Annotated in this window: 45 protein-coding genes (1 of these 45 running past the window's edge); 30 read left to right on the top strand and 15 right to left on the bottom strand. The window is 63.4% G+C overall.

Annotated elements, in window-relative coordinates; translation table 11 throughout:
* The 12 genes from DIC66_RS16475 to DIC66_RS16420 form a co-directional block, all read left to right on the top strand.
* Positions 1-346, top strand: partial view of a PEP-CTERM sorting domain-containing protein gene (locus DIC66_RS16475; protein ID WP_199534776.1) — the end only. The gene continues 434 nt to the left of window position 1, outside the view; 346 of the gene's 780 nt are visible here — the last part of the coding sequence; its start codon lies off the left edge, out of view; it ends in the stop codon at positions 344-346.
* Positions 347-431: 85 nt separating this feature from the next.
* Positions 432-1,874 carry a substrate-binding domain-containing protein gene (locus DIC66_RS16470; protein ID WP_117179185.1) on the top strand — a complete coding sequence of 481 codons (1,443 nt, stop codon included), beginning with the start codon at positions 432-434 and terminating at the stop codon, positions 1,872-1,874.
* Positions 1,875-2,041: 167 nt separating this feature from the next.
* Positions 2,042-3,577, top strand: a complete 1,536-nt coding sequence (locus DIC66_RS16465) for a ShlB/FhaC/HecB family hemolysin secretion/activation protein (protein WP_117179184.1) — start codon at positions 2,042-2,044, stop codon at positions 3,575-3,577.
* Between the two features lie 41 nt (positions 3,578-3,618).
* Positions 3,619-13,923, top strand: coding sequence for a filamentous haemagglutinin family protein (locus DIC66_RS16460; RefSeq protein ID WP_117179183.1), 10,305 nt, complete (start codon positions 3,619-3,621; stop codon positions 13,921-13,923).
* A gap of 101 nt (positions 13,924-14,024) precedes the next feature.
* Positions 14,025-15,746, top strand: a complete 1,722-nt coding sequence (locus tag DIC66_RS16455) for a DUF2341 domain-containing protein (RefSeq protein ID WP_117179181.1) — start codon at positions 14,025-14,027, stop codon at positions 15,744-15,746.
* Between the two features lie 2 nt (positions 15,747-15,748).
* On the top strand, positions 15,749-16,159 hold the full coding sequence (locus DIC66_RS16450; protein ID WP_117179179.1) for an ExbD/TolR family protein: 411 nt from the start codon (positions 15,749-15,751) through the stop codon (positions 16,157-16,159).
* 2 nt (positions 16,160-16,161) lie between these two features.
* Entirely contained in the window at positions 16,162-16,845 is a 684-nt protein-coding gene (locus tag DIC66_RS16445) for a hypothetical protein (RefSeq protein ID WP_199534775.1), read from the top strand.
* Between the two features lie 21 nt (positions 16,846-16,866).
* Positions 16,867-18,441: a putative porin gene (locus DIC66_RS16440; RefSeq protein WP_117179177.1), complete on the top strand. Its 1,575-nt coding sequence runs from the start codon at positions 16,867-16,869 to the stop codon at positions 18,439-18,441.
* Positions 18,428-19,297, top strand: coding sequence for an ankyrin repeat domain-containing protein (locus DIC66_RS16435; protein WP_158558924.1), 870 nt, complete (start codon positions 18,428-18,430; stop codon positions 19,295-19,297). The genes DIC66_RS16440 and DIC66_RS16435 overlap by 14 nt, the downstream gene beginning before the upstream one ends.
* Entirely contained in the window at positions 19,297-19,935 is a 639-nt protein-coding gene (locus tag DIC66_RS16430; protein ID WP_117179173.1) for a hypothetical protein, read from the top strand. The genes DIC66_RS16435 and DIC66_RS16430 overlap by 1 nt, the downstream gene beginning before the upstream one ends.
* A 22-nt stretch (positions 19,936-19,957) precedes the next feature.
* Complete coding sequence (locus DIC66_RS16425) at positions 19,958-20,689, top strand: DsbC family protein (protein ID WP_117179171.1); 732 nt, start codon at positions 19,958-19,960, stop codon at positions 20,687-20,689.
* 22 nt (positions 20,690-20,711) lie between these two features.
* Positions 20,712-21,209 carry an arsenate-mycothiol transferase ArsC gene (locus tag DIC66_RS16420; RefSeq protein ID WP_117179170.1) on the top strand — a complete coding sequence of 166 codons (498 nt, stop codon included), beginning with the start codon at positions 20,712-20,714 and terminating at the stop codon, positions 21,207-21,209.
* A gap of 8 nt (positions 21,210-21,217) precedes the next feature.
* On the opposite strand, the gene DIC66_RS16415 is transcribed toward DIC66_RS16420, so the two are convergent.
* Positions 21,218-21,427 carry a hypothetical protein gene (locus DIC66_RS16415; RefSeq protein ID WP_117179168.1) on the bottom strand — a complete coding sequence of 70 codons (210 nt, stop codon included), beginning with the start codon at positions 21,425-21,427 and terminating at the stop codon, positions 21,218-21,220.
* A gap of 171 nt (positions 21,428-21,598) precedes the next feature.
* Between DIC66_RS16415 and DIC66_RS16410 the strand changes: the two genes are divergently transcribed.
* Complete coding sequence (locus tag DIC66_RS16410) at positions 21,599-22,258, top strand: phosphatase PAP2 family protein (protein ID WP_117179166.1); 660 nt, start codon at positions 21,599-21,601, stop codon at positions 22,256-22,258.
* Between the two features lie 74 nt (positions 22,259-22,332).
* On the opposite strand, the gene DIC66_RS16405 is transcribed toward DIC66_RS16410, so the two are convergent.
* Together DIC66_RS16405 and DIC66_RS16400 are read right to left on the bottom strand one after the other, a co-directional pair.
* Complete coding sequence (locus DIC66_RS16405) at positions 22,333-22,689, bottom strand: histone protein (protein WP_117179164.1); 357 nt, start codon at positions 22,687-22,689, stop codon at positions 22,333-22,335.
* A 161-nt stretch (positions 22,690-22,850) separates the two neighbouring features.
* Complete coding sequence (locus DIC66_RS16400; protein ID WP_233505966.1) at positions 22,851-23,828, bottom strand: LysR family transcriptional regulator; 978 nt, start codon at positions 23,826-23,828, stop codon at positions 22,851-22,853.
* A gap of 189 nt (positions 23,829-24,017) precedes the next feature.
* Here DIC66_RS16400 and DIC66_RS16395 point away from each other — a divergent pair, with 189 nt between their 5' ends.
* The 9 genes from DIC66_RS16395 to DIC66_RS23775 all read left to right on the top strand — a co-directional run bounded on the left by DIC66_RS16395 (position 24,018) and on the right by DIC66_RS23775 (position 34,664).
* The gene (locus DIC66_RS16395; protein ID WP_117179249.1) at positions 24,018-26,126 is read left to right on the top strand and encodes a bifunctional rhamnulose-1-phosphate aldolase/short-chain dehydrogenase; all 2,109 of its coding nucleotides are present in this window, start codon (positions 24,018-24,020) and stop codon (positions 26,124-26,126) included.
* Between the two features lie 40 nt (positions 26,127-26,166).
* Positions 26,167-27,456 (top strand): L-rhamnose catabolism isomerase, encoded by a 1,290-nt coding sequence (rhaI, locus tag DIC66_RS16390; RefSeq protein ID WP_117179162.1) that lies wholly within the window; start codon positions 26,167-26,169, stop codon positions 27,454-27,456.
* A 132-nt stretch (positions 27,457-27,588) separates the two neighbouring features.
* Complete coding sequence (rhaS, locus tag DIC66_RS16385) at positions 27,589-28,581, top strand: rhamnose ABC transporter substrate-binding protein (protein ID WP_117179160.1); 993 nt, start codon at positions 27,589-27,591, stop codon at positions 28,579-28,581.
* 83 nt (positions 28,582-28,664) lie between these two features.
* Positions 28,665-30,194 carry a sugar ABC transporter ATP-binding protein gene (locus DIC66_RS16380; RefSeq protein WP_117179158.1) on the top strand — a complete coding sequence of 510 codons (1,530 nt, stop codon included), beginning with the start codon at positions 28,665-28,667 and terminating at the stop codon, positions 30,192-30,194.
* Positions 30,191-31,186, top strand: a complete 996-nt coding sequence (locus tag DIC66_RS16375; RefSeq protein WP_117179156.1) for an ABC transporter permease — start codon at positions 30,191-30,193, stop codon at positions 31,184-31,186. The genes DIC66_RS16380 and DIC66_RS16375 overlap by 4 nt, the downstream gene beginning before the upstream one ends.
* On the top strand, positions 31,183-32,145 hold the full coding sequence (locus DIC66_RS16370) for an ABC transporter permease (protein WP_117179154.1): 963 nt from the start codon (positions 31,183-31,185) through the stop codon (positions 32,143-32,145). Before DIC66_RS16375 ends, DIC66_RS16370 begins: the two co-directional genes overlap by 4 nt.
* Positions 32,142-32,474, top strand: coding sequence for an L-rhamnose mutarotase (locus DIC66_RS16365; RefSeq protein WP_117179152.1), 333 nt, complete (start codon positions 32,142-32,144; stop codon positions 32,472-32,474). Before DIC66_RS16370 ends, DIC66_RS16365 begins: the two co-directional genes overlap by 4 nt.
* Positions 32,475-32,477: 3 nt before the next feature.
* Positions 32,478-33,980 (top strand): FGGY-family carbohydrate kinase, encoded by a 1,503-nt coding sequence (locus DIC66_RS16360; protein WP_117179150.1) that lies wholly within the window; start codon positions 32,478-32,480, stop codon positions 33,978-33,980.
* Between the two features lie 366 nt (positions 33,981-34,346).
* A complete protein-coding gene (locus DIC66_RS23775) occupies positions 34,347-34,664 on the top strand; it encodes a transposase (RefSeq protein WP_117179148.1) in 318 nt (105 codons plus the stop codon).
* Between the two features lie 127 nt (positions 34,665-34,791).
* On the opposite strand, the gene ddpX is transcribed toward DIC66_RS23775, so the two are convergent.
* The 8 genes from ddpX to DIC66_RS16315 form a co-directional block, all read right to left on the bottom strand.
* Complete coding sequence (gene ddpX, locus DIC66_RS16350; RefSeq protein ID WP_117179146.1) at positions 34,792-35,358, bottom strand: D-alanyl-D-alanine dipeptidase; 567 nt, start codon at positions 35,356-35,358, stop codon at positions 34,792-34,794.
* A 27-nt stretch (positions 35,359-35,385) separates the two neighbouring features.
* Positions 35,386-36,666, bottom strand: coding sequence for a D-amino acid dehydrogenase (locus DIC66_RS16345; RefSeq protein ID WP_117179248.1), 1,281 nt, complete (start codon positions 36,664-36,666; stop codon positions 35,386-35,388).
* Between the two features lie 27 nt (positions 36,667-36,693).
* Entirely contained in the window at positions 36,694-37,653 is a 960-nt protein-coding gene (locus DIC66_RS16340) for an oligopeptide/dipeptide ABC transporter ATP-binding protein (RefSeq protein WP_117179144.1), read from the bottom strand.
* Positions 37,650-38,675 (bottom strand): ABC transporter ATP-binding protein, encoded by a 1,026-nt coding sequence (locus tag DIC66_RS16335; RefSeq protein WP_117179142.1) that lies wholly within the window; start codon positions 38,673-38,675, stop codon positions 37,650-37,652. The genes DIC66_RS16340 and DIC66_RS16335 overlap by 4 nt, the downstream gene beginning before the upstream one ends.
* A 1-nt stretch (position 38,676) precedes the next feature.
* Positions 38,677-39,567 (bottom strand): D,D-dipeptide ABC transporter permease, encoded by an 891-nt coding sequence (ddpC, locus tag DIC66_RS16330; RefSeq protein WP_117179140.1) that lies wholly within the window; start codon positions 39,565-39,567, stop codon positions 38,677-38,679.
* A 1-nt stretch (position 39,568) separates the two neighbouring features.
* Positions 39,569-40,585 carry an ABC transporter permease gene (locus DIC66_RS16325; RefSeq protein ID WP_117179138.1) on the bottom strand — a complete coding sequence of 339 codons (1,017 nt, stop codon included), beginning with the start codon at positions 40,583-40,585 and terminating at the stop codon, positions 39,569-39,571.
* A gap of 93 nt (positions 40,586-40,678) precedes the next feature.
* On the bottom strand, positions 40,679-42,217 hold the full coding sequence (locus DIC66_RS16320; protein ID WP_233505965.1) for an ABC transporter substrate-binding protein: 1,539 nt from the start codon (positions 42,215-42,217) through the stop codon (positions 40,679-40,681).
* A gap of 194 nt (positions 42,218-42,411) precedes the next feature.
* Positions 42,412-43,266, bottom strand: a complete 855-nt coding sequence (locus DIC66_RS16315) for a MurR/RpiR family transcriptional regulator (RefSeq protein WP_117179134.1) — start codon at positions 43,264-43,266, stop codon at positions 42,412-42,414.
* 225 nt (positions 43,267-43,491) lie between these two features.
* Here DIC66_RS16315 and DIC66_RS16310 point away from each other — a divergent pair, with 225 nt between their 5' ends.
* Both DIC66_RS16310 and DIC66_RS16305 read left to right on the top strand, forming a co-directional pair.
* On the top strand, positions 43,492-44,340 hold the full coding sequence (locus DIC66_RS16310) for a D-hexose-6-phosphate mutarotase (RefSeq protein WP_158558923.1): 849 nt from the start codon (positions 43,492-43,494) through the stop codon (positions 44,338-44,340).
* A 243-nt stretch (positions 44,341-44,583) separates the two neighbouring features.
* A complete protein-coding gene (locus DIC66_RS16305) occupies positions 44,584-44,856 on the top strand; it encodes a DUF3297 family protein (RefSeq protein ID WP_117179130.1) in 273 nt (90 codons plus the stop codon).
* Between the two features lie 24 nt (positions 44,857-44,880).
* On the opposite strand, the gene DIC66_RS16300 is transcribed toward DIC66_RS16305, so the two are convergent.
* Entirely contained in the window at positions 44,881-46,587 is a 1,707-nt protein-coding gene (locus DIC66_RS16300; RefSeq protein ID WP_117179128.1) for an ABC1 kinase family protein, read from the bottom strand.
* 194 nt (positions 46,588-46,781) lie between these two features.
* On the opposite strand from DIC66_RS16300, the gene DIC66_RS16295 reads away from it, so the two are divergent.
* Positions 46,782-47,822, top strand: coding sequence for a transporter (locus DIC66_RS16295; protein WP_117179126.1), 1,041 nt, complete (start codon positions 46,782-46,784; stop codon positions 47,820-47,822).
* A 5-nt stretch (positions 47,823-47,827) separates the two neighbouring features.
* Positions 47,828-49,033, top strand: a complete 1,206-nt coding sequence (gene lplT / locus DIC66_RS16290) for a lysophospholipid transporter LplT (RefSeq protein ID WP_117179124.1) — start codon at positions 47,828-47,830, stop codon at positions 49,031-49,033.
* On the opposite strand, the gene DIC66_RS16285 is transcribed toward lplT, so the two are convergent.
* A complete protein-coding gene (locus DIC66_RS16285; protein WP_117179122.1) occupies positions 49,017-50,807 on the bottom strand; it encodes an EAL domain-containing protein in 1,791 nt (596 codons plus the stop codon). The two genes, lplT and DIC66_RS16285, sit on opposite strands and share 17 nt — an antisense overlap.
* 138 nt (positions 50,808-50,945) lie before the next feature.
* Here DIC66_RS16285 and DIC66_RS16280 point away from each other — a divergent pair, with 138 nt between their 5' ends.
* Positions 50,946-52,238, top strand: a complete 1,293-nt coding sequence (locus DIC66_RS16280) for a glycosyltransferase family 4 protein (RefSeq protein WP_233505964.1) — start codon at positions 50,946-50,948, stop codon at positions 52,236-52,238.
* Here the strand turns inward: DIC66_RS16280 and asd are convergent.
* Entirely contained in the window at positions 52,182-53,063 is an 882-nt protein-coding gene (asd, locus tag DIC66_RS16275; RefSeq protein ID WP_117179120.1) for an archaetidylserine decarboxylase, read from the bottom strand. The genes DIC66_RS16280 and asd overlap by 57 nt on opposite strands.
* Positions 53,064-53,107: 44 nt before the next feature.
* Here asd and DIC66_RS16270 point away from each other — a divergent pair, with 44 nt between their 5' ends.
* Positions 53,108-54,775: an aminotransferase class III-fold pyridoxal phosphate-dependent enzyme gene (locus DIC66_RS16270; protein WP_117179118.1), complete on the top strand. Its 1,668-nt coding sequence runs from the start codon at positions 53,108-53,110 to the stop codon at positions 54,773-54,775.
* A 103-nt stretch (positions 54,776-54,878) separates the two neighbouring features.
* On the opposite strand, the gene DIC66_RS16265 is transcribed toward DIC66_RS16270, so the two are convergent.
* Positions 54,879-55,490, bottom strand: a complete 612-nt coding sequence (locus DIC66_RS16265; protein WP_117179117.1) for a hypothetical protein — start codon at positions 55,488-55,490, stop codon at positions 54,879-54,881.
* 584 nt (positions 55,491-56,074) lie between these two features.
* On the opposite strand from DIC66_RS16265, the gene DIC66_RS16260 reads away from it, so the two are divergent.
* Positions 56,075-56,563 (top strand): hypothetical protein, encoded by a 489-nt coding sequence (locus DIC66_RS16260; RefSeq protein WP_117179116.1) that lies wholly within the window; start codon positions 56,075-56,077, stop codon positions 56,561-56,563.
* 71 nt (positions 56,564-56,634) lie between these two features.
* Positions 56,635-57,186: a hypothetical protein gene (locus tag DIC66_RS16255; protein WP_147321336.1), complete on the top strand. Its 552-nt coding sequence runs from the start codon at positions 56,635-56,637 to the stop codon at positions 57,184-57,186.
* Positions 57,187-57,671 lie beyond the last annotated feature (485 nt).

Genomic DNA, 57,671 nt, shown 5'->3' with positions numbered 1-57,671 from the left:
ATCCGTCGTTTCTTCCACCAGCGCTGCTTACATTGGCAACTCTTCTCTGTCCTATACCGCATTGGCCGGCTATGGTTACAACTTCAACAGCAATGGTTCGCTGGCCAACAGCGATTACGCCACCGGCATGAACGTCATCAGCGTCAACGCCGTCAACGCAACCACCACCAAGTCGATCTACGCACAGGTTGGTACACCGGTTGCTGCCCACGCCTGGATGGCTGGCAACACCTTCACTATCGGCGCCGTGGCCGCTGTGCCAGAAGCCGACTCGCTGGCCATGCTGCTGGCTGGTATGGGCCTGGTGGGCTCCATCGCTCGCCGCCGCAACCGCAAGACTGCTTAACTAGTTAGTACATCCCTGCGGCAGCAATGCTTGCGGGGATGCCTGTCTGCCTTCCTGCTCCATCACTTCACTTTTGAGATTACCCATGAAATTCAACAAAATCGCTCTCGCTGCCTGCCTGGCTGCCACCGGCCTGTCGGCCAATGCTGCCATGACTCCCGCTGCAGCCGCTCTGGTTTCCCAAGCCACGGCTTCGGGCCAGATCGTGTTCATCTCCGGCGCTTCCGCTGTGCAGAAGGGCTTCCAGCAACTGGTCTCCAACATGGTGACCAATGACGTCTACTTCAACAACGACGGCGTCACCAACATCAACGGTTCCGGCTATGTGGCCGTGGCCGGTAACCTGAGTGCTGCCACCGGCACTTGGGCAGCTGGCTCCGCCGTGATCGTGATCTACCGCAACAGCGGTGGTTCGGTGTACGGTGTGAACCCCGTGGCCCGCAACCAGGCTATCCAGTCCCTGCTGGTTGACAGCACCTGCGGTAGCGTCGGTTCCGGCACCGCCGCTGCGCCCTACAAGTGCACCAGCTCGGCCGCCACCACCCGCGTGCCCGATGCCGGTATGTCCGACGTGGCCCCCGTGTTCTTCACCAACCCCGTGAACACCGAAGGCGAAGTGGCTGACACCGCTCTGACCGCTGCCGAGCGCGCCCTGCTGACTGCCAAGCCCATGTATGCCCAGGCCTTTGGTATTCCTGTCACCAAGAACGTGGAATCCACCGCCACACTGAACCGTGCCACCGTGGCTGCCATCATGTCCGGCCAGATTGCCGACTGGGCCAGCGTGGCTGGCACCACCACCGGTGGTGACATCGTGATCTGCCGCCGCACCCCTGGCTCCGGCTCGCAAGCGGTGATGAACCTGTGGGCTGGCAACTACCCATGCAATGACTCCGCACAGCAGTTCCCCCTGAACCGCGATGACTCCGGCGCATGGAACCCCACTACGCGTACCTTCACCGCCGCCAATGGCGCCGGTGCAACCATCGTGATCGAGAACGACTCGTCGGGTGCTGTTCGCAGCTGCCTGGACAAGGCTGTGACTGGCGGTACCTATGTCGCCAAAGACCGTAGCGGCGCCAACGTGACCGTGGACTTCGGTGCTGGCGGCTACAAGGCCATCGGCGTTCTGTCCCTGGACAGCCTGGGATCTTCCCTGACCACCGGCAACTGGCAATTCCGTTCGCTCAATGGCGCTGGACAGATCACCGGTGATGGCCTGTCCACCACCGTGGGCCCTGTGACTACCGGCTCCGGCACCTTCCCCACTGTTGCAGCACTGAACACCGGTGACTGGGACATGCAAGGCTGGACCAGCTTCAACATCCCCACACGCACCACCGGCGCCAAACTGGCCTTTGTGAACTCGTTCCTGGCTGCTGCCCAGAACCCCACCACTCTGGCTGCTGTCAAGGAAACCAAGTGGACTGCCTCCGCCATTCCTGATGGCAACAACGCTGGCACCCAGACCCTGAACGTGTCTTACGTTGGTGGCAACCAGTGCGCTCCCCTGAACCGCAACTACTAAGCAGTTGAGGTTCTAGCCCCCGGCCCAGCCAGGCGGGGGACGTGATAAGTCAAGGCGATACGCGGGCAACTGCGTATCGCCATTTGTTGTTTGATCCGGGTGTTTTGGTTTTGGGGATAGATGTGATTCGATTGACTAACTGCGTACGCGCGCTTGCCCTTTGCCTGATGGCCCTGGCACAGCCTGCTGCCCACGCACAAGACGCAGCCCGCTTCGATGTATTTGAATACAGGGTGGAGGGTGTGACCCTGCTGCCCGTGGCCGCCGTGGAGCGTGCCGTCTACCCGTTTCTGGGTGAACAAAAAACACTGGCCGATGTGGAAGGTGCCCGCACGGCATTGGAGAAGATGTACCACGATGCCGGTTACCTCACCGTGGTGGTGAGCATCCCGCAGCAAAAGGTGCAGAACGCCGAAGTGGCGCTGGCTGTCACCGAAGCGCCCGTGGGCCGCTTGCGTGTGGTGGAGTCGCAGTATTTCAGCCTGGGTGAGATCCGGGCCCGCGTGCCGGAACTGGCCGAAGGCAATGTGCCGCAGTTTGATGAGATGCAAGACCAGTTGGCCACCCTCAACCGTGGCAGCGACCGCCGTGTGACGCCCGTGTTGCGCCCCGGCAAGGAAGCCGGCACCGTGGAAGTGGACCTGAAGGTGCAAGACCAGTTGCCCCTGCATGGCAGCGTGGAGCTCAATGACCGCCACAGCGAAGGCACCACGCCGACGCATGCCTCGGCCTCCATCCATTGGGACAACCTGTGGGATGCACAGCACAGCCTGGGCCTGACGCTGCAGGGCGTGCCCGAGCAGCCCAGCGAGAGCCGCGTGCTCTCCGTCAACTACAACTGGCCGCAGCGCAACGGCAACATGCTGGCGCTGTATGCCGTGCATTCGGCCTCGGACGTGGCCATCTCCGAGGGCATCAACACCCTGGGCGCGGGGGATATTTATGGATTGCGCTACATCGCCAATCTGCCGGGCAGCAGCAGCCTGTTCCATAGCGCCACCTTTGGCGTGGACTACAAAGACTTCAACCAGACCGTGGCCCAGCTGGGCAGCGGCAGCTTCAACACGCCCATCACCTACATGCCTTTGTATGCGGGCTGGGATGGCAGCTTCAGCGGCAAAGACCGCGAAAGCCGCCTGGGTGTGAGCTTCAATTTCCACGTGATGGGACTGGCGGGCACCGAGCAGCAGTTTGCCGACAAGCGCTTCAAGGGCCGGCCCAACTATTCGTATCTGAAGGGCAGCTTCTCGCACAAGGAAATGTGGCAAGAGGGCTGGTCTGCCCAGGTACGCGGCAACTGGCAGTTTGCCGGCCAGGCCCTGGTGTCGAATGAGCAGTTTTCCATTGGGGGTGTAGACACGGTGCGTGGCTACTATGACTCGGCCGCCTCGGGCGAAACCGGCATGGCGCTCTCACTGGAAGCCAGCAGCCCCAATCTGCTGCGCGGCCCCGCTGCCAGCGACGCGCCCACCTATGTGAATGACGTGCGGCTGCTGGCCTTTGTGGACCAGGGCTCTGTGACCGTGGTGGACCCGCTGTTTGCCACCTCCCGTTATGACTTGACCAGCTACGGCCTGGGCCTGCGCGCCAGTGGCGCACGGGGCCTGAGCATCACGCTCGACTGGGCCATTGCCCAAAGCCAGATCGGCAAGACCCAGCAGGGCGACAGCCGCCTGCATTTCAGACTCGCCCAAGAGTGGTGATCGCTTAGCCCGTACTACCCGTACCCACCAGGACACCCGACATGAACCGCAATTGTTACCAGCTCGTTTTCAACGCCACCCTTGGCATGGTGGTGCCGCAGGCCGAGACCGCACGCCGCCGCAGCAAGTCCCCTGGCAGCGTCACGCTGGCTGGTGTGGCACTGGCCAGCGCCGTGCTGGCCGCACCCGCCTTTGCGGTGTTGCCGGTGGCCGGGCCGGGTGGCACGGCGCCTGCGTTTGTAACCAGCGGCAGTGCCAGCTACCAGACCGCTGGCAATGTGGGAACCATCAGCCAGGTGGGCAACAAGTCGATATTGAACTGGCAGAGCTTCAATGTGGGCGCGGGCAACACCGTCAAGTTCCAGCAGGTGGATTCGCTGGCCACCAAGAACCTGGTGCAGGGTGCCAGCTTTACTTCGCTCAACCGCATCTGGGATGCCAACCCCAGCGTGATCTCGGGCGCCATCACCCAGGGCGCGGGCCAGCAGGCCAACATCATCCTGGTGAACAACAACGGGATTGCCTTCATGAACGGCGCGCAGGTGAACCTCAACAGCTTCACCGCCACCAGCCTGAACATGGCCGACAAATACGTCACCAGCGGTTTGCTGGGTGACAACCTGAGCCCGCAGTTTGAAGGCAGCACCGGCTTCATCAAGGTGATGGAGGGTGCACAGATTACCGCAGGCAGCCAGGGCCGCGTGATGCTGCTCGCGCCCACCGTGGTCAACCGCGGCAGCGTCACCGCCCCCGATGGCCAGGTGATTCTGGCCGCCGGCACCAAGGCCTATCTGCGCGTGGCCGACAACGCCGACCTGAACCTGCGCGGCCTGTTGATCGAGGTGGACAGCCCCACCAACGTGGGTGCGGCCAATACCGGCGTCACCAGCGATGTGGCCAACGCTGCCGAAGACCGGCTGGGCCATGTGACCAACAGCGGCACCCTGTCCACACCGCGCGGCAACATCACCATGGTGGGCTATGCGGTCAACCAGAACGGCATTGCGAAGGCTACTACCTCGGTGGTGTCGAATGGCTCTATCTATCTCATGGCCAAGGACACCATGACCACGGTGGGTACCACCGCGGACTCCAGTCGCGCCGGGCAGGTTGTCCTGGGTGCAGGCAGCGTCACTTCGGTGCTGCCGGATGTGGCAGATGCCACCACCGCCGTAGACAACATCGAAAAAGGTGGCACCGGCCTGGATCAGCAGTCTGAAATTCGCGTGCTGGGCAATCGCATCTACATGGCCGGTGGCGCCAGCGTGGTGGCCCCATCGGGCAAGGTGGATTTTCTGGCGCTGGATGACCCCTCCAAGCTGACCGCAGCCGGAACCACCTTTGTCCTGCCTTCCAGTACCGCGCGTCTGGATATTGCGGCTGGCGCCGTGATTGACGTGGCGGGCCTGTCTGACGTGGCGGTGTCGGTGGCACGCAATACCGTGGAAGTGCAGTTGCGCGGCGACGAGCTGAAGGATTCACCGATCAACCAGGTCGGCGCATTGCGCGGACAGACGGTCTACGTGGACATCGCACAGGCGCTGGCCAATGCCGCAGCAGGGCAGCAAACCTTGATTGCGGCCGACAGCTTGCAGGCCTATGCCGCAAAGACCAACAGAACCGTGGCAGAGCGTTCCACCCAGGGCGGCAAGGTGAAATTCCAATCGGAGGGTGAGGCGATTCTGGAAAACGGATCTGTCGTCAACCTGTCCGGGGGCAGCCTGGCCTACCAGGGTGCCGTGGTGCAGCGCAGTCTGGTGGGCTCCAACGGCAAGTTCGTGGATGTGACCAACGCGCTGGCGACCACCCGCTATGACAGCCTTCCGACCAGGCTGGTGGTGAACTATGGCCGCTGGAACCACCAGGACACTTTTAGCTCCGGGCCCACCAGCCGCTATGTGAACGGCTATGCCGAAGGCAATAGCGCCGGAACCCTGTCCCTGGTCTCCCTGGGCGCGGCCTATCTGCAATCGGATGTGATTGGCAACACAACGGTAGGCGCCAACCAGCGCGCCAGCGGACAGGCTCCCAAGGGCGCCACGCTGACCGTGGGCAGCGCAAGCAATGCCAGCGTCGCCGACTACAAGATCAACCAGCAAGTGCTTATCAAGGAAGGCAGCAGCAGCCTGCCTGCCGGCTTTGCCATGGATGCTGCGCTGACCAACGCACAGCGGCAGACGCTGGAACTCAACAGCAGCCTGCTGGGCACCAACCGGATTGCAAATCTTGAGGTGTTCACCAACAGCAGCCTGGTGAGCAGCGCAGCGCTGAGCGCGCCCGCCTTGGGTGAAATCTCGCTGGTGGCCAATGCACTGACCGTGCAAAAAGACCTGTCCACTGCGGGCGGCAGCATCACCCTGTCGGCACGCAACACCACGTCTAATCCGCTGAACGATCCTGTATTGCGCATTGCTGACCATGTGGCGCTGAAGGTGGGCGGAACCTGGGTGAATGACAAGCTCTCTGGCGCGGGTTCTGCTGCGCTGCCGGTGCTGAATGCGGGCACGGTCAGCCTCAGTGCAGCGGCCAATGCCGATGCGGGCACCGGCCTGTTCGATTCGCGCGGAACGCTGGACATCGGCCAGGGTGTGTCTATTGATGCCAGTGCCGGTGCCTACATGGCGGGCACTGGAAAGATCAGCAATGGCAAGGCAGGAGAAGTTTCGCTTGCTGCGTATACGGTCACCGGCCTGCCCGCGACCATGCAAGCCTATGGCGCCACACAGGGCGGCAAATTGTCGCTGTCTTCCAACGCGGTTCAGATCGGAGGCACGGCAGGCAATGGCGTGTTGGCCTTGGATGCGGACATCCTCACACGCGGTGGCTTTGGCGAGTACGCCATCACGGGCCTGACCACACTGGATGTGGCCGAAAACACCGCGGTACTGGCCCGGCAAACCAACCGTCAATTGAACACTGCAGCCGCCATGGCCACCCGGCCCAGCGGCACGGCCCTGGCCGATGTCAGCCAGCTGCTGGTGCGGGACGATGCGGTGCGCAAGGCGGTTACCGTCTCGCTGACCGCACGCCAGGCCAATGCCGGTGAAGGCGTGTTGACGGTGGGGCGCGGTGCCACGCTGGCCACCGATGTGGGCGGCAAGCTGACCTTGAGCGCACGCAACACGCTGGACGTGGAAGGCAGCCTGGTGGCGCGGGGCGGAAACATCAGCTTGCAGCTGGACAGCAGCACCGGCTACGGCCGTGTGGCTTCCGACGCCAACGCGTTGTGGCTGGGAAGCGGCGCGGTGCTGGATGCCAGTGGCGTGGCCGTGACCTCCGTGGATTCCAAGGGCCTGACGCAGGGCAAGGTGCTGGCGGGCGGCTCCGTAACCCTGAATGCCAGAACCGGCTATGTGGCGGCCCAGGAAGGCAGCCGCATATCCGTGGCCGGTGTGGCTCCGGTGCGCCTGGATGTGGAAAACGAGAGTGGCGGCATAGGCCGCGTGGTGGGCAGCGATGCCGGCAGCGTGCAGGTATCGGCAGAAGAGGGCATGGTGCTGGCCTCGACCTTGCAGGCACAGGGCGGCAGCGCCAGCAACCGCAATGGCAATCTGGGCATCAGCCTGTCCGCCAATGCACGCCTGTCCACGCAGGGTGCCGGCTTTGATACACAGGCGCGCGAACTGCACCTGGCCAATACGGTGGCAGCCCAGGTGGGTGCTGCTTCGGCCACCCAGGCCAACCCACTGTTTGCAGATGCGCAGGTGACGCGTGCACGCATTGGCGTGGACAAGATCGCGGCAGGCGGCTTTGACACGGTGGCCATCAGCAGCCGCGACGGCATCGTGCTGGAGGGCAACCTGAACTTCGGCGGTGGCACTGCACTGCCCATGCGCGAGCTCAAACTGGATGCGGCGCGCATAGAGACCAACGGCGGCAATGCAACGCTGGCGGCCGACGCCGTACGCCTTGGCAACTACGACACCGCCAACCGGGTCGGCACCGCGGGTAGCACCCAGAACACCGGTACCCTGACAGCCCGCGCACGCATGCTGGAGCTGGCAGGCAATCTGCGCCTGCAAGGTATGGCCTCCACGACCGTGGCTGGCTCCGAGTTGGTGCAACTCAGCGGTATCACCCGCGACAAGCTTGACGGCGCCGGTGTCAGCACAGCCACCTACGAGAACTCTGCCCACCTCACCACCACGGGCAACCTGACGCTGCAGGCCGGCGTGGTCACACCCAGCAGCTATGGCGATGTCACGCTGCAGGCGGCCGGCAAGACCATACGCTTTGAGGCCCTCGGTGCAGCACCCACGCAGCCCCTGTCGGCTTTGGGCAGTTTGAAGGTGCAAGCCCAGGCCATCGAGCAGGCCGGACGCATCTGGGCCCCCCTGGGGCAGATTGCGCTGAACGCTACCAACCAGGTCACATTGTCTGCGGGAAGCGTGACCTCGGTCGCGGCCGATGCGGGCTCGGTACTGCCATTGGGGCAGATCCAGAATGGTCTGAACTGGGTCGTGAACGTGGACCCCAGTCAGGTGCCCAAGGGCCAGTTGAACCTGGCCACGCTGCCCCAAAAATCCGTGAGCATGAGCGGTGCCAGCGTGGACATGCAGACCGGCTCCACAGTCAACGTGGCTGGTGGTGGCAACCTGCAGGCCTATGAATTCACAGTCGGCCCGGGCGGCTCGCGCGACATTCTGGCCGATGCCAACGTCTATGCCGTGGTGCCCAGCTTCAAGGGCGGCTTCGCGCCCACCGACCCGCAGGAGTCCTTCAATCTGCGTGCCGGTACGTCCATCTATTTGAGTGGCATGCCGGGCCTGGCCGCTGGTACCTACACCCTGCTGCCTGCACATTACGCGCTGCTGCCAGGCGCTTTTGCGGTGCGCCTGGACACGGCCTCCAGCATCCTGCCCGGGCAGGAATACACGCGCCAGGACGGCGTGCGCATTGCCAGCGGCTACCTGACCGATTCGCGCAGCGGCGCGCCGCGTGATGCCAGCTGGAAGGGGTTTGAGGTGCTGACGGGCGCGCAAATCCACGCCCGCTCGGAACTGACGGTGAGCTCCGCCTCGGACTTCTTTGCCGGCAGCAACAGCCGCCCCATGGATGCGGGCCAACTGGTCATCGCCACCACCGGAACCGGCGCCTCCAGCCTGCAATTGAATGGCAGCTTTGTCACCGCCGCAGCCAGCGGCGGGCGTGGTGCGGCAGTGGACATCAGTGCCGACCGGCTGGCTATCGTGAGCGGCGCCACCACCGGCATAGACCCGACAGCGACCGTGCTGCAGGTCGACACCTTGAACGCCATGGGCGCCAGCAGCCTGCTGCTGGGCGGTACCCGCACGGTCGTGGGCGACACCATCACACTGCAGGTGGGTGCCAGCAACACCACCCTGGCCAACGGCGCAGGAAACGCCCTGCAGGCACCCGAGGTGATCCTGGCGGCCACCGACACAGTCACCCTGAAATCCGGCAGCAAGATCGTGGCCGAGGGTGCAGGCACCGATGGCGGCACGCTCACCACCGACGGCATGGGCGCCCTGGTGCGCGTGGCCTCCAGCGCCACCACGTTTGTGCGCACCGGCAACCCCGGCACCACCCAGGGCACGCTCACCAGCGAAGTGGTGGGCGGCATTGGCAGCACGCTGCAGGCCACCAAGGCCGTCACGCTGGATGCCACCCGGGAAAACGGCTTCAAGGGCAGCACCAGCTTTCGCAAAGCCGGTCAGGCCGTGGCGGGCTACCTGGCGGTGGGCGCCTCCAAGGTCAACTTTGGCAACGCCAACGGTGCCAGCGGCGTGACCTATTCGCAGGACGATCTGGACGCACTCAACAGCCTGGCCAGCATGGCCTTTACCAGCTACTCCACCTTTGACCTCTATGGCGATGTGAAGGTGGGCGGAACGAATCAAGCCAATCGCCCCACGCTGGCCAGCATCACGCTGCAGGGCGCGGGCCTGGTGGGCCGCGGTGCGGGCAGCAACACGGCGTCCATCAACGCCAAGTCGGTGCTGCTCTCCAACCCGGGCGAGCTGGCGTTCTCCAATGGCGGCTCAGCCGGCAGTGGCCAGTTGGCCATCGTGAGCGACACCCTGACCCTGGGTGCGGGCAGCAAGACGCTGGACGGCTTCAGTTCAGTTGCCATCTCCAGCGACCAGGTGCTGGGCCAAGGCACCGGCAGCCTGAATGCCTCGGTGCCGGTCAGCATCAACACCGCGCGCCTGAGTGGCGCCTCGGGCTCTGACCAGACCTTGGCGCTGAGCGGGGGTGGCATCACCCTGAATGCGCTGACACCCACCACCGCGCTGGCGGCCGCGACCGGGCTGGGTGCACGGTGGACCCTCAACGCTGACAGCGTAGCCCTCAACACGGCGGTGGACTTGCAGGGCGGCCAATTGACAGCGCTGGCCCGAAGCGGCGATGTGAGCGTGGGTGCCAACGGGCGCGTGGACGTCTCGGGGCGCAGCGTTGCATTTTTTGACCAGCAGCGCGCCGCCCCGGCGGGCAGAGTGGCACTCACCAGCACCAGCGGCAATGTGCTGATGGCTGCGGGTGGCCTGATCGATGTGTCTGCTGCTGCAGGCGGCGATGCCGGTACCCTGCAACTGTCGGCCGTTGCTGGCACGGTGCAAGTGGCAACAGGCAACCTCTTGGGCAGCAACGCTGCCGATGCGGCCGGTGTGCGCGGCGAAGGCGCCCGCGTGCAGGCCGATGTGGGCAGCCTGGCCAGTTTTTCGGACTTCAACAGCGCACTGGGCGCAGGCTATGCGGGCCAGCGCCAACTGCGCGTGCGCAGCGGCGATGTCACTGTGGCCGCTAGCGATGTGGTGCGGGCCAAGTCCGTGGATATTTCAGCTGACACGGGCAAGATGAATGTCGCTGGCACTGTTGATGCGTCCGCAGCGGAGCAGGGCAGCATGGCGCTGTATGCCGGGTCGGACTTGACGCTGGCGTCTACCGCCAACCTGGTCGCTACCTCCAGCAAGGTGGGCAAGGCTGGTGGAACGATTGCCCTGGGATCGACCAGCGGCGTGCTGAGCACGGCTGCAGGCAGCCGCATGGACGTCAGCGCGGGCAGCGGTGGCGTGGGCGGGCGGGTGAACCTGCGCGCGGCCCGCACCGGTGCCGGTGCAGGCACTGGTGTGAATGTGTCGGCGCTCAGTGGCAGCATTGCCGGAGCCAGTTCGGTGGTGGTGGAAGCCGTCAAGACTTACAGCGGCATCGATACCCTGCTGGCCACGGGTGGCGCATCGGGCAGCACGCTGGACCTTGACAGCATCAAGGCCGACAACGACAGCTTTGGTGCCAACACCGCAGCCATCACAGCAGCTCTGGGCAAAACGGCAGACAGCAGCTTCCACGTGCGCGCCGGAGTGGAAGTGCAGTCTGGCGGTGATCTGGTTCTGGGGGACGGCACTGCAGCAAACGACTGGAACCTGTTGGGCCTGCGCACCAATGGCGTGGAGCCCGGAACCCTGACGCTGCGCGCGGCAGGCAATCTCCTGATCAACAGCAACCTGTCGGATGGCTTCAGTGCTGCCACCCGCAATGGCCTGGACGGCAAGCCTGCCCTGGTGGCTACAGGTGACGCGTGGTCCTACCGCCTGGTGGCCGGCGCCGACAATGCTTCCGCCAATACCCTGCGCACCCGCACCAATGCGGCTGGCAGCGTAACGCTGGCCAATGACACGCAGATTCGCAGCGGCACGGGCAGCATTGCCATGGCTGCCGCCAGGGACATTGTCCTGTCCAACAGTGGCTCGGTGGTATACACCGCCGGCAAGACGGACAGTGTGGCCGCACCCGTAACGCCCCTGTTTGCGACCTCTACCTACGCGGGCGGAGACGTCAGCCTGAACGCCGGGCGGGATGTCCGCATGGCAGCACCTACGCAGCTTTACTCCGAGTGGCTGTTCCGCCAGGGCCGCCTGGCCACCAATGGACTCAGCTATGCAACCCAGCCTGCATGGTGGGTGCGCTTTGATCTGTTCAAGCAAGGCGTGGCCACTCTGGGCGGCGGCAATGTGTCGGTGGCCGCCGGAAGGGATTTGTTGAACGTCTCCGCCAGCGCCGCAAGCCAGGGCCACCTGAGCACCACCAACCCCGGCACCGCAGCCATGGTGAAGACCGGTGGCGGCAACGTGCAACTGCAAGCCGAGCGGAACGTGATGGGTGGGCAGTTTTACGCAGACAACGGCGCGATGCGGGTCACGGCGGGCGGCAAGGTGGGTGGCGCAGTCGACGCTGCGGGCCTGGAAGCCGCTCCTTTTGTGTACCCGGTGATTGCGCTGGGGGATGCCACAGCGCGCATTGAGGCGCAGGGTGATGTCAACATTCTGGCCATCTTCAACCCCACGCTGCTGCCGCAATCCACCGCGGGCAGCGTAGGCAGCACGGTAGCCAATGTGGTGGGTAACGCGGCCGCAAAGACACTGCGGCGCAGCGTGTTCTCAACCTACGGTGAGAACACCGCAGTGGCGCTTGGCAGCGTGGCTGGCGATGTCATCCTGCACGACACGATTCAGGGTGGTGTAGCCGCCAATATGAAAGACGCTTACGGACAGTTGCGTACGGGTGAAAACAGCCAGGGCATTTTCGACAGCCTGCTCAACTACCTGCCGCCCAGCCTGGAAATGGCAGCCCTGCAGGGCGATGTGAAGTTGCACACAAACCCGCTGGGTGGAACCTACACCCTGGCGCCCTCTGCCAGCGGTCAATTGGACCTGCTGGCCCATGGCAATGTGCAGCTCAAAACCTCCTTGGTGATGAGCGACCGAGATCCGAATACGCTGGCCAACCTGCTACGCCCGGCGAACACTGCCACGGCAATGGACGAAACAAGTTCACTGAACACCAGTCTCTTGCATGCAGGAACGCCGGTGCATGCCAATGACACACAGGCCGCACACCTTTATGCCGTGACGGGCGATGTATCGGGTGTGTCCGAGGTCACAGAAAAAACTACTGATGCCTCGATGACGGATCTGGTTACCGCCAAGGCCCTGCAGGTGCGCGCCGGGCGTGATGTGTTGGACTTCAACGCCAATATCCAGAATGCCAACGCCAGCAGCGTGAGCTATGTGCAAGCCGGTCGTGACATTGTCTACGGCGCGGGCGCCGACCGCACCGAGAGCGACGGCATCAAGATCTCCGGCGCCGGGCGCCTGGAAGTGACCGCCGGACGCAACCTGGACCTGGGCACCTCCAGCGGTATCCGCAGCCGCGGCAATCTGGAAAACGCCAACCTGGGAAGCCAGGGCGCTGACATCCAGATCGCCGCCGGTGTGGGTGCGCAGGGCATTGACTACAGCGGCACCGTCACGCGCCTGCTGGCCAAGTTGCAGTCCGGCAGCGTGGACGATGCCACCTTGTGGCAGGCCCGCTGGCTGGTGGGTGACAGCAGCCTGAATGCGGCGCAGTCGTCCACCGCCGTGGCGGCAATCGCCGCCTTGCCCACCGAGGTACAGCGCCTGCAAGTGCGTGACATGGTCTACACCGCGCTGCGCACCACGGGCCGCGACTACAACAGCAGCGCCAGCGGCTTTGGTGGTGACTACGCGCGCGGCTATGCAGCACTCGACCTGGTGTTCCCCGGCATTGCCACCAAGGCGGCAGACGACAGCTTTGCCAACTACCAGGGCAATGTGAACCTGTTTGCCAGCCGCATCAAATCGGAGAGCGGCGGCAACATCGAATTCATGGTGCCGGGCGGCGATGTGTTGGTGGGTCTGGCCAACACGCCCGCCGTGCTGGTGGGTGGACGTTTGACCAACGGCACCAAGGCGCCCTTGAATGACGTGCTGGGCATCGTCGTCGCCAGTGCCGGCGACATCAAGGGCTTTGCGCGCAATGACATTGTGGTCAACCAGTCGCGCATCTTGACGGTGGGCGGTGGCGACGTGTTGCTGTGGTCCAGCGAAGGCGGCATTGATGCAGGCAAGGGCAAGAAGACCGCCAGCGCCGTGCCGCCACCAGTCATCAAGATTGATGCCCAGGGTAACGTGACGCAGGTGCTGCAGGGTGCAGCTACGGGCAGCGGTATCGGAGCCCTGTCGGTGGCCGGTGTCACCGCCGGTGACGTGGACCTGATCGCGCCCAAGGGCACGGTCAACGCCGGGGACGCGGGTATCCGTGCGGGCAACCTGAACGTGGCAGCCCTGGACTTCAAGGGTGCGGACAACGTGGCAGTCAGCGGCAAGTCGGTGGGTACGCCGGTGGCCGATACCAGCGCGGTAACAGCAGCTGCATCGGGTGCCAGTTCCATGGGGGATGACGCCAGCAAGAATATTGCCGCGGCCAGCCAGAACGCATCGGATGCAGCACGTGCCGCGCAGGCCTTGGCCACAGCTCTGAAGCCCACCATCGTGCGCGTGGACGTGCTGGGCTTTGGTGAATAAAGCCCCCACGCCGCCCATGTCATATGCGTTACACACGTGATTTATAAACTCGCCGCACAGGGCGAACCACGTTCTTTTATATATATTTATTTTTATCTTCCATGAAACGCCTCCTAGCCATCGCCGCCCTGTTTTTGCTCATGCCGCTGTCGGCCCACGCTTGGTGGGACACCGACTGGACCGGAAGAAAAAAAATCACCCTCGACACCAAGGCCGCAGGCATCACCACCGACGCCGCACAAGTGCCTTTGCTGGTGCGCCTGTCCAGTGCCAACTTTGATTTCCTGGCCAGCAAGGAAGACGGCAGTGACCTGCGCTTCATGGCCGAGGACGACAAGACGGCCTTGCCCTTCCAGATCGAGCGCTTTGACAACGTCAACAACCTGGCCTTCGTCTGGGTGCAGGTGCCCAAGCTGCAGGCCGGCAACACCACGCAACACATCTGGATGTACTACGGCAACACCAAGGCATCCGCGGCTGCGGCTGCAGCGGTGTTTGATGCGCAGCAGTTCGCGGTCTACCACCTCAATGAAACCCAGGGCCTGCCGCAGGATGCCAGCGGCAAAGCCATGCACGCCAGCACGTCCAGCGCCACGGCCGTGCCCAGCGGCCTGATTGCAGGCTCTGCGCGCCTGAATGGTGACGGCGGTGTGGTGCTGAACAACGCAGCCCTGCAACAGGCCAAGGAAATTACCGTGTCGGCGTGGATCAACGCTGAGCGCGGTGAAGGCGAAGTGTTCTCCTTTGGTGGCCTGAGCCTGTCGCTGGCGGATGCCGTTCCGGTTCTGAAAATGGGCGGCACCACCTACAAGGCCGCCGAAGCGCTGACACTCAATGTGTGGCACCACGTGGCCGTGACCGGTGGCGCGCAGGCGGTACTCTACGTGGACGGCAAAGCGGTGGCCAATGCCGCCGGTCTGCTGGTGGCTGGCAACACGCTGCGCGTGGGTGCGGGCCTGGTGGGCAAGATCGATGAAGTGCAGGTGTCCGGCATGGCGCGCAGTGAGGCCTGGCTGGCCGCGCAGGTGCAGTCGCAAGCCGAAGCCGGCATGCTGGTATCCCAGGGCGAAGAGCAGACCACCGACACCAGCGAAGGCCCCAACTACTTCAAGGCCACACTGCAAAACCTGACCGTGGACGGCTGGGTGGTGGTGGGCATTTGTGTGGTGATGTTCATTGTGGCGATCTACGTCATGGGCAAGAAGCTCCTGCTGCTCAACAGCATGGAGCGTACCAACCGCACCTTCACCGAAGAGTTCGGCAAGGTCACCCGTGGCCTGCTGGAAATGGGCCAGGATGCCAAAGCCCACGCCGGTGCGCTCGATGGCCTGACCACGCACAAGGCGGATTTTTCTTCTTCGTCGCTGCACCGCATTTACGCCGTGGGCGTGGCCGAGCTGAAGTCGCGCTTTCCCAAGGAGGCTGATGGCCACCACGCCTTCCCGGTGATTTCCAACCAGGCCATCAACGCCGTGCGCGCCTCACTGGACGCGCAGCTCACCCGTGAGCGCCATGGCCTGGACAAGGGCATGGTCTTGCTGACCATCGCCATCTCGGGCGGCCCCTTCCTGGGCCTCTTGGGCACGGTGGTGGGTGTGATGATTACCTTCGCCGCCATTGCTGCTGCGGGTGATGTGAACGTGAATGCGATTGCCCCCGGTATTGCGGCAGCGCTGGTGGCTACCGTGGCCGGTCTGGGTGTGGCGATTCCGGCGCTGTTTGGCTACAACTATCTGCAGACCCGCATCAAGGGCGTGGGCGCCGACATGAATGTGTTCGTCGATGAATTTGTCACCAAGATGGCAGAAAACTACGGCGGCTAAGCATGTCAAAAGCTCAAGAAGACGGCGCGGTCTATGACGACATCAACATCACGCCGATGCTGGATCTGTCGTATGTGCTGCTGGTTATTTTTATTCTGATGACCACGGCCTCGGTGCAGGGCATCAAGGTCAATCTGCCCAAGGCCAGCAACACGCCCAGCCTGGCCAAACCGGCCACCAAGGCCATCACCATCACGCAGGATGGCAGCCTGTACCTGGACGCCTACCCCATGGCCACGATTGCCGATCTGGAGCAGCGCCTGGTGGCCCTCAAAACAGCCACGCCGGAGTTTCCGGTGGTGCTCAAGGGTGACTCGGCCGTGCAGTACGCCAAGGTGATGGAGGTGCTCGATCTGCTGGGCCGACTGGACCTGAACCAGGTCGGCCTGGTGACGCAAAAGCTGGTCAAGTAAGCATGCAATCCGGGCAGGTAAGTACGGAAGACCGCAGCATCTGGCAACGCTACCGCTGGGTGTTCATCGGGTTGGGTGCGCTGGCGCTGGTGGGGCTGTGTGTGGCGTGGCTGCTCAAGCTGATGGCCACGGGGGAAGAGCCGCGCAAGAAAAAGGTGATTCAGGAAATCGCCCTGATGAAGCCGCCACCACCGCCCCCGCCACCCAAGACGCCGCCGCCTCCGCCCAAGGAACAGGTCCAGGAAAAGATGGACATCCCCAAGCAGGATGCGCCGACCAAATCCGAGGCGCCTCCACCCGGGCCCGACCTGGCCGTGGATGCGGCCGGCACGGGCGCCGGTGACGGCTTTGGCCTGGTGGGCAAAAAGGGTGGTGCCGATTTGATAGCCGGCGGCGGCAGCGGCACGGGCAACAAGTTTGCCTGGTACGGCGCGCTGGTAAAGGACCGCATACAGGACGCGATTGCGCGCGACAAAAAGCTGCGCGAGGCCGGTGAGTTCTCGCGCAATGTGAATGTCTGGATATCTGGGGGCGGCCAGATCACCCGTGTGGAGATGGTGGGTGCTGGCGACAAGCCCGAACTCGACGAAACCATCAAGGCCGTCATGAAGGCCATGTCAGCCTTGCGCGAAGGCGCACCGGGTGACATGCCACAACCCGTTCGCCTGCGCATAGCGTCGCGATGAATTTTGAAAGTAAGAATTGCCATGTCGTACAAGAACCTGAAGAGAAATGCGTCGGCCGCGGCCTGCGCCGTGTTGCTGCTGGCCACCCTGGGCCCCGCCCACGCCGATGAAGCCCAAAGCCTGGAGGCCCTGCGCCAGACCACCCTGGGCCTGATCCAGGCGCTGGTGCAGCAGGGCTTCCTGACCCAGGAGAAGGCCGACCAGCTGGTGCGCCAGGCGCAGCAGAAGGGCAACACGCCCTTGGCGGCAGTGCCTGAGAAGGCCGACAAGAAGGAAGTGGCACCCATCCGCGTGCCCTATGTGCCCGAGTTCCTGAAGAAGCAGATCACCGACCAGGTGCGCGAGGAAGTGATCGCCCAGGCCAAGGCCGAGCGCTGGGCCGATGCCAATGCCATCCCCGAGTGGGTGGACCGCGTGAAGGTGGAGGGCGATATGCGCGTGGGCCTGCAGACCGAAGGCTACAGCAGCCAAAACGCCGCCTCGGCCGCTTACCTGGCCGCCAATGGCCAAGCCATCAATGAGATGAGCGACGACCGCACCCGCCTGCGCATGCGCGCTCGCTTGGGCGTGAATGCCAAGGTGACGCAGGACCTGTCCACCTCGCTGCGCCTGACCACCGGCTCTGCCGCCGACCCGCTATCCACCAGCCAGACGCTGGGTGCTTCAGGCACCAAGACCAGCTTTGCGCTGGACCGCGCCTTCATGCGCTACCACGATGACGAGGCGCTGCCCTGGCTGACCGCCACCGCAGGCCGCATGGCCAACCCCTGGTTTGGTACCGACCTGGTCTGGAACGACAACCTGACGCTGGACGGCGTGCAGGCGCAGTTTGACCCGGCCGCCAAGAGCGACGCGGTGTGGCGCCCCTTTGCCGGCACCGGCCTGTTTGCCTTGCAGGACATCGAGACCTCGGTTTCCAACAAGGGCAAGTCCAAGTGGATGGTGGGAGTGCAGGGCGGTGTGGAATGGGTGCCCGACACCAACAAGCGCGCCAAGATTGGCCTGGGCTATTACGACTACCAAAACGTGAGCGGTGTGCGCAACAGCTTTGGCACCACCACCACCAACAGCACCGCACCGGGCTTCCGCCAAAAGGGCAACACGCTGTTTGACATTGCCAATGATGGCGGTGCCACCTCGCTGTACGCATTGGCCAATGACTACCAGATCCTCAACCTGACGGCCATGCTGGACCTGAACCTGTACGACCCCGTGCATGTGATCTCCACGCTCGACTATGTGGAGAACATTGGTTTTAGCCAAAGCAAGACGCTGGACCGCACCGGCATCAACGTGGCACGCCAGACCACGGGCTACATGGCCCGTGTGGCTGTGGGTATGCCCAGCATGCTGCTGCGTGGCGACTGGCAAGCCAGCGTGGCCTACCGCTACCTGGAAGCGGACGCGGTGCTGGATTCCATGACCGACTCGGACTTCCATCTGGGTGGCACCAACAACCGTGGCTATGTGCTGGGCCTGCAATACGGGCTGGGCCGCAACAACTGGGTGAGCGCACGCTGGCTCTCCAGCAATGAAGTGTCGGGCCCGCCCCTGACCGTCAATGCCCTGCAGGTCTATTTCAATGCCAAGTTCTAAGCAGCCCAGCCACGCGCGCTCCCTGCTGTCCTCGTTGGGGCTGGGGCTGTGCGCGTTTGTGCAGCTCTCGGGCTGCGCCCTGCCGCCCGAGCAACTGGCCTATCGCCAGCGCCTGGAAGCCGGAGTGCAGACCCCGCAAGACACGGTGCGTTTTCGCACCACGCGCGAAGAACAACAGCGGCTGGTAGCCAGTGCGCCGGAGTGGCCGCAGGCCAGCAACCCACGGGCAGGAGCCGAGTTGATGAAAGCTGCCAGCGCAGGTGACCTGGGCGCCACCAAGGCCGCCCTGCTGGCCGGCGCACGCGTGAACGCCAGCAACGAATGGGGCAGCACGCCGGTGCTGCTGGCCGCCCAACAGGGGCAGGTGGATGTGGTGCGCACGCTGTTGCGCGCCGGTGCCGCCCCCGATGGACGCGGCGGCCCCATGACGCCCCTGGCCGCAGCCGCGTTGGGAGGACACGCCGAGGTGATCAAGCTGCTGCTGGCCAGTGGTGCCCAGCCCGACACCAGCACCGAGACCGGCGAGCCCGCACTCATGCTGGCCGTGCGCATGAACCGCTTGTCCGCCGCGGCAGCCCTGCTGGAGGCCGGTGCCAGCCTGAAGGTGCACAACCGCCAGGGCGATGGCCTGGTCATGGTGGCCATTACCGAAGATTTCCCGGAAATGTTGGCCCTGCTTTTGAAGCATGGCGCCAGCCCCAACACCCCTGACCGCGATGGCCTCACGCCCCTGTATTGGGCCGAGTACCTCAAGCGCGATGGCATGGTGCCCACGCTGCTGGCAGCCGGTGCCAGCCCGCATGTCAAGAAGATTGCATTGCCCACCAGCGGCAGCTATGTGTTTGGAGAGTTTTGATGAAGTACCCCTTACTGGCCCTGGTGTTGCTGGCCTGCTGTGCAGCCGGTGTGGCGCACGCTGAAGACAAGCCCGGTGCCCGCGAGCGCGAGGCCTTGCGTCGCACCCAGGCGCAGTTGCAAACCGTGCAGCAGGCCCAGACAGCCCTGCAGGACAAGCTGCGTGTGACCGACGAAGAGAAGGCGGCGCTGGAGCAGCGCATCAAGGGTGTGCAGTCGCGTGCGGCGGCCGATGGCCAGAAGAACAAGCAGCTGCAGACGGCCCTGGATGCCGCACAACTTGACAACACCACCGTGCAGGCCGCCAAAGCCGACCTGGAGCAGCGCCTGAAGGCGTCGCAAGAGCGCGTGGCCGTACTCGAAAAAGAACTGGCCCAGACCGGCGCGCAGCTCAAGACCTCCGAGGGCGCCCTGGTCAGCCGCAACCGCCAGGTCAACGCCTGCGAGAAGCGCAATACCGAGCTCTATGGCCTGGGCCGCAAGCTGGTGGCGCAGTGCCAGGACACCGCCCGCGTGGATGCGGCCCAGCTGCTGCCGCAATTCACGGGTGCCAAGCGCGTGGCCTTTGAAACCCTGATGGAAGACTACCGCGACAAGCTCGACACTGAGCGCCTGCTGCCCACCGACCTGGCACAGTAAGCCTTACCGAAAGCCCGCTGCCATGAAGAACACCTGCTCCACCCTGCGCCGCTTGGGCCTGGGGATTTTGCTGGCCGGCGTGAGCCTGGGCCTGTGCGCGCAAGAAGCCGCCATCCGCAAGAACCTGGCCAAGCGCCTGCCCGAGTTCAAAACCATTGACGAGGTGGTGAAGCTGCCCATGCCCGGCCTGTACGAGGTGCGCGCCAACGGCACCGAGATCTATTACACCGACGCCCGGGGCGACTACATCCTCAAGGGCAGCCTGCTCAACACCCGCACCCTGCAGGACATGACCAAGGAGAAGATGGACAAGGTCATCGCCGTCAAGTTCGAAGACCTGCCAAAGCGGGATGCCTTCACCATCGTGCGGGGCAATGGCCAGCGCAAGATCGCCGTGTTTGAAGATCCCAACTGCGGCTTCTGCAAGCGCTTCGAGAAAGACTTCGAGAACGTGGACAACGTTACGGTGCATGTGTACCTGTACCCCATCTTGGGGCCGGACTCGGTGGAGAAGTCCAAGAAAATCTGGTGCGCCAAAGACAAGGCACAAGCCTGGAAGGACTGGATCCTGAACCAGGTTCCCTTGACCGGCGGCATCATGCCCTGCGACACCACCGCACTGGACCGCAACCTGGAGTTCGGCCATCGTTACCGCATCGAAGGCACCCCCACCCTGTTCCTGTCCGATGGCCGCCGGGTGCCGGGTGCGGTGGATGCCAAGCAGGTAGAGAAGCTGCTGTCCGAAGTGCACTGAGCCGCAAGCTTAAGATAGGCCCATGCACCGGTCGCTTACCAACGTACTTTTTGTCTCCGAAACCAATGCCTGCCGCAGCCTTCTGGCTGAAGCCTGCCTGAGAAACATTGGCAAAAACCGCTTCAAGGTTTTTTCTTGCGGCGTGCCGGGGAAGGTGGCTGAAGCGCCCAGCAGCTGGACCCTGCTGGCCCTGCAAACCACGGGCATACCTTCCAAGGATTTGCGTTGCAAGCCCTGGACCGAGTTCACCCGCAATGGTGCGCCGCGTATGGACTTTGTGATTTCTCTGGATGCCAGCACCGCCGGGGACCACCCCATGTGGCCGGGCCAGCCAGAGACTGCCCTGTGGGACTACCCTGCGCTGGTGCAGAAAAAAGGCAAGGGGGCCGAGCTGGGTCTGGCTACGGTGCAGACCCTGGTGTCATTGCGCAGGCGCCTGGAACTGCTGGTCAGCCTGCATTCCAAAGGCCATACCCGCTCGGAACTGCGCCACGACCTGCGTGACCTGAGTTACGTGTAAGCGCAAACTCAGACGTGCGCGTCTGACTGTTTGCTGCGGGCCATCGGGCCTTGCTTGTGGAATCTTCTCTCGGCGTTATTGATCCTGGGCCCGGCCGGGACAGCCGCCCGGCGCTTGGGGATAGCCTCCCGCACGCTTTGCACCAGGGGATCGCTTTCTCCATAGCGGCTTGCCAGATCACTGGCAAGCGCTTCTAGCCGGTCTGTTTTGCGGGTCATGGTTCCTGCTCCTGATTCATTTCTGAACTGCCATTGTGGGACAGTTGGGCCGTTTCAGGCTGACGCAAAACAAACAACGCGGCAAATGTATGACACAGAGTGCGAAAGGGTTGGTGCCGCAATAGGCACACACAAAAACCGCCAGCAGGGTGGCCCCGTAAAATCAAAACCATGAACTTTCTGGACGCCTTGCACACCCTGCCGTATTGGCAACTTCTGACCCGCCTGGGCGAAGCCGAAATCCTGCTGCCAGTGGCCGTGCTGACCGCCATCGCGCTGTTCTTCCAGCAAGGCAAACGCCGCCTGGCTGTGGTCTGGATGGGGCTGATTGCCATGGCCATTCTGGTCACTGCGGCCAGCAAGATTGCCTTCATTGGCTGGGGGCTGGGCTTTGCGTCCATCAACTTCACCGGCGTGTCCGGTCACGCCATGTTTGCAGCTTCCATCTATCCCATGCTGATGGTGACCTTTCTGGCGGGGGACACACGCGCTGGGCTGCGACGGGCCCTGTTGCTGGGTTGTGCGCTGGCCTTGCTGGTGGGTGTGAGCCGCATTGCGGTGGGCGCGCATTCCTGGTCGGAAGTGGTGGCGGGCTTGCTGGTGGGGGCTGCAGTCACGGCAGCGGTGCTGGCCGTATCGCGTGCGGGCAGTCTGCGCATGCCGGTATTTGTGCCGCTGGCACTGCTGGCCTGGATGTCCATCACGCCAGCCCAAATGCAGGCCTCGCAATCCCATTCCCTGGTAACCCGCGTCGCTTTGAATCTGTCGGGTCACGTGGTGCCCTATACGCGCAATGACTTGTTGCGCAGTGCGCGGCAACAGGTGTCTTGAATTCGGATCTGGATCTTCAGCGTTGCACTGAGACCGTACCGTCAGACCGCAGGCGCGGTCTGACGGACTAACGCTTACTTGGCCTTGGCAGCCTTCTTGGCCACAGCCTTCACAGCCTTGGCGGGAGCAGCAGGAGCGGCAGCGGGAGCGGCCTTCAGTGCGGTGCGCTGGTCTTTCAGTGCTGCGATTTCAGCGCTGAGCTTGGCCTTGCGTTCGTTCAGCTTGGCCAGGTTGCCATTGATCTTGGCGATGGCCTTGGCAGCCTTCGACACAACGGGAGCCTTCTTGGCCACGGGCTTTGCAGCTGGCTTGGCAGCAGCTTTCACTGCGGGCTTGGCGGCGGGCTTTGCCACCACTTTGACGGCCTTCGCAGGAGCCGCTTTGACGGCCTTGGTTGCAGCCTTGGGAGCGGATTTTTTTGCAGTTGCCATGATGTTGATTTCCTTTTGGTTTATTCGGCGGTGTCGAAAATAAAACGCAGATACTGAGCCGTGTCATACGCGCGTCACGGGCGATTATCGTGTAAACGTGCGCTATCCCCTACCAAACGCGATGCAGGCGTGCAGCGCAGTGTCTGTTTCCTGCAATGCGGCTACATGCGGCAACGTGCAAAACGTGCGCCGTGGGCCAGCACAAAGTCCTTGAAAGCACCGTTCACACCGGCCAACAAAGAGTCGCGCCGGTGCAGAAAACACCAGTCCAGCATCTTGGGCATATCGTCCAGATGCAGCACCGCAAGCCGCCCGGCCTCCAACTCAATCTGGAAGGTGTGCGCCGACAAAAAGCTGATGCCCATGCCCGCCATCACCGCCTGCTTGATGGTCTCGTTGCCCGAGAGTTCCATCGACACTTTCACCTGCAGCGCCTGCGCCTGCACCAGGTGTTCAAAAAACTGGCGCGTGGCGGACTTGGGTTCGCGAAAGATAAAGGGCTCGTCCTTGAGCGCATCCCAGTAGATGCGGCGCTTCTTCGCCAAAGGGTGGTCGGCCGCAGCCACGATGCAATGCGGATGCTGCGCAAAGGTTTCGGCCTCCACATCGGCCTCAGACGGCGGGTAGCCGGCAATGGCCACATCAAGCTGGTGCTCCTGCAGCATGGACAAAATGGCATCGCGCCGGTCCACCGTGAGCTTGAACTTCAGGCCCGGCCACTCCTTGGCAAAAGCCATCAGCAGCTTGGGTGCAAAGTAATGCGCCGTGGGCACCACGCCCAGATGCAGGAGGCCGCCCTTGCTGCCCTCGGTCATGTGGAAGGCGGCCACCGCTTCCTCGGCGATCTGCACCTGGTTGAGGATGCGCCGCGCGTGGCGCAGCATCTCTTCACCGGCCTGGCTGAGCGTGATCTTCTTGCCCTGCTTGACCAGCAGCTGCAGGCCCAGGTCGGCCTCCATCTGCTGCAACTGCATGGACACGGCCGGTTGTGTGACGCTCATCTGCTCGGCGCCGCGCGAGTAGCTCAGGTGGCTGGCCACGGCCTCGAACAGGCGCAGCTGGCGCAGGGTCAGATTCTTCAGGCGGGAAATCCCTGAGTTTGTTGCGCTGCCAGAAGGCTTGCCTGGTTTGGCTTTCATTGGTGTTTTCCCGCGGTGGTAGACCCTGTGTGCGTGCCTGGGAGTACAGGCCGTACGGCGCTTGCCTGTGGCGCGCCGCTCTGGCTGGCAATGTATCAGCATTGCTTATCGGTTTCATAAAAATATATGCGTGGCGCCTGTGGCGTGGGCTGTCTACAGTCCACCCCAATCTTCAGCACTACCGACACCATGACATCCACCCACGCACCCGCACCCTTTCCCACCTGGAACCAGAGCCACGCCGCCACGCTGGATGCGTCTGGCTTGCTGCTGTACCGCTCCAACCTGCTGGGCTCGGACCTGCGCATCACCAACTACGGCGGCGGCAATACCTCGGCCAAGATCGTGCAACAAGACCCGCTGACCGGCCAGGATGTGACCGTCTTGTGGGTCAAGGGCTCGGGCGGCGATGTGGGCTCCATGAAGCTCGACGGCTTTTCCACGCTCTACCTGGACAAGCTGCAGGCCCTGCAAGGCATTTACCGCGGCCCGGAGCATGAAGACGAAATGGTGGCCTACCTGCCGCATTGCACCTTCAACCTCAACCCGCGCGCCGCCAGCATCGACACGCCCCTGCACGCCTACCTGCCCTTTGCGCATGTGGACCATATGCACCCGGACTCGGTGATTGCGATTGCGGCCATGGCCAATAGCGAAGCACTGACGAAGAAAATATTTGAAGGCACGGTGGGCTGGCTGCCCTGGCGCAAGCCCGGCTTTGAGCTCGGCCTGATGCTGCAACGCTACCAGGCAGAGCACCCGCAGCAGCGTGGTCTGGTGCTGGCCGGTCACGGCCTGTTCACCTGGGGGGCGGACGCCAAGTCCTGCTACGAGAACACCGTGGGCGTGATCGAGCATGCGCAGAACTGGCTGGCCAAAGAGAGTGCGGCCAAGGGTGCGGCCAGCTTTGGCGGCGTGGCCCGCGCCGCGCTACCGGTGGCCGAGCAGGATGCCACGCTGGCCAAGCTGTTGCCCGTGCTGCGCGGTCTTGCCAGCAAGACCGGCCACAAGCTCCTGCATGTGGACCGCCAGGCCACGGTGATGGAATTTGTGAACAGCCGGGACCTGGCACCCCTGGCCGCCCTGGGCACCTCCTGCCCCGACCATTTCCTGCGCACCAAGATCTGCCCCATGCTGGTGGAAGAGGCGGTGTATGCCCTGGAAGGCAAAGCCCTGGCGGAAGCCTTGGAAAGCAAATTGGTGGCCTACCGCGCCGGTTACGCCGCCTACTACGAACGCTGCAAGCGCGCCAACAGCCCCGCCATCCGCGATGCCAACCCGGTCATCATCCTGCTGCCCGGCATCGGCATGGTGTCCATTGCCAAGGACAAGGCCACGGCCCGCATTGCGGGTGAGTTCTATGTGAACGCCATCAACGTGATGCGCGACGCCAACGCGGTGGACACCTATGTGGGCCTGCCCGAGCAGGAGGCCTTTGACATCGAATACTGGCTGCTTGAAGAAGCCAAGCTGCAGCGCATGCCTAAAGCCAAACCCCTGGTGGGCAAGGTGTCGGTGGTCACCGGTGGTGCCGGTGGCATTGGCCGCGCGATTGTGGAGCGCCAGCTGCAGGAAGGTGCCTGCACCGTGCTGCTGGACATTGATGCCGCAGCCTTGGACACCACCGTGGCCGAGCTGTCCAAAAAGTACGGTAAAGACGTGGTGCGCGGCGTGGTCTGCGATGTCACCAGCGAAGCGTCCGTCATGGCGGCGTATGCCCAAGCCACCATCGAATTTGGCGGTGTGGACATTCTGGTGTCCAACGCCGGTATTGCCTCGGCCGCGCCGATTGAAGACACCACGCTGGCCCTGTGGAACCGCAACCAGAGCATTCTGGCCACCGGCTACTTCCTGGTGGGCCGCGAAGCCTTCCGCCTGATGAAGGCGCAAGGGCAGGGCGGCTCCATGGTCTTCATTGCCAGCAAGAACGGCATGGTCGCCAGCAACCAGGCCGTGGCCTACTGCGCGGCCAAGGCGGCCGAGATCCAGCTCTCGCGCAGCTTTGCACTCGAAGGCGCACCGCTGGGCATCCGCTGCAATGTGGTCAACCCCGATGCGGTGATACGCGGCAGCAAAATCTGGACCGGCACCTGGAGCCAGGAGCGGGCTGCGGCCAACAAGGTGGACGAGCAGGACCTGGAAGCCTTTTACCGTGACCGCTCCATGCTCAAGCGCAGCGTGTTCCCCGAAGACATTGCCGAAGCCACGTATTTCTTCTGTGCCGAACACCTGAGCGCCAAGAGCACGGGCAACATCCTCAATGTGGATGCGGGTAACCTCGCCGCCTTCACGCGCTAAGCAGTACAAGAACACAAGAACACAGGAACACAAGACCACCATGGCACCTATTTCCAAAGACCAGATCCTGGCCCACAACGCCACACTGCAACGCCACGCCGATACCGACTACGAATACCTGGGCGAGCAACTGGCCCGCCGCAACATCGATATCGACACCATCAAAACGCAAGTGGCATCCTTCGGCGTGGCCATCCCCAGCTGGGGCGTGGGCACAGGCGGCACCCGTTTCGCCCGTTTTCCGGGCATGGGCGAGCCGCGCCACGTGTTCGACAAGCTGCAGGACTGCGGCGTGATCCAGCAACTGGCCCGCGCCACACCCACCGTGTCCCTGCACATCCCCTGGGACAAGTGCTCGGACTGGAGCGAGCTGCGCCAGACGGCCGCCAGCTACGGCCTGGGCTTTGATGCCATGAACTCCAACACCTTTTCCGACCAGAAGGACCAGTCGCACAGCTACAAGTTTGGCAGCCTCACGCACGCCGACGCTGCTACGCGCGCCCAGGCCGTGGCCCACAACATCGAGTGCATCGAGATTGGCCAGAAGCTGGGCAGCAAGGCGCTCACCGTGTGGGTGGGTGACGGCAGCAACTTCCCCGGCCAGCAGCACTTCCGCCGCGCCTTTGACCGCTACCTGGAGAGCACGCGCCAGATCTACGCCGCGCTGCCGGGTGACTGGCGCATGTTCCTGGAACACAAAATCTGCGAGCCGGCGTTTTACAGCACCGTGATCCAGGACTGGGGCAGCAGCTTCATGGCAGCCAGTGCTTTGGGCACCAAGGCCCAGTGCCTGGTGGACCTGGGCCACCACGCGCCCAACGTCAACATCGAGATGATCGTGGCGCGCCTGATTGCCGCGGGCAAGCTCGCGGGCTTCCACTTCAACGACAGCAAGTACGGCGATGACGATCTGGATGCAGGCAGTGTGGCCCCCTACCGCCTGTTCCTGGTGTTCAACGAACTGGTGTCGGCCGCGCATGAAGGCGTCACCGGGTTCGACCCGGCCTACATGCTGGACCAGAGCCACAACGTCACCGACCCGATCGAGAGCCTGATGAGTAGCGCCGCCCAAGTGCAGCAAAGCTATGCCCAGGCCCTGATCGTGGACCGCGCCGAGCTCGATGCCGCGCAAACCGCCAACGACGCCCTCATGGCCAGCCGTGCCTTGAAGCGCGGCTTTGAGACCAACGTCACCCCCATCCTGCAGCGTGTGCGCGCAGAAGCCGGTGGTGCCATAGACCCGATTGGCGCCTACCGCGCCAGCGGCTACCGCCAGCAAGTTGCCAAGGACCGCCCGGCGGTGGTAGGCGGCAGCGGCGGCATTGTGTAAGGGCGCTTGCGTGAGCAGGTGTTCCACCCCCATCGAGTCCCATGCTGCTGTGGTGTTCACAGCGGCAGGCATCGAGACCGGCCCGACATTTTTGTGGGCCATTTTTGCAGTAACAACATCCAGGAGACACGTATGAAAAAGCAATTGAAGACCCTGTTGGCCGTCGCACTCAGCGCCGCGCTGGTCAGCCCCGTATTGGCCGCCGACAAGATCGCGCTGGTCGTCAAGAGCCTGGGCAACGGCTTCTTTGACGCCGCCAACCAGGGCGCACAGGAAGCCGCCAAGGAACTCAAAAACGTCGAGGTGATCTACACCGGCCCGGCCAAGGCCACGGCCGAAGGCCAGATCGAGATCGTCAATTCGCTGATCGCGCAAAAGGTCTCTGCCATCGTCATCTCCGCCAACGACCCCGACGCCCTGGCACCCAGCCTCAAGCGCGCCATGGAACGCGGCATCAAGGTCATCTCGTTTGACTCGGGCGTGCGCAAAGACGGCCGCATGATGCAGCTCAATGCCTCCAGCAATGCGCTGATCGGCGAGAAGCTGGTCACCATGACCCAGGACGCCATTGGCAACACCGGCGAAGTCGCCATCCTCTCCGCCACCGCGCAGGCCACCAATCAGAACATCTGGATCGAGGAAGCCAAGAAGGTCCTGGCCCAGCCTGCCTACAAGGGCCTCAAATTGGTCAGCGTGGTGTATGGTGATGACCAGACCGACAAGAGCTACCGCGAAGCCCAGGGCCTGTTCAAGAGCTACCCCAACCTGAAGGCCATCATCGCCCCCACCACCGTGGGTGTGGCCGCTGCCGCCAAGGCCGTCCAAGACGAGAAAATGGTCGGCAAGATTTATGTCACCGGTCTGGGCCTGCCCTCCGAGATGGCTGGCCACGTGAAGAGCGGCGCCGTGAAGTCGTTTGCCATTTGGAACCCGATTGACTTTGGTTACGCTGCCGTCATGGCCGCCAGCCAGTTTGTCTCCGGCAAGGTCACGGGCAAGCCCGGTGAGGTGGTGTCCCTGGGCCGTGTGGGCTCGGTAACACTGGATGCCAACAGCGAAGCCCCCATGGCCAAGCCCTTCACCTATGACGCCTCCAACGTCGAGAAGTTCGCCAAGTTCTTCTGAATCGGCTGAATGGTTGGTTAAATGGATGGGCAACCCTGCCTGGGTGGGGTTGCCCTTTTTATTGCAAAACTGGAATTCGCTACATGTCTGAAGTGTTGCTAAGCCTCTGCGGCGTGCACAAAAGCTATGGTGCCACCCGCGCCCTGCGCGGGGTGGACCTGGAACTGCGCGCCGGTGAAGTGCTGGCCCTGGTGGGTGAGAACGGCGCGGGCAAGTCAACCCTGGTCAAGATGCTGACCGGCGTGGTGCCCATGGACGAGGGCGCCATCCAGCTCAAGGGCCAGCCCCAGCGCTTCACCAACGCGCAGGACTCGCAGGCCGCCGGCATTCTGGCCGTGCACCAGGAAACGGTGATGTTCGAAGAACTCAGCGTGGCCGAAAATATTTTTGTGGGCCGCCACCTGATGCGCGGCCCCTTTGTGCACTGGGCCGCCATGAACGCCCAGGCCCAGACCGTGCTCGACGACATCGGTGCGCGCTTCACCGCCACCACCCTGGTCAAAGACCTGAGCCTGGCCGAGCGCCATCTGGTGGAGATAGCCCGGGCGCTTTCGCAAAAGGCACTGGTGGTTATTCTGGATGAGCCCACCGCAGCACTCTCGCAGGCCGAGATCCGCGACTTCTATGGCATCGTGCGCAAGCTGCGCGACCAGGGCGTGGGCGTGATCTTTATCACCCACAAGTTCGACGAAATTTTTGCTGTGGCCGATCGCTACCTGGTGCTGCGCGATGGCGCGGCCGTGGGCACGGGCGCGATTGCCGATGCCACGGAACAGGAGCTGGTGCGGCTGATGGCCGGGCGCGAGATCGACCAGATCTATCCGCACATCCACGCCACCCCCGGCGACGAGGTGCTGACGGTGAAGAACCTGTCGCACCCCACTGAATTCCAAGGCCTGCATTTCAGCCTGCGCCGTGGCGAGATCCTGGGCTTTTACGGCCTGGTGGGCTCCGGACGCAGCGAGGCCATGCTGGCCATCATGGGCCTGAACCCACAAGCCTCGGGCGACTTCACCGTGCTGGGCCAGAAGCTCGACGCCAAGCGGCCCGGCGACGCCATTGCCGCAGGCATTGCCTATGTGCCGGAAGAGCGCCAGCGCCAGGGCGGCATTCTGAGTTTTTCGGTGCAGGACAACATCAGCCTGGCGGGCTTGTCGCGGTTTGCCACCGGGCCGTGGCTCTCAGCCATCAAAGAGTCGGCCCTGTGCCAGCGCATGACCGAGCGCCTGCACATCAAGACCGCATCACCCCACACCTTGTTGTCGGGCCTGTCGGGCGGCAACCAGCAGAAGGTGGTGATCGCCAAGTGGCTGGGGCTGGACCCCAAAATCGTGATTCTGGACGAGCCCACCAAGGGCATTGACGTGGGCGCCAAGCAGGCCGTCTACCAACTGATTGCCGAGATGGTGAAGGAAGGGTTGGCCGTGATCCTGGTGTCTTCTGAGTTGCCCGAGGTCACGCACCTGGCACACCGCGTCATCGTCATGCGCCGCGGCTTGCAGGTGGCGGAATTTGCCGGTGAAGCCATTCAGGCCGAGGCGATTGTGGCCGCGGCCTCCGGGCTGGATGGCTCCAGCGAACACGCGCTGGCCGCAATGGGAGCCCACGCATGAACACGCTCAAGAAAAACGCAAGGACCGTGCGACGTGAGTGGCTGCTGCTGCTCATCATCGTGGTCATTGCCCTGGCCGTGGGCGCCCGCGCGCCGGTGTTCCTGACCTGGCGCAACGGCCTGGACATTGCCAACGACTCGGCCATCCTGGCCATCCTGGTGATGGGCCAGATGCTGGTGCTGCTGACCCGCGGCATTGACCTCTCGGCGGCCTCCAACCTGGCGCTCACCGGCATGGCCTGTGCGCTGGTGGGCAAGGCTTTTCCCGGGGTAGATATCGTGGTGCTGATTGCGTTGGCACTGGCTATCGGGGCGCTCTTGGGCAGCATCAACGGCTGGCTGATCACCGGCTTCAACCTGCCGCCGATTGTGGTGACCCTGGGCACGCTCTCGGCCTACCGCGGCGCCATCTTTGTGGCCAGCAAGGGTGCCTGGATTTCGGACCAGGATATTCACGTGGCCATCAAGGGCCTTCCGCGCGAAGTCTGGCTGGGCTTGCCCGCGCTGGTGTGGTTTGCCCTGGTGGTGCTGGCGCTCAGCGCCGTGTTCCTGAACCTGCGCTGCGCCGGGCGCGAGATCTACGCGCTGGGCGGCAACCCGCATGCGGCCACCTATGTGGGCATCAATGTGCCGGCACGTTTGCGTCTGGTCTACACGCTCTCGGGTGCGTTGGCAGGGCTGGCCGGTCTTCTGTGGGTGGGGCGCTATTCCATCGCCTACACCGAGCTCGCTGCGGGCTATGAGCTCACCGTGGTGGCTGCCTGCGTGATTGGTGGCGTGAGCATTGGCGGCGGTGTGGGCAGCGTGCTGGGTGCGGCACTGGGCGTGCTGTTCATTGGCGTGGTCAATGGGGCCCTGCCGGTGATACAGGTCTCGCCCTTCTGGCAGCAAGCCATCTCGGGCGCGGTGATTCTGATCTCGGTGGCGGTCAATGCGCGCTCGCAGCGGCGTGCGGGCCGCCAGATTCTGGAACGTCAGGGAGCAGCGGCATGAAGGCCTGGAACACTTGGGAACGCGTGCTGCTGGCACTGCTGGTGGTGTTGCTGGTGGTGTTTGGCATCAGCCAGCCCGGCTTCATGAGCGCGGACACGCTGGCCGACAGCACCTTCAACTTCAGCGAGAAGGGCATCCTGGCGCTGGCCATGGCCCTGCTGATTGTCTGCGGTGAAATCGACCTGTCGATTGCCGCCATCCTGGCCCTGTGCTCGCTGGCCATGGGCTACGCCATGCGCGCTGGTGCCGGGCCTGTGGGCATAGGCGCTGCTGCAGTGCTCACCGGTTGCGTGGCCGGGGCCGTCAACGGCGTCCTGGTCACACGCTACAAGTTGCCCTCGATTGTGGTGACCATCGGCACGCTCTCGCTCTACCGGGGCCTGGCCCTGGTGGCGCTGGGGGACCAGAGCATCTCGGGCTACCCGGAGGTGTTTTCCACCCTGGGCAATGCGTATATCGGCGAGGTGATCGGTGTGCGCTGGCTCATCATCCCCATCGAGTTCGTGTTGCTGATGGTCTTTGCGGTTGCGGTGGGTTTGTTTTTGCACCGCACGGTGATGGGTCGTCGCGTTTACGCCATTGGCGCCAACCCGGTAGCCGCACGCTTTTCCGGTATCGAGGCCGACCGCTACCGCTTCTTGCTGTTTGTGTTTGCCGGGCTGATGGCTGCTGTGGCCGCCATATTGCTGACCGGGCGCATCGGCAGCACGCGGCCCAATATCGCCATGGGCTGGGAGCTGGACGCCATCACCATGGTCATCCTGGGTGGTGTGGCCATTGAGGGCGGGCGCGGCAGCATTGTGGGCACCATGCTGGCGGTGCTGCTCTTGGGCCTGTTCACCTTTGGCATGGGCATGGCCAATGTCACCGGCATCGTGATGTCCATGGTGATTGGCATCTTGCTGATTGTCTCCATGGTGTTGCCACGCCTCCTGAAACGCAAAGGAGCGCACGCATGAGTACTGCCAGCCCGACCGAAAAAATTGCCTTTCGCATGTTCCTGCATGAGGGGCAGGTGGCCGAGTACCAGCGCCGCCACGATGCCATCTGGCCCGAGCTCAAGGCCTTGCTGACAGAGGCAGGTGTGCGTGACTACAGCATCTACATGGATGCCCAGCACCACGTGCTGTTTGCCGTGCTGCACCGCCTGCCCGGCCACACCATGGAAACCCTGCCGCAGCACCCGGTGATGCAGAAGTGGTGGGCCTTTATGGGCGACATCATGCAGAGCAATGCCGACGGCTCGCCCGTGGTCGAAGCCTTGCCCTGCATGTTTCATATGGACTGAGCGATGGAAAAGCCATTGGATCTGACCCTGGTCATCGACATCGGCAAGAGCAATGCCAAGCTGCTGCTCATCGACGCACAGGGCGCCGTGGTGGAACGCCACAGCCGTGCCAATGCCAGCGTCACCAGTCCCCTGGGCTACCCGGCACTGGACGTGCAGGGCCTGCAGGACTGGATGCAGGCCACGCTGCGGGCCTCGGCCAACGCGCGGCGCTGTGGCCATGTGATTGCGTCCACCCACGGCGCGGCGTTGGTGGCGCTGGATGAGAAGGCTCTGGCCTGGGCACCGCTGGACTACGAGTTCGAAGCCCTAGCCCTGGAAGGCGCAGCCCACACCGCCTTCGCTGCGGCCAATAATTTTTGCAAAACCCTGTCGCCCGAGTTGCCCGCCGGGCTGAACGCTGCGCGCCAGTTGCACTGGCTGCAAGTCACCCACCCCGAGGCCTGGCGCAGCACGCGCACGCTCATGCCCTATGCGCAGTACTGGGCCTGGCTGCTGTGTGGCGTGGCCAGCAGCGAGGTTTCTTCCTTGGGCTGTCACACGCATCTGTGGAACCCGCAGGCCGGCAGCTATTCCAGCCTGGCCGTGGCCCGTGGCTGGGCCGCACTGTTTGCGCCCCTGCGCCGCGCCTGGGAAGTGTTGGGCCCCGTGGGGGCCGCGCGCGCCGCCGCCTGGGGCTTGCCTGCCGACTGCCAGGTGCATGTGGGCGTGCACGACAGCAATGCCTGCCTGGCGCGCTATATCGCAGGGCACCAAGGCACTGCCACGCCGACCACACACGCCGCTGCAGGGCAGGCCCCTGCGGCAGAGGCGCTGACCCTCGTGTCCTCGGGCACCTGGACCGTGCTGATGGCACCCGGTGCGCCGTCACAGGCGCTTCGGGCCGAGAACGACATGCTGGGTAATGTGGATGTGACCGGCCGCATGACGCCCACCGCCCGCTTCATGGGCGGGCGCGAGTTTGCTGCATTGCTGGACGGTGCCAGCCCGGGTGCCGCCACACCGCAAAGCGCACAAGCCATTCTGGACACTGCCACTTTGGCCGTCCCCGCCTTCTCGCAACACGGTGGCCCCTTCGCGCCGCGCGCGGGTTATGTGGTGCGCGATGGCAAGCACCTGCAAGGGCCGCTGTCGCAGCATCTGGATGATGCCCAACGGGCAGCACTGGCCGCGCTGTATTGCGCCCAGATCACCGCCTGGCTCACCGGGCAGTTATGGAATGCGCCAGACACCATCACGGCACAGGGCCGTGTCATCGTGGAAGGCCCCCTGGCCAGCAACCCGGTCTACATGCAGTTGCTGCAGGCCCTGCTGCCCCAGACCACCTGCTATGCCAGCAGCGACGCTGTGGAAGGCACGGCGCGCGGCGCCTGGATGCTGGCGCACTGGGGTGCGGGCACGCCGGGCGTGGAACTGCAGCGCATCGCTTCAACGGCTTTCCCGGGTTTGCGGGAGTACCACCAGCGATGGCGGGCTGAGGTTAGCGCCCAGACGCCGCATCGATAGAGGGATGTCATCGGCGTCGTGCGAATCGCGCCAGCCCCTGCCGGCGGCAAGCGCACACCCTCTCTTCCAAGTCAGGCACGGGAAATGCCGTCTGCTGGCCTCAGATCAGCGATGGGCACTCTGAATCTGCGCGCCCATACGGCAATAAATTTCTAAAATAGTGTTTTTCAGAATAAATGTTCTATAATTTATTCACTCTGGGTGTGTGAGCCCGGCCTGCATGCTGATTCGGGGCATAGCGCCCCCGGTTGGCCGCGGTCAGCGGGCGAGGAAAAACCAGGGAAACAGGTGTGAAACGTTCCGACACGCTCCTGCCAAAAAGGTTCCATTTTCTGATTCACTTCAGCAACCGACCCATGGTCAGTTATGTCTGCAAAAACAGTGCGCGCAAAGTGGTCGATCGATAGCAGAGCAGAGGCTGTCCGTCTGCTCAAGGGGGGCCAATCCATCGCAGACGTAGCCCTTGGGTTGGGAATTCCCAGATCCACACTTGGAAGTTGGTTGCGCCAAGCGCACGATGAACCGGCGCAAGGCCCAACCGGCACAACCGCCGTTGTGACAGCCGACCAGTTGGAGATTGCACGTTTGCGTGCTGAAATTGCGCGACTAAAAAAGGACTGCGATGCCGCCAGGCAAGCAGCAAGGCATTTCGCGCAAATTACCAACCGGGTGTTGAGCCACTAGCGGGTCTGCCGGGTATTGAGCGACAGTGCGGTCGATCAGCCCACGCAGCCCATGGAGTTGCAGCGCACCGATTCAAAGGCTTTTCCGGAGGTTGAGTGTCGCCTTTGCTTGCCGCACACCAATGCATTCAATTGCTCCGCATGGGGTTGAGGCTGCCCAGGCGCGCGCTGTCAATCAGGGTGTGGTCGTCCTGCATGGGCAAATCGTAATGCCACCATTCATGCGGCAGATGCACAAAGCCCGCCTGCTCCATGATGCCCAGCAACAAGGTGCGGTTGGCCTGTGCTACGGGCGACACCTGGTCCGAGAAATGGTGCGACAGGCTGGTCATGTGGTCAAAGTCGGTGCCCATGTCCAGCTCCGCGCCCTGTGCATCCACCAGGGTCAGGTCGATGGCCGTGCCGCGGGTGTGGTTGGAGCCCAGTTGCGGGTCGGCCACATACAGCTTGTCCACCGCGGTTTCCCACAACTCCACCTGCGCCTCGTGCGGGCGGAAGGCATCAAAGATTTTCAGCTTGCAGCCGGCCTGGGCCGCCAGCTGCACGGCCTTGCGCAGGCACAACTCGGCATCGCGGTGCAGCAGGCACAAGGGGCGCCCGTAGATGGGTTTGCCGGCAATGTTGTTGGAGGTGGCGTACACCAGATCCAGGATGACATCGTGCGTCGCGGCGCTCAGGGGTACCAGGGGATTCATAAACTTCAGGGGTCAAAAAAAAGGGAGTCAGTGGGTGCGCGGGCCGGCAAAGCCCCGCGCGTAACGCGCCATGTCCAGGCCTTGCGGGTCAATGTCCGGCGTGCGGCCCGATAGCAGGTCGGCCAGCAGGCGGCCACTGCCCGCGGCCATGGTCCAGCCCAGGGTGCCGTGGCCGGTGGACAAAAACAGGTTGTCGTAGGGGGTGGCGCCAATGACGGGCGTGCCGTCCGGCGTCATGGGGCGCAGCCCGGTCCAGAACGTGGCCTGGCTCAGGTCCCCGCCGCGCGGAAACAGGTCCGTCACCACATGGTCCAGCGTCTTGCGGCGGGCCTCGCGCAGGCTCAGGCTGTAGCCCGCCAGTTCGGCCGTGCCGCCCACGCGGATGCGCTCGCCCAGACGCGTCACCGCCACCTTGTGGGTTTCATCCATGATGGTGGATTCGGGCGCGTAGCGCGCATCGGTGATGGGCAGCGTGATGGAGTAGCCCTTGACCGGGTACACCGGGATGCGTATGCCCACCGGGCGCAGCAACAGGGGCGAGTAGCTGCCCAGTGCCATCACATAGCGGTCGGCCACCAGCTCGCCCGCATCGGTGCGCACACCGGTGATGCGCGTGCCGTCGCAGGCCAGCCCCTGGATGTTGACGCCAAAGCGGAACTCCACGCCCAGCGCCTCGGCCATCTTGGCCAGGTTCTGGGTGAACTTGAAGCAGTCTCCTGTCTCGTCCCCCGGCAGGCGCAGGGCGCCCACAAACTTTTCCTTGACCAGGTCCAGGGCGGGCTCCACTTTCACATAGCCCGGGCGGTCCAGCAGCTCGAAGGGCACGCCAAACTGGCGCAGAACCTCGATGTCCTTTTCCGTGCCGTCGAGCTGCTTTTGTGTGCGAAACAGTTGCAGCGTGCCTTGCGTGCGCTGCTCGTAGGCAATGCCGGTGTCGGCACGCAGTTCGCGCAGGCAGTCGCGGCTGTACTCGGCCAGGCGGACCATGCGGCCTTTGTTGACGGCGTAGCGCTGCTCGGTGCAGTTGCGCAGCATGGAGGCGCCCCAGCGCCACATGGACGGGTCCAGCATGGGCCAGACCACCAGCGGGCTGTGGTGCATGAGCATCCACTTGATGGCCTTGAGCGGCACGCCCGGGCCGGCCCAGGGCTCCGAGTAACCGGGCGACACCTCGCCGGCATTGGCGTAGCTGGTCTCCAGGGCCGGGCCGCTCTGGCGGTCCACAACCGTCACGCTGTGGCCGGCCTTTGCCAGGTAATAGGCGGCGGTTGTGCCAATGACGCCGCTGCCGAGAATCAGGATTTTCATGTGCATTGCTCCAAAAGATGGTGCAGCTTACTGCCGCACAAAGGAATGCAGTTCGCTGGCCCGGTGGCAGCGCGCCAAGTGGCCGGCCGGCTCCTGTGCAAGCAGCGGCTGCAATTGCTCGCAACCCTCGGCCGCAAAGGGGCAGCGTTCACGGAAAAAACAGCCCTCGGGCAGGCGGCGGTTGCTGGGCAGTTCGGTCTCGCCCACAGCCAGGCCCGCATCCAGCGAGCGCCCGATTTCCGGCACCGAATCCAGCAGCAGCCGGGTATAGGGATGGGCCGGCTGCGACAGCACCGCAGAGGCCGCGCCCAGCTCCACAATCTGCCCCAGGTACATCACCGCGATGCGGTCGCACATATGGCGTATGACCGAGATGTTGTGCGAGATCAGGATGTAGGTCAGCCCCCGGCTGCTGCGCAGCTCGGCCAGCAGGTTGAGAATTTGCGCCTGCACCGAGATGTCCAGCGCCGAGGTGGGCTCATCGAGCACGATCACATCGGGCTGCGAGGACAGCGCACGCGCAATCGCAACGCGCTGGCGCTGGCCGCCAGAAAACTCGTGCGGATAGCGGTCCAGCTGCTCACGCCGCAAGCCCACCTGTTCGGCCAGTTCGCCGGCCAGTTGCCGCAGCTCGGCCGTGCTGCGCTTTTCCTTCAGGAACACCGGCTCGGTGATAACGCGCCACACCGGCAAGCGCGGGTCCAGCGAGGACTGCGGGTCCTGAAACACAATTTGCAGCTTGTGCGCGGTGCCCGCCGACCAGACCATGCGGCCCTCGGTGGGTGCCACCAGATGCGTCAGCACATTGGCCAGGGTGGACTTGCCGCAGCCCGACTCGCCCACCACACCCAGCACCTCGCCACGGCTTACCGAGAGGTCGATGCCGTTGAGGGCATGCACCACGGCCGTGGGGCGGCCCAGCCAGTCGGCGCCCACGGGGTAGCGCACGCGCACGGCGTCCAGTGTCAGTACGGGGTTCGTGTTCATAGGGTCTCCTTGGCAAACCAGCAGGCAGATTGGTGGTGGCTGGCCACTGCTTGCAGCGGCGGCTTGTGTTGGCACTGGGCTTGTGCCTGCGGGCAGCGCGGCGCAAAGCTGCAGCCCAGGAGTGGCTGCGACAAATTGGGCACGGTGCCTGGGATGGACTGCAGCAATTCACCCGGCAGCGCGCACTCCGGCAGGGCCCGCAGCAGGGCGCGGGTGTAGGGGTGCATGGGCGTGCCCAGCACCGCTGCGGTGGGCCCCGCTTCGACCACGCTGCCGGCATACATCACATAGACGCGGTCACAGAACTGCGACACCAGGGCCAGGTCGTGGCTGATGAAGAGGATGGCGGTGCCCAGGTCGCGCGCCTTGGCGCGCATGAGCTGCAGTACCTGCCGCTGCACCGTGACATCCAGGGCCGTGGTGGGTTCGTCGGCAATGATGATCTTGGGGTCGCAGCTAAAGGCCAGGGCAATCAGGATGCGCTGGCGCATGCCGCCGGAGAGTTCAAACGGGTAGCGTTGCAGCACCTGCTCGGGGTCGGCAATGCGCATGTCGCCCAGCAGGCGTATGGCCAGGGCGCGCGCCTCCTGCTTGCTGCAGGGGCGGTGCAGGCGAATCACTTCGAGCATCTGGCGCTCGATGCGCTGGGTCGGGTTGAGCGCGGTGAGCGGCTCCTGGAAGATCATGGACACATCGCGGCCACGGATGTCGAGCATGTCCTGCTCGCGCGCGGCCACCACATCGCGGCCCAGCAGCGTCACAGAGCCGCCGGTGACCTGGAAGCGCCCCTCGGGCAGCAGGCGCATGGCCATCATGGCGGTCACCGATTTGGCCGAGCCCGACTCGCCCACAATGCCCACGACTTCACCGCGCGCAATGCGCACCGTGACACCATTGACCGCGCGCACGGCGCCTTTATAGATGGGGAACTCAATCGACAGGTCCTGGATGTCCAGCACCGTTTGCGGGGTGGTGGTGGCGGTGGCGGAGGTGGAGGATGAAGGAGAAGTAGAGGTGTGCATGTCAGCGGCCTTTCTGCTTGGGATCGAGCAAGTCGCGCACACCGTCACCCAGCAGGTTGAAGCCGGTGGCAGTGAACAGGATGGCAAAGCCGGGGAAGGCCGAGTACCACCATTGGTCCAGGATGTAGTTGCGCCCGGTGGACACCATGGCACCCCACTCCGCCGTGGGTTGCTGCGCACCCAGACCGATGAACGACAGGGCCGAGGCCATCAGGATGGCGCCGCCCAGGTCCAGCGTGGCCTGCACGATCAGGGGCGGCATGGCGTTGCGTGCCACATGCCAGCGCAGCACCTGCCAGTTGGAGGCGCCAAATATTTTGGCCGCCTTCACATAGGGCATCTCGCGGATGGTCAGGGCCTGCCCGCGGGCCAGGCGCACATAAAAGGGTATGCGCACCAGCGCCATGGCCAGCATGGCATTCACCAGGCTCGGGCCCAGGGCCGCCGCCAGTGCCATGGTGATCACCAGCGAGGGCACCGACAGTACGATGTCCATGATGCGCATCAGCACCGTGTCCACCCTGCCGCCCATGATGCCGGAGATGCAGCCCAAGAGCGTGCCGCTGATGCCGGCAATGGCCACCACAAAAATGCCCACCCCCACCGACAACTGCCCACCATAGACCACGCGGCTGAACAGGTCGCGGCCCACCTCGTCGGTGCCAAACCAGTGGGCCGCACTTGGGGACAGCAGGCGCATCTTGAGGTTGATGGCATTGGGGTCGTGCGTGGCCACCCACGGGGCGCACAGCAACAGCAGCAAAACGGTGACGATCATCACCAGGCCCAGCAACGTGAGCGGGCTGCTGCGCAGGCGGTGGAACAAAAAGGCCCAGTCAAAGCCGCTGGCGGGAGCGGACAGGGTGGGTGCCATGGCTGTAGGGCTGCTCATCTCAGTTCACTCCTTGGATGCGGGGATCAATCAGCATGTAGACCAGGTCCACGGCCAGGTTCACCAGAACGTAGGCAAACGACACCACCACGGCAAAGCCCATCACGGCGGGGAAGTCCAGCGACTGGATGGAATTCACCACATAGGCGCCCATGCCGGGCCAGGCAAATACGGTTTCGGTCAGCACCGCGCCGTACAGCAAGTCGCCCAGCGCCAGGCCGAGCACGGTGACCGAGGGAATCAGTGCGTTGGGCAGCGCATGGCGGGCAATCACCTGCCATTTGGAGATGCCATTGGCGCGCGCCGTGCGCACATAGTCCTGCTGCAACTCATCGAGCATGGCCGAGCGGATTTGCCGCGCCACCACACCCAGGTGAATAAAGCCCAGGGTAAAGGCCGGCAGGATCAGGTGCTTGAGGGTGCTGACAAACGCCGGCCAGTCTCCTGCCAGCAGGCTGTCCACCAGGTACAGGCCGGTGACCCGCACGGGCGGCAGCATCTCCGAGCCAATGCGCCCGCCACCGGGCAGCCAGCCCAGGCTGCCATAAAAAGTCATGATCAGCAGCAGGCCCAGCCAGAAGGCCGGCGTGGAGATGCCGGTCACAGCCAGCGTGCGCACCACGTGGTCAATGGGCCGGTCGCGGTAGACCGCAGACAAAACGCCCAAGGGCGCGCCCACCAGCACGGCCAGCAGCAGCGCCACCAGGGCCAGCTCCAGCGTGGCCGGGAAAAAGATATTCAGGTCTTCGGCCACCGGGCGGTTGGTGCGCAGCGAAGTGCCCAGGTCCCCCTGCGCCGTGCCCTTGAGGTACTTCCAGTATTGCTCGGGCAGCGGGCGGTCCAGCCCCATCTGCACCCGGATGCTTTGCACCACTTCTTCGCTGGCGCGTTCGCCGGCCACCAGCCGGGCCGGGTCGCCCGGTATCAGGTGCGAGATGGAGAAGGTGATGACCGAGACGCCCAGCACCACCAACAGGAGGAAGACAAGGCGCTTGCGTATGACATTGACAAAGGACATGGCGATCTTTCTGGATCAGGGACAGGGACGGATCCGGGGCGGCGGGGCAGGGCTGACAAACGCGTGGTCTGCCAGCCCGCCCCGCCACGTTTCCTAGCGCGACTTGGACATGCCGCCAAAGTTGTAGATCTGCTCCAGCATGGGGTTGAAGACAAAGCCGTTCACGCTGTCGCGCCGTGCGATCTGGCTGTTCTTCTGGTACAGCAGCACATAGGGCGCGTCCTGCACCACGATGTCCTGCGCCTGCTTGTAGAGCTTGACGCGCTGCGCCTGCACGGTTTCCGAGGCCGCAGTGCGGATCAGCGTGTCCACCTTGGGGTTGGAGTAGAAAGCCCGGTTGCCGGCCATGCCCTGTTTCTTCGAGTCAAACCAGAAGTTCATGAACATGTAGGGGTCGGCAAAGTCGGGGCTCCAGTTGCCCACGGCAATCTCGAACTCTCCCTTGCCCAGGCGTTCGCGGAAGGCGGCCTGCGCAATCTTTTCCAGCTTGACCTCAATACCCAGCGGGGCCAGGTTGGCCTGCAGCGTCAGGCCAATAGGCTCCCAGCGTGGGTCCTTGTCGGAGTACAGAAAGCTCAGCTTGTTGGGCTTGTTGCCGGCCTTGGCAAACTCGGCCTTGGCCTTGCCCAGGTCCTGCTTGAACTGGAACACGCTGGCGTCCGATCCCCACATGCCCACCGGAATCGGGCCGCGCAGCTGCTTGGCCTTGCCATCCAGAATGCCGTCGATGATGCCGGTGTAGTCCATCGCCCAGGAGATGGCGCGGCGCACTTCGGGCTTGTCCAGGCCCGGCTTGTTGTTGTTCAGGTACAGGATGGTGGTGCTCAGGCTGGGGAACTCTTCGATCTTGAGTCCGGGCTTGCCCTTCATGGCGCTGAGCTGGTCGCCCGGCAAGTCCTCGGCGATGTCGAGGTCACCGTTTTCCAGCTGCAGGCGCCGTGCCGAGGCCTCGCCCACAATCTTGATGCGCACCTTGGAGAACGCCACCTTGGGTCCGGCAAAGTGGGGGTTGGGCTCCAGCACCAGGGACTGGCCCTTTTCCCAGCTGGCCAGGCGGTAGGGGCCCGAGCCTGCGGTGTTGCCCGCCAGCCAGCCCTTGGCCGCGTCGCCGTCACGCACTTTGGTTTCCACCTTGGGGTTGACAATGCCCGCGCCATTGTTGGCCAGGGTGTAGAGGAAGGGCGTGTAGGCCGAGGCCAGCTGGAAGCGCACGGCCATGGGGCCGGTGACCGTGACCACCGTGTTGGCCGGGAAAGCCTCCGAGGGGCCTTGCTTGAGGCCAAACATGCGGTCAAACGAGTACTTGACCGCTGCGGCATCCACGCCAGTGCCATCATCAAACTTGTTGCCGGACTTGAGTTTGAAATCCCAGGTCAGGCCGTCCTTGGACACCTTCCAGCTCTCGGCCAGTTCGGGCTCCACTTCGGTGCTGCCCTTGCCATCTACCGACTTGTAGCGCACCAGGCGCTGGTACGCGTGGTAGGAGGCGGTCCAGTCGTTGTTGTCCATGGTGACGCCGGGGTCCAGCGTTTGCGGGTCGGCCGTCTTGCCGATTACCAGCACGTCTTTGGCACTCTGTGCCAGCACCGGTGTGGCGCTCAGTGCCAGGGCCGCCAGCACGGTTGCCAGCATGCTGGATGGACGAAAAGGAACATGCTTGCGCGATGCTACAGCTCGGTGGTCATGGGTCATCTATCACTCCTTCTGCTTAAAAAACGGCTCCGTCAGACCATCTGACCAAGCCCCCTACAAAACACCAGCCAACAGTTCCCCCTGCGGCGAAAAAGTGCGCCGCAAATATGTGCGAAACGGGGGGGAATGCCGGGCTACTTCATGTACTGGCCGAACAGCTCCTGCGCCTGGGACAGGAGCTTCATCTGCTCGCGTACGCTGTCGCCCAATTCGTCAATCACGTCCTGGATCAACAGGTTCAAACTGAAATGGATGGCCGTGGTGGGGCGGAAGAAAAAGCCTTCTTCGGAAGGCAGTGCCACCACATACGGTGTGATGGCGGCGGCCCAGTCGCACAGCTCATCGCAGAAGATCACCACATCGGCGCCGCGGTCGCGCGCGGCCTTGGCCAGCACCGGCCCGTTGCGGCCGTAGCGGTAGGTGTCAATGATGATGAGCGTGCGCCGGGGCGCCGGGTCGGTCAGCAGCCGGGCGTAGACCCCATCGGTGCCATCAAGCTCATGCACGTTGGCGCGCACATAGCCCAGGCGCTGCACCAGGCCGTTGGCCAGATAGCCCATGGTCTGAAAGCCCGTGGCATACACGCTGTCGGAGCGCGCCACCAGGCCCACGATGTCACGCCAGAAGGGCTGCTGGCAGACCTCGCAGGCGCGCAGCGTGGCGGCCGCAGCACTTTGGTAGTGGGCCTCATGGTCGGAGGCGGCGCGCGAGCGCTGGAAGTCGTCAAAGCGCTTGCCGATGGTGCGCAACTCGCTGCCATAGAGTTCGTTCTTGAGTGCGTCCTTGGCGGCCGCAGCACTCTCAAAGCCCAGCTTCTTGAAGAAGCGGGTCACCGTCATGGGGCTGACATGGGCACGGTCGGCAATGGTGCCGCTGGTGTCTACCAGGAGGGCGGTGGGGTGGGCCACGAAGTAGGCCGCAATGCGTCGCTCGAGCTTGGTAAACACGTCCTGCCGGTCGTTGACCAGCGCGATGAATTCATTTTCCATGTCTGTTGAAGGCCGCCGTGTTTCACTTGTTGGTGGGGTGAAGGCATTGCAACAGGTATTTATCTAACATTCCATAACAAAAGATACAGATGAAACATTTTTTGGTTTCAGAGCCACACAATGGAAAAGACTCAATCGCCATTGCACTGCCGCTGGCATGAATGGAATGATGGACAGTGGAAGTCAGCCGGCGATGCAGAACCCAACGCCCTCCTAAAATACTTCATGCCCCACATCGAATCCTGTCTCTTCCACGGACTGCCCGCAGTCCGCCTGTCTGCCCCCGATGGCAGCACTGCCACCATCACTTTGCACGGCGCCCATGTGGTGTCCTGGAAGACGCCGCAGGGCGTGGAGCAGCTGTACCTGAGCCCCAACACGCGCTTCGAGCCGGGCCAGGCCATACGCGGCGGCGTGCCGGTGGTGTTTCCGCAGTTCAACACCCGCGGTGTGTTGCCGCGCCACGGCTTTGCGCGTACCTGCCGTTGGGCGGTGGCAGAGGAGCCGAATGCAGATGAGCAGGCCTGCAGCGTCACCCTGGCCCTGCAAAGCCACAAGGTTATCAAGTCGCTCTGGCCGTATGCATTCGCCTGCGAGCTCACCGTGGCGCTGCAGGACAGCAGCCTGGTGATGAAGCTCACCGTGCGCAACCTGGGGCAAGAGCGCTTTGGCTTTCAGGCCGCGCTGCACACCTACCTGGCCATTGGCTCGATTGACAGCGTGCAACTCACCGGCCTGGACGGCTACACCTTTGAAGATTGCACCGAGGCCGGTGGCAACACCCTGCAGCCGCACACGGCCCTGCAAGCGCATGCCGCAGTGGACCGCATTTACTTTGATGCGCCCGATTCGGTGCAACTGCAATCGGCCAACGGTCATCTGCAATTGCAGCAGAGCGGATTCAACGACTCCGTGGTGTGGAACCCCGGCGGCTTTGGCGCCAATGCGCCGCCCGATTTGCCGCAGGACGGCTACAAGCATTTCCTGTGCATTGAGGCTGCGCGCATCGGCAAGCCGGTGGTGCTTGACGCAGCCGAAGTCTGGAGTGGCAGCCAAACGCTGCGGGTGGCTTGAACACACAGGGCGCCATGCCTTGACGCGCCAGCGGCCTAGCACAGGAAGCCCGCCAAAACGCAGACGGCAGGCAAGAATAAAAAGCCCTGAATTTCAGGCCTGCCTGCCAAACAGGCAGCCTAGGGAAAGCCAATACCCATGCGGTCTGGCGGGGTTGTCCTTGGAGTTATCCCCAGAGCGTTCCACAGAAAGTGGGGACGGGAGCGCAGGGCTTGCACGGTGGTTTTGGCCGATAATCGTGGTATGAGCGAAGCCCCCACCCAAGCCCCTGCCGATATCCCCGCACGTCCGGCCTTGCCCGACCACCTGTCGGCCGATCAGCGCAGTCCGCACCACCTGGCCGCCGTGTTTGAACACGACATCGGCATCCGCCTCAATGGCAAAGAACGCACCGATGTGGAGGAATACTGCATCAGCGAAGGCTGGGTGAAAGTGCCCGCAGGCAAGACCCTGGACCGCAAGGGCAAGCCCCTGCTGATCAAGCTCAAGGGCACGGTCGAAGCCTATTACCTTTGAAGGTCGCCGCGCCGCCGCCGCGCATCAACCGGCTGAGTCATCGTCCGTCGAGCGGCCACTGCGCGCAATCGAGCGCAGCAGCCACAGGCCGCCCACCACCGCGGCCACAAAACCCATAAAGCCAAACAGGGGCAGGCCCAACACGGTGGGGCCGCCCTGCACGTTCATCACGATGGACGAACCCACAATCAGCGCTGCAATCACCAGGGCCATGGCCAGGCGGCTGGCAGCGCGGTCCACCTGGTCGCCCACCCGCTTGAGGTGGGCCAGCTCGATGCCCACCTGCACGCGGCCGCGGCGCGCATTGCGCAGCAGGCGCGAGAGATCTTCCGGCAGTTGCTCGGCCACACTCAGCAAACGCAGCAGGCCCTTCCAGCCACGCCGGGCCAGCGCCTGCGGCCGGTAACCGGCACGCACCACCTGGCGCAACAGGGGCGTGGCCAGGGTGACCACATGGAAGGCGGGGTCCAGCCCGCGGCCCATGCCCTCCAGCGAGATAAAGGCCTTGACCAGCAGCGCCAAGTCAGAGGGCAGGCTCAGGTGGTTGTCGCGCAATATGGCGGCAATGTCGCCCAGCATTTGGCCCAGGTTCAGGTCGGCCAGGCGGCTGCCGTGGTACTGGTCCACAAAGGTTTCGATCTCGGCTTCCAGCTGGGACAGGCTCACGCCGTGGTCATCCCCGGCCCAGTCCAGCAGCACGTCGCACACCTTTTGCGCATCGCGCTGCACCAGACCCGAGAGCAGCTGCAACACATCGCTGCGCCTGCGCTCGGACAAGCGCCCCACCATGCCAAAGTCAATAAAGGCAATGCGGTTGTCCTCCAGGTAAAACACATTGCCGGGGTGCGGGTCGGCGTGGAAGAAGCCGTCCTGCACAATCATTTTCAGGACCGCCTGCGCACCGCGCCGGGCCAGCAGCGCGCGGTCAAAACCGTCCTCCACCAGAAGACGCTGCAACTGGTCGCCGGGCACGCCCTGCACATAGTCCTGCACGTTCACGCGCACGCCGGTGTGCTGCCAGTGCACGCGCGGCACCACGATGCAGGGCAGGCTGTGCAGGTTCTGCGCAATGCGCTCGGCATTGCGGCACTCCACCGCCAGGTCCAGCTCGCGGCGCAGCGACTTGGCAAACTCGCGCACCAGCAGCGGGGCATGGTAGGGCTTGAGCCAGGCCAGGTTGGCCTCGGCCAGTGCAGCCAGATGCGCCAGCAGGGCCAGGTCGGCTTCGATGGTCTCGGCAATGCCGGGCCTGCGGATTTTGACGATGACCTCGCTGCCGTCCTTCAGCCGCGCCCGGTGCACCTGGGCAATCGATGCCGCAGCCAGAGGGAGCGGGTCAAAGTGTGCAAAGACGTCTTCGGGCTCGCCCCCCAGGTCCTCGCGCAGCTGGGGTCGCAGCTGCTCCATGGGCACGGCGGGTACCTGGTTGTGCAGCTTGCCGAACTCGGCAATCCATTCGGGCCCCAGCAGGTCGGAGCGGCCCGCCAGCAGCTGGCCCAGTTTGACAAAGGCAGGCCCCAGTTCTTCCATGGCCATGCGCACTTGCACCGCAGGGGGCAACTGGGCCAGGTCTGCGGCGTGCTCCCAGTGCAGCATGTGGCCGGCCTGCTCCAGGCGGCCGGCCAGCCCCAGGCGGCGCACGCTGTCGCCCAAGCCGTGGCGTATGAGCACACCGGCGATGTCGTAGAGGCGCCCTATGTCGCGAACAGCAGCCAGGGAATCGCTCAGCATGGGGCAGGTCTTTGGAAAAGAGGGGGTAGCAGGACTTTACAGCAGACCCGCCAGGCCACGCGTTCACCCAGAGTGGGCGGCATGGCTGTGCATTGCGATATGACAAGCTTTGTCATCAATCAGTCACACGCCACCGTGAAAATCCTGCCCATGAGTTCACCCGCTGCCCCAGCCCTTGAAGCGCGCCTGGCGCGGTGCGAGGCGCTCTGAGCACGCTGGGTTCCCCCACCTACGGCGCTGATGCCTCCGGCCTGATTTGCGGCTTCCGCTTTGATGCCACCGGCCTGGGCCAGCCCGTGAGCGCCTCCGAGGCGCTGCAGTGGCTCAACCACGCCAGCGTGACCGACTCGCCGCAGGCCGCCGGCTTCGTGTGGCTGCACTTCAACCTGGCCCATGCCGCCGCCGAGAAATGGCTGCACGACCACGTCACCCTGTCTGACCAGTTTTACGAATCGCTGCGCGACGGCTCGCGCTCCACGCGCGTGGAGCTGGACGACGACATGCTGGTGGCCGTGGTCAACGACGTGCACTACGACTTTGCCTTCGAGCCCTCCGACATCTCCACCCTGTGGCTGTCGGTGGGGCCGCGCCTGGTGGTCAGCGCGCGGCTGCAACCCCTGCGCTCCATAGACCGGCTGCGCGACGCGGTCAAGCGCGGCGCCAAGCTCAGCTCATCGGTGGAGCTGCTGGTGCACCTGATGCACGACCAGGGTGATGTGCTGGTGAACATTGTGCGCGGAACCACCTTGCGCGTGGACGGTATTGAAGACACCCTGCTGGCCGGGAGGCTGGAGAAAAAGCGTGCCGACCTGGGCTCGCTGCGGCGGCTGCTGGTGCGCCTGCAGCGCCTGCTGGCGCCGGAGCCCGCTGCCCTGTTTCGCCTGCTCAAGAAACCGCCCGCCTGGATTGTCGAAGACGACCTGCAGGAACTGCGCCAGTCCACCGAAGAATTCAACGTGGCCCTGAGCGACATGGCCGCGCTGCAGGAGCGCATCAAGCTCTTGCAGGAAGAAATTGCCGGGCGCGTGGCCGAGGCCAACAACCGCATCCTGTATGTGCTGACGGTGGTGACCGTGCTGGCCCTGCCCATCAACATCATGGCCGGCCTGTTTGGCATGAACGTGGGCGGCATTCCGTTTGGAGAAAACGCGCACGGTTTCTGGATTGTGGTGGCCATAGTGGCCATCTTCACGCTGACGGCGGCCTGGCTTGCCTTCCGGCGTCCGCGCGATTAGCAACCATGCCGACCGCGTTCTATCTGGTGCTGGGGGTGCAGTTCCTCTCCACCCTGGCCGACAATGCCTTCCTGATCGTGGCCATTGCCCGTGTCATGGAGCTCAGTGGTCCGGCCTGGCTGATCCCGCTGCTCAAGATCAGCTTCACCCTGTTCTATGTGCTGCTGGCGCCCTTTGTGGGGCCGCTGGCCGATGCCATGCCCAAGGGTCGCGTCATGTTGCTGGCCAATGCGCTCAAGGTGCTGGCCTTGCTGCTGCTGCTCTCGGGTTGCAACCCGGTGCTGGCCATTGGCCTGGCCGGCTTTGGCTCGGCCATGTATGCACCGGCCAAATACGGCCTGATCACCGAGCTGCTGCCCGTGCGCGAGCTGGTGCGCGCCAATGGCTATTTCGAGAGCGCCACGGTGTGTGCCGTGATCCTGGGCACGGTGCTGGGCGGCCTGCTGGTGAGCCCGCTGATGCCGCTGCTGTCCATGCCTTTCGTTCTGGTGCAAGCCGCGCCCACCGCCCTGGTGGCCGGCATGCTGGTGCTCTTGAGCATGAACGCTGTGGCCCTGCTGCTGAGCGTGCTGGTGCGGGACAGCGGCGCCCGCTATGACCGCCACTCCTTCCACCCGCGTGCCCTGCTGCGGCGCTTCTGGAGTGAGAACCGTGTGCTCTGGCGCGACGCTTTGGGCGGACTGTCCATGTCGGTCACCACGCTGCTGTGGGGCGTGGGCGCGACACTTCAACTGATCGTGCTGCGCTGGGCCCATGAGGCCCTGGGCCTGCCGCTGGCACAAGCCGCCTACCTGCAGGGCGTCACCGCTTTGGGTGTGGTGCTGGGTGCCGTGCTGGCCACGCGCTGGGTGGCACTGGCACAGGCCCAGCGGCTGCTGCCGGTTGGCATGGTCATGGGCCTGTTGGTGCCCTTGCTGCTGTGCATCAGCAACCCCTTCACCGCCGCCCTGCTGTTGGTGCTGGTGGGGGCCCTGGCCGGGTTTTTTGTGGTGCCCATGAATGCGCTGCTGCAGCACCGTGGCTGCACCCTGCTGACGGCCGGGCGCTCGATTGCCGTGCAGGGCTTCAACGAAAACGGCGGCATGCTCTTGATGCTGGGCTTCTATGCCGGTGCCATCGCACTGGAGGTGCCCCTGGCCCCGCTGATCATCGGCTTTGCGGTGATGGTCAGCGGCGGCATGCTGCTGATCTGGCTTAGGTCTCGCGCCTGAAGATACCCAGCCCGGTGCGCTTGGCATCGTGCTTGGCCAGGGCCGCCAGGTTGGCGATTTCTTCGGCGCGGGAGTACAGGCTGCCGTTGATCGTGACCGCACCAATCGACACCGTGGTGCAGGGGAAGAAGCGCTGCACGCCGTGCCGGTCCTCGGCCTGTATGCCGCCTGCCTTGCGGGCTTCCTCATCAAACATCTCGCGGGCGCGTTCATTGAACTCGGCCACCAGGCGCTCGCAGCGCACCAGCCAGTCGGTGCTCTGGAACAGCAATATGAAATCATCCCCGCCCACATGGCCCAGAAAGTCGCGTTGCGAATCGCACTGCTCCATGGCAATGCGCGCGATCAGGCGGATCATCTCGTCGCCACGCCAGTAGCCGTAGTAGTCGTTGTAGGGCTTGAAGTTGTTCAGGTCGGCATAGCAGGCCACAAAGGCCACCTTCTTTTTCAGCAGCCGCTCAATGTGCTGGCTGATGGGAATGTTGCCGGGCAGGAAGGTCAGCGGATTGGCGTGGCGTGCGGCTTCGATGCGCGTCTCGGTCACCGAGCGCACCAGCTGGTCGCCGGTGCCCAGGCCGATGTAGCGGCCGTGTTCGGTGACGATGAAGCCGTCGCTCAGGTAGCGCTGGTCCTGCGAGGTCAGGATGCCCACCAGCTCGTCAATGTTGTGCTCGCGCTCGATGATGCGCGGCGCCAGGTTGGTATGCAGGGCACAGGGCTTGCGGCCCCAGACCTCCCGGTAGTACAGCTTGGTGTACTCGTTCATGAAGCCGGCGCGGTTGATGATGCCTATGGGCTTGTCGCCTTCGAGCACGGCCAGTGCATGCAGCTCGGCGTTGGCCAGGAAGATGCGTGCCACCTCGTCATTGCTCTCGTCCTGCGACACCGTGGGTGCGGGTGTGACGGAGAGGTTGCGTATCTGTCCGGCCACGGCCGCACGGCTGAGTTCGGGGAACACCGCCACCTGCCGCTCGCTCATCACGCGCAGCACCTCGGGTCCCACATGCGCCATGGGCGTGCGGTCCGGATGGCCCAGAAAATAGCCCTGCCCGTAGTCAATGCCCAGATCGCGCAGCACGCGCAGGTCGTCGGCTGTCTCTATGCCCTCGGCCACCAGCTCGCTGCCAAAGATGCTGGCAATCTGCTGCAGCGCCTGGATGGTCTTGAGCTTGTCGCCCTGTGTGCTGACGTCCTTGATGAAGTAGCGGTCAATCTTGACGATGTCGGGCTTGAGCTGTGACCACAGGCGCAGGCTGGAGTGGCCGTCACCAAAGTCATCCAGAGCCAGGCCAATGCCGGTGCCGCGCAGGGCACCTACCGCTTCGGCCAGCTGGTCCATGTCGGCCACGCGCTCGTGCTCGGTGATTTCCAGCACCAGTTCGCGCGGCAGCACGCCCAGTGTGTTGGCCAGCTCCGCCATGTGGCCCGGCCCCCGCGTTTGCATGAGCTGGGTCAGCACCCCCGCACTCACGTTCACAAACAGCCGGCCACTGGCCTTGAGCAGGCCCCACTGGGTCAGGATGCAGACCAGTGCCGCGTATTCAAATTCGAAGCGCAGGTTCTCTTCTGCGGCGGCCCGCAGCAGGGCGTCTGGCGTGTGCAGCGGCGTGCCGCGCGGCCCGCGTATCAGCGCCTCGTGCGCGTAGACGCCGGTCTTGGCCAGATGCACCAGGGGCTGGAAGACCGGATAGATGCTCTTGTCGTGCAGCACACGGCCCAGGGGCTCCAGGGATTCGATGAAGTGGGCAGCTGCAGTTGAAAGGTCAGGTTTCATAGCGCAAGCGCCCTTTTTGTGTGCGCCAATGCTAGGTGCGCTTGATGAAGCGCCTGTGACAAACAGGAGTCTGGCAAAGACTTCAAATTGTCAAAAAAGCATCACGAAAACGTCGCAGGCCCTCTTTAGCCTAGCGCTGTGAAAAACACCGACGACCTCCTCATTGAGTCCTTTGCCACCAAGCCCGCAAGCCTGCGCATTGCGGTGGTGACGGAGACCTTCGCCCCCGAAGTCAACGGCGTCGCCATGACGCTCGGACGCATCGTGGAGGGCTTGCTGCAGCGCGGACACGCGGTGCAGATGGTGCGACCGCGCCAGAGCCGCGAGGCCAGCGAACCGCATGCGCCACGCGAAGGCCTGGACCAGGTACTGTCGCACGGCATTCCCGTGCCCACTTATGGCGAACTACGCTTTGGCCTTCCATCCAAGGGCCGTCTGGTCAAGCTGTGGAGCGAGCAGCGGCCCGACCTGGTGCACGTGGTTACCGAAGGCCCGCTGGGCTGGTCGGCTGTGGCAGCAGCGCGCAAGCTGCACCTGCCCATTACCAGCTCGTTTCACACCAACTTTCACAGCTATTCGCAGCACTACGGCATGGGCCTTCTGAAGTCGCCCATCGAGAGCTATCTGCGCAAGCTGCACAACCGCACCCAGGCCACCATGGTGCCCACACGGGCCATGCAGCAGGAGCTGCAGGGGCGCGGCTATGACAACGTGACCGTGGTCTCGCGCGGTGTGGAGATTGAACTCTTCAACCCGGCGCGCCGCTCCGAAGCGCTGCGTGCCAGCTGGGGCGTGCAGCCTGATGACCTGGTGGTGATTCTGGTGGGCCGTCTGGCCAAGGAAAAGAATGTGCAACTGGTGGTCACGGCCTTCCGTGCCATACAAGCCAAGCAGCCGCGTGCCAAGCTGGTGTTCGTGGGCGATGGCCCCTTGCGCAAGTCGCTCGAAGAGGCCTGCCCCGATGCCCACTTTGCCGGCACACGCAAACACGAAGAACTTGCCACCCACTACGCGTCGGGCGACCTGTTCCTGTTCCCCAGCCTGACCGAGACCTTTGGCAACGTGGTGCCCGAGGCACTGGCCAGCGGCCTGGCCGTGCTGTCCTATGCGAATGCCGCAGCGCAGGAGCTCATCGTCAGCCACCACAACGGTGTGCTGGTGGCCAATGCCGACGAGACGGCTTTTGTGAACGCCTCGGTAGAGCTGGCGCAGGACCGGGTGCACCAGCAGCAACTGCGCATGCAGGCACCGCGCAGCGTGGCCTTTCTGGCCTGGAGTGCGGTGGCCGACAGCTTTGAGGCCGTGCTGCGCGAGGTGCTGGCCCGCCACGGCCGCCTGTTCAGCGCTGCGGGCTCTGCCCCGCAGCCACTGGCCTCACTGACGCCAGCGCAAGAGCGCCTGACCCATCCGCACCTGGGTCCCCTGCACTAAACCCGCGCACAGGCTGAAGCCAGCAGGTGCCAGCACGATCACCGTAGACCCATGCTGGAACCAACCCATCTCCTGACCCTTGGCCATGCTGGCGTTGCAGGCCATGGTCTTGGACCCTTTGTAGCCCATGTGAAACAGCACATCCAGAAAATGCAGCCGTATGCTGGCCACCAGAATCGCAGCCACCGGCACCAACGCAATGCGCTGGCCTGCCAGCGGCCCTTCGCCGTTCAGGCGGGTGCTCAGAAAGGCGCGCTCGTTTTTGCAGAACAGTTTTTCCACGCGCTTCAGGGCAATCGGGTTGACGTTCCAGGTGTCGCCGGAAAAGTAGCGCACCTTCTCCACCGTGCAGTCATAGGGCGCGTGGAAGCGGTGGTACATGCTGGAGGTCAGGCGCAGGGTGACAAAGCTGCCGTCTCTCCAGGCCTCCAGGTCTTCCTCGGTGCCCAGCAGGTCTTCGAGCGTGTAGGGGAAGCCCTTGGCCTGAAACACCTGCGTGCCTTCGATAGGACCATGCGCGCCAATGATGGCGTCCACCGGGCTGCTGAGTATGTCTGCGCTGGTGTCGATGCTGCGTGCGCCATCCTTGAGTTCGCGGGTAAAGCAGTCGTGCATGCTTTTGAAGTGCTGCTGTCTGGCTTCGCGCAGGTCCAGGTCGCTGAAGAATTTCCAGATGGCAATCGAGGCACGCGCCACCAGCGGGTTTTCGATCTTGCTGAAGCGCCCAACAAACTGGGTCAACCAGCGCCGCGGCAGGCGGTTGGTCAGCAGGAAGTTCAGGTCTTCGTTGGCCAAAAGATTGTGAATGTGTTTTCTGAGAGTCATGTTGAAAGTATCCCCTATGTGTTTAGCAAGGAAGGTTGTGTCCCGTGAATGAAGTGATTGGAATTGATACGCTGGCGCTGTATGCCGTTGGCAGTGCAGCCCTGTTTGTGGCGGTGAAAAAAGCCCGGGCCCGCGCCCAGTTGTCCTTTGCCAAGCACCGCTCGCTGGCCGGTCACCCGCGCATGGCGCGCCGCGTGGCAGCGCTGTTGCCCAGCTACACCTACGAGGAAGACCAGGCCTTTGCCGTGGATGGCGCCCCACCCGATGTGGTGGCCAAGCGCCGTGCCGCGTTTGAAAGTTTGATAGAGCGCTGCCAGGCCCGCTACCCCAAGACCCTGCAGGCCGGGGCCGAGGCCGCAGAGACCTTGTCGGACCTGCAGTTTGTGAGCGCCTACCGCACACCGTTCCAGTTCCGCAAGCTCGCAGCCAAAGGCCTGAAGGTGGGCTCCTTTGTGCAAAGCACCGAGGGCGTGACCGTGACCGACCTGGACGGCAACCGCTTTTATGACCTGACCGGCTCCTACGGCGTCAACCTGTTTGGCAATGACTTCTACAAGGACTGCATGGACCGGGGCGCCGACATCGTGCGCGTGGTGGGCCCGGTGCTGGGCGCCTACCACCCGGTGGTGCTGGACAACCTGCAGCGCATCAAGACGATTAGCGGCATGGAGGAAGTGTCCTTCCACATGTCCGGCACCGAAGCCGTCATGCAAGCCGTGCGCCTGGCGCGTTACCACACGGGCCGCAAGAAGCTGGTGCGCTTTTGTGGCTCGTACCACGGCTGGTGGGGCGATGTGCAGCCCGGCATTGGCAACCCCATGCCCGCCACCGACACGCTGAACCTGACCGAGATGGGCGAAGGCACCCTGCGCGTCTTGCGCAGCCGCCGTGACATTGCCTGCGTGCTGATCAACCCGCTGCAGGCCCTGCACCCCAACGCGCCCGCGCCCAGCGATGGCGCGCTGCTGGACAGCTCGCGCAAGGCCCACTTTGACAAGGCCGCCTACACCGCCTGGCTGCAGGAACTGCGCCGCATCTGTGATGCGCGCTGCATTGCCCTGATATTTGACGAAGTGTTCATGGGCTTCCGTCTGGCCAAGGGTGGCGCGCAGGAATACTTTGGCGTGCGTGCCGACCTGGTCACCTACGGCAAGACGCTGGGCGGCGGCCTGCCGGTGGGTGTGGTGTGCGGCAAGCGCGTCTGGATGCGGCGCTTCCGTGAAGGCTCGCCCGCTGACATCTGCTTTGCCCGCGGCACCTTCAATGCCCATCCCTATGTAATGGCGGCCATGAATGTGTTCTTGAAGCGCCTGGAAGACGAAGACATTGCCACCCTCTATGCCCATGTGGATGCCACCTGGAGCCAGCGCGCGGCCCTCATGAACACACGCCTGCAGCAGGCCGGCCTGCCGGTGCAGGTGGCCGACATGTCCACGGTGTGGACCGTGCTGTACACGCAGCCTGCAAGCTTCAACTGGTTGTTTCAACATTACTTGCGCCAGGAGGGCGTGGCCTTGAGTTGGGTGGGATCGGCGCGCATCATCTGGAGCCTGAATTTCAGCGACGAAGAGTTTGAGCAGGTGCTGCAGTGCTTTGTGCGCGCGGGCCTGGCGATGCAGGCTGACGGTTGGTGGTGGACCGATGGGCTCACCACCAACAAGACCATCAAGCGCCGTTTGCTGCGGGAGATGCTGGCGGCCAAGTTTGCTTGAGCTTGAGTGCAGGGTCGCAAGGGGTGGAGCCTCTTGCGGCCCTGCAGAACAGGGGACACAAAAAAAGGGCGCTGTGGGCGCCCCTTCTTGTGCCGGGTCTGGCTCAGGCCACGGGGCCCAGGGTACCGCGCTTCTCGATCAACTCGCCGCGCAGCAGCGCCAGCGGTGCTTCGTGGTAGAGGTAGATGTCATGGAAGGGGTCGGTCAGGATCTTGGTCATCCAGACCAGGCCGGACATCACGTCCTTCAGGAAGAACAGGTGCACGGTGCGAAACAGCAGGCCGCCCACGCCGATGTACAGCCACAGCATGCCGGTGTGGCGTGCAAAGCCCTCGAAGGTGGTGGCCGCTTCGAACAGGCCGAAGGCCGTGGGCTGGACCAGCAGCAACACAGGAGCGGCGGCCCAGATGGACAGCAGCACGATTTTGCGGCGCAGGTTGTAGCCGACCTTGATTTCTTCCTTGGTCTCCTGCGTGGCCTGGTTCACTTCGTCGTAGCCCAGGGGCTCGAAGAAGAAGTGGCCAGACTGGCGCGTGGTCATGGACACCAGCCAGGCCACCAAGGCGGCTGCGGCCGGGTCGATGAACAGCAGGGCATAGGCCGCCAGAAAGCTGATCGCGCTGATCAGGTGCAGGGTCTGGTTGATGCGGCTGTGGTGGTAATAGCGGTGGTCATCCCAGCGCTGGATTTTGAGTTGGCGAAAGAATTCGTTCATGCGAGGAAACTCCTGTTGCGGAGCCTCCATGCTAAAAAGCTTTGATTGCAACGGTGTGACAAATGCCGTGACGGTTTGGTTAATACCTTCGCGTTGGCCGACCTTGGGGCGGGTTCTGGCTGGGGCGGCTTTTGTTTCGTTCGCTGCGGCGCAAGGGCTGTGCCGGGTTCCTCATGGTGGGGTACCACAAATCGTCACCCGGCACAGCCCTTGCGACGCGGGTCTGCGGTTGGGCGCTATTCAGAACAGAAGGCACGGGGCTGGCTGAATGGGTGGAGCTTGTGGGACGGTGAGCGCCCTTGGGAATGGCTGGGCAGACTGGAGGTTTGAAAGGGGTGATTTGCGATGACGCGACTGCCGAGGGAGCGGTCGTTCGAATGCTGCTTCCCAAGGGAACTGGGGATTGCTCGGGTTGAAATAGTCTAGGCGATGGCTTTGTCGAATGTGTTATATCTCCACACGCGTGCAGCCCAGCCCGGTAGATGCTTGATGTCGATTGACTTTTTATAATCTTCACAAACTTTCTGTCCGACTGAGCACCGGATTTATCCGGTGGTTTGCAGACTATAAATAAGTAAGGCCTCATGAATCCCTCCGAGTCAGACATCGTCGCCCTGCCCATGGGGTTTCTGTCCTATCGAGATCAGCTTCGAGTTGTGGGATATGACTTGGTGCGCTACACAATGGAGCATGCGCGGCGAGAGGCAAGCAAGTATCGACATCCGACTGAAGACTACGAGTACGCGATTCATAAGATTGAATTTATTGAAGTCCACGATGGTCAGATATTCATCAATCGGAATCCCTTCTACTCGTCCGCTACGCGTGTCACGGATTGGACGAAGTACCACGTCGAGAAAGAAAAACCACAGGGCTTTGGAATACTCAAGACATGGTTCACTGAGCCCGCACATGCCGTACTTACGGCAATTGTCCCGCCATTCGGCCTTACTTTGCTAGGCCTGGCGGCAGTGAGCGACAGACTGGAAGCCAAGCAACAACGCGAGAGGCGTGAACTACTTGCTCGTCTGTCGGAACGGCCAAAATTCATGCTCCCGTACTCGCGCACATGAGGCCTAACCCCTCGCTCAAGCTGAGCGCCAACGGCAGGACACTTAGCTCGAACTTTAGGCCGCAAAAGAATATGTCACATATATCGGAACGATTCATTGGCGCCATTGCGCGAAACCTTGCAGAGCTTCAGCGAGCCATTCACAACCGCGACGCCATGACGGTGCTTGAAACAGAGCGCGCTACTGGGTACGCCATCTTCCGAGTCGCGTATCTGGCGCTCTACAACGACTACATGGCTCACGCAATGAAGGTCTTTGAGAACAGCAGACGCGTTGCGAGCATCTGGTATCTCTACAGAACTGATCAGGGTGTCTGCGATGGGTTTATGCGAAAGGCGTCCATTGACATCCAAGCAATCAAAGAGATGTCGGCACGGCTGAAGACGGTCCGCGACTCGACGCACTTCCACATCGACGTCGAAAGTGTCGCTGACACGAAGAGTGTTTGGCGCGAGGCCGGGATAAAGGGAAGCGCGCTCTCAGGGGCAGTCGACAACGCTTGGTGCGTGGTGACACACCTGCAGCAGCACTACGGCCTACCAGTCGTCGAGCTCCTGCCTGAGTTCAACAAAGAGCACCTTCGCAAGCAGGTTCGTCAGTTCATGCTGTCAGGTACGGCCTAACTCTGCGTATATGGACTCCCCCACAAGCGCAAGAAACTGACCGATAGTTTGGCTTGCTGGGATGCGCCTGCAGTCGTATATCCGGCATCTAAAGTGGACTCTGTTGTGGTCCGTGCCGACATGGAATCTGCGTTACCGACGCGCCAGTCGCTACGAACGGCAGGCAAGCTGCCGGAAGAGTTATCGGCGTCTGTCGGTATGGGGTGAACCCGGTTGGCCATGATGGTCGATTAATCTCGTCGCAACGCGTGATGGGTGTTTGACTTCTTCCTGTTAACGGCTGTTTTGGATGCTTGTATTCAAACCGGCATCACAAAACTCTCCCTACTGATCTTCTTGCTCAGCCGCACGGTCTGCTTGTTGATTCCAAATGAAGGTTGGGCCAAAAAAGTAGGAATTCCAGTCGAAAACTGAGCCACGTTATCCACAATCCTTGCTTCATTTTTGAGCAGGGGTGATTAGGAGTGATAGACGTGGGAACCCTC

It is taken from the genome of Rhodoferax lacus, assembly GCF_003415675.1.
Taxonomy (GTDB): Bacteria; Pseudomonadota; Gammaproteobacteria; order Burkholderiales; family Burkholderiaceae_C; genus Allorhodoferax; species Allorhodoferax lacus.
The sequence above is the reverse complement of the archived record's forward strand: the minus strand, read 5'-3'. Positions and strand labels throughout refer to the sequence as shown.

Coding starts and splice junctions, on each gene's coding strand:
- DIC66_RS16470 (WP_117179185.1), top strand. CDS start 432: ATGAAATTCAACAAAATCGCTCTCGCTGCCTGCCTGGCTGCCACCGGC.
- DIC66_RS16465 (WP_117179184.1), top strand. CDS start 2,042: ATGGCCCTGGCACAGCCTGCTGCCCACGCACAAGACGCAGCCCGCTTC.
- DIC66_RS16460 (WP_117179183.1), top strand. CDS start 3,619: ATGAACCGCAATTGTTACCAGCTCGTTTTCAACGCCACCCTTGGCATG.
- DIC66_RS16455 (WP_117179181.1), top strand. CDS start 14,025: ATGAAACGCCTCCTAGCCATCGCCGCCCTGTTTTTGCTCATGCCGCTG.
- DIC66_RS16450 (WP_117179179.1), top strand. CDS start 15,749: ATGTCAAAAGCTCAAGAAGACGGCGCGGTCTATGACGACATCAACATC.
- DIC66_RS16445 (WP_199534775.1), top strand. CDS start 16,162: ATGCAATCCGGGCAGGTAAGTACGGAAGACCGCAGCATCTGGCAACGC.
- DIC66_RS16440 (WP_117179177.1), top strand. CDS start 16,867: ATGTCGTACAAGAACCTGAAGAGAAATGCGTCGGCCGCGGCCTGCGCC.
- DIC66_RS16435 (WP_158558924.1), top strand. CDS start 18,428: ATGCCAAGTTCTAAGCAGCCCAGCCACGCGCGCTCCCTGCTGTCCTCG.
- DIC66_RS16430 (WP_117179173.1), top strand. CDS start 19,297: ATGAAGTACCCCTTACTGGCCCTGGTGTTGCTGGCCTGCTGTGCAGCC.
- DIC66_RS16425 (WP_117179171.1), top strand. CDS start 19,958: ATGAAGAACACCTGCTCCACCCTGCGCCGCTTGGGCCTGGGGATTTTG.
- DIC66_RS16420 (WP_117179170.1), top strand. CDS start 20,712: ATGCACCGGTCGCTTACCAACGTACTTTTTGTCTCCGAAACCAATGCC.
- DIC66_RS16415 (WP_117179168.1), bottom strand. CDS start 21,427: ATGACCCGCAAAACAGACCGGCTAGAAGCGCTTGCCAGTGATCTGGCA.
- DIC66_RS16410 (WP_117179166.1), top strand. CDS start 21,599: ATGAACTTTCTGGACGCCTTGCACACCCTGCCGTATTGGCAACTTCTG.
- DIC66_RS16405 (WP_117179164.1), bottom strand. CDS start 22,689: ATGGCAACTGCAAAAAAATCCGCTCCCAAGGCTGCAACCAAGGCCGTC.
- DIC66_RS16400 (WP_233505966.1), bottom strand. CDS start 23,828: ATGAAAGCCAAACCAGGCAAGCCTTCTGGCAGCGCAACAAACTCAGGG.
- DIC66_RS16395 (WP_117179249.1), top strand. CDS start 24,018: ATGACATCCACCCACGCACCCGCACCCTTTCCCACCTGGAACCAGAGC.
- rhaI (WP_117179162.1), top strand. CDS start 26,167: ATGGCACCTATTTCCAAAGACCAGATCCTGGCCCACAACGCCACACTG.
- rhaS (WP_117179160.1), top strand. CDS start 27,589: ATGAAAAAGCAATTGAAGACCCTGTTGGCCGTCGCACTCAGCGCCGCG.
- DIC66_RS16380 (WP_117179158.1), top strand. CDS start 28,665: ATGTCTGAAGTGTTGCTAAGCCTCTGCGGCGTGCACAAAAGCTATGGT.
- DIC66_RS16375 (WP_117179156.1), top strand. CDS start 30,191: ATGAACACGCTCAAGAAAAACGCAAGGACCGTGCGACGTGAGTGGCTG.
- DIC66_RS16370 (WP_117179154.1), top strand. CDS start 31,183: ATGAAGGCCTGGAACACTTGGGAACGCGTGCTGCTGGCACTGCTGGTG.
- DIC66_RS16365 (WP_117179152.1), top strand. CDS start 32,142: ATGAGTACTGCCAGCCCGACCGAAAAAATTGCCTTTCGCATGTTCCTG.
- DIC66_RS16360 (WP_117179150.1), top strand. CDS start 32,478: ATGGAAAAGCCATTGGATCTGACCCTGGTCATCGACATCGGCAAGAGC.
- DIC66_RS23775 (WP_117179148.1), top strand. CDS start 34,347: ATGTCTGCAAAAACAGTGCGCGCAAAGTGGTCGATCGATAGCAGAGCA.
- ddpX (WP_117179146.1), bottom strand. CDS start 35,358: ATGAATCCCCTGGTACCCCTGAGCGCCGCGACGCACGATGTCATCCTG.
- DIC66_RS16345 (WP_117179248.1), bottom strand. CDS start 36,666: ATGAAAATCCTGATTCTCGGCAGCGGCGTCATTGGCACAACCGCCGCC.
- DIC66_RS16340 (WP_117179144.1), bottom strand. CDS start 37,653: ATGAACACGAACCCCGTACTGACACTGGACGCCGTGCGCGTGCGCTAC.
- DIC66_RS16335 (WP_117179142.1), bottom strand. CDS start 38,675: ATGCACACCTCTACTTCTCCTTCATCCTCCACCTCCGCCACCGCCACC.
- ddpC (WP_117179140.1), bottom strand. CDS start 39,567: ATGAGCAGCCCTACAGCCATGGCACCCACCCTGTCCGCTCCCGCCAGC.
- DIC66_RS16325 (WP_117179138.1), bottom strand. CDS start 40,585: ATGTCCTTTGTCAATGTCATACGCAAGCGCCTTGTCTTCCTCCTGTTG.
- DIC66_RS16320 (WP_233505965.1), bottom strand. CDS start 42,217: ATGCTGGCAACCGTGCTGGCGGCCCTGGCACTGAGCGCCACACCGGTG.
- DIC66_RS16315 (WP_117179134.1), bottom strand. CDS start 43,266: ATGGAAAATGAATTCATCGCGCTGGTCAACGACCGGCAGGACGTGTTT.
- DIC66_RS16310 (WP_158558923.1), top strand. CDS start 43,492: ATGCCCCACATCGAATCCTGTCTCTTCCACGGACTGCCCGCAGTCCGC.
- DIC66_RS16305 (WP_117179130.1), top strand. CDS start 44,584: ATGAGCGAAGCCCCCACCCAAGCCCCTGCCGATATCCCCGCACGTCCG.
- DIC66_RS16300 (WP_117179128.1), bottom strand. CDS start 46,587: ATGCTGAGCGATTCCCTGGCTGCTGTTCGCGACATAGGGCGCCTCTAC.
- lplT (WP_117179124.1), top strand. CDS start 47,828: ATGCCGACCGCGTTCTATCTGGTGCTGGGGGTGCAGTTCCTCTCCACC.
- DIC66_RS16285 (WP_117179122.1), bottom strand. CDS start 50,807: ATGAAACCTGACCTTTCAACTGCAGCTGCCCACTTCATCGAATCCCTG.
- asd (WP_117179120.1), bottom strand. CDS start 53,063: ATGACTCTCAGAAAACACATTCACAATCTTTTGGCCAACGAAGACCTG.
- DIC66_RS16265 (WP_117179117.1), bottom strand. CDS start 55,490: ATGAACGAATTCTTTCGCCAACTCAAAATCCAGCGCTGGGATGACCAC.
- DIC66_RS16260 (WP_117179116.1), top strand. CDS start 56,075: ATGAATCCCTCCGAGTCAGACATCGTCGCCCTGCCCATGGGGTTTCTG.
- DIC66_RS16255 (WP_147321336.1), top strand. CDS start 56,635: ATGTCACATATATCGGAACGATTCATTGGCGCCATTGCGCGAAACCTT.